The organism is Citrobacter sp. Marseille-Q3906, assembly GCF_916618775.1.
Classification (GTDB): domain Bacteria; phylum Pseudomonadota; class Gammaproteobacteria; order Enterobacterales; family Enterobacteriaceae; genus Citrobacter; species Citrobacter murliniae.
Genome location: NZ_CAKAKA010000002.1, coordinates 2588655 through 2645586, shown reverse-complemented (window position 1 = coordinate 2645586; position 56932 = coordinate 2588655). Strand labels below are relative to the sequence as shown.

The window sequence follows — 56932 nt, the reverse complement described above, 5'->3', positions numbered from 1 at the left end:
TGGGGGCAAATCTATAAGTTGCAGCCGCTCTCGGATGAAGACAAGCTTCAGGCTTTGCAACTACGTGCCAGATTACGCGGGTTCGAACTTCCGGAAGATGTGGGGCGCTTTCTGTTAAAACGACTGGATCGGGAAATGCGCACTTTGTTTATGACACTGGATCAACTCGACCACGCATCGATCACCGCTCAGCGCAAACTAACTATTCCGTTCGTCAAAGAGATTTTAAAACTGTAAGCACCGCAACCGGAAAGGCTGCGGTGTTATTTGATGTTAATCGATGATTTCCAGTACTTGCTCCGGCGGACGACCAATTCTCGCCTGACCGTTTGCCACCACAATCGGGCGCTCCATCAATTTCGGGTTTTTCACCATCGCCTCAATCAACACATCTTCACTCAGACTACTGTCCGCCAGGTTAAGTGATTTGTAGAGATCTTCTTTCTGGCGCATTAATTCGCGAGCGCTGGACATTCCCAGCATCTGCAGCAGTTCACGCAGGGTTGCTGCGTCAGCAGGTGTCTCCAGATAAAGCACCACTTCCGGTTCTACACCGTTGGACTTCAGTAACTCCAGCGTTTCGCGGCTCTTTGAGCAGCGTGGGTTATGGTAGATTTTAATCGCGTCTGACATTGTGGTTTCCTGTTACATCTTCGTATACGGTTTAAAACGCTCTTGCAACTGGCGTAGCTGGTCGATACGGGCGTCATATCTGGCCTGTTGCTGGCTTCCCAGTTTCACCTGCGAGCTTGCGCTGCTAAGCATAGAGATGGCCTGGTCAAGACGCCCCGCCAGGGCATAGCCTTCCGCGCGCGCCGCCAGCTCTTGATCGCGGTTATTCAGGGTGGCTTCCGTTTGTGCTAACAAATCCCAGCCGTTAGCGTCATCTTTATTGTTAAACGTATAACGATTGAGGATGGTTGCGGCCTCTTTGGCTTGTCCGCCCTGTAAATACGCATTCGCCAGATTAAGTTGCAATACCGGATTTACGCGCAGGTCGCGCGCATTTTTCAGGCGATTAATGGCATCGCTGGTTTTCTTCTGACCGAGATCGATATCCGTAGCCAGGTCGAGATACCAGGCATTGTTAGGGTCTGCAGCCAGCAGAGGCTGCAGCGCTTTACGCGCCTCGTCATATTTACTGGCTTCCATCGCCTGTAGCGCCCGACCATATTGTGCAGCCCGTTGTTCACGGACATTGCCTTTCGACCAGTTGTCCAGCAGGTCGCTGGTTAGCTGGTTGCGGCCAGAATTATACATCCCCAGGGTTCGTGCTTTTGCCAGATAAAAGTCTTCAGACGATTGCACCACGGCTGGACGCATCTGGTTAGCCCGGTTACGTGCATCCGCCAGACGACTTTCTGGCAGGGGGTGAGTCAGCAGAATTTCAGGTGGACGTGTGGAGTAACGAGCCTGGTCGAGCAGTTTCTCCAGGAACGTTGGCATTGCTTGCGGATCAAAACCTGAGCGCTGCAGTACCTGAATACCAATACGATCCGCTTCCTGTTCATTCTGTTGGGTGAAGCTGATCATCCCCTGACGCGTTCCCGCCAGGGTGCCGGTAAGGGCTGCCATCCCCGCCTGCGGACTGGCCATTGCTAATAAAATTGAACCCAGTGCGCCTACCCATGTCAGCGGGGCGGTACGTTTTTGATCTTCCATGGCGCGCGCCAGGTGGCGCTGCGTGACGTGGGAGATTTCGTGCGCCATTACCGAGGCCAGTTGGCTTTCGTTATCGGAATAGCGAAAGAGTGCGGAGTGCAGAACAACGTTGCCGCCAAAAAAAGCAAAGGCGTTAATTTCGTCGTTATTAATCAAAAAGAAATGGAACGGGGTTTTTACTGAGTCTGCGTGGGATACCAGGCGCATCCCCAGAGTATTAATATATTGGGTCAGCAGCGGGTCGTTAATTAACGGCGCACTGCCGCGCAGTTGGCGCACGTAATAGTCGCCCATCTGCATTTCCTGACCGATGGAGAGTGTGCTCCCTGCTGAGGTCCCCATATCGGGTAACGTGTCCGCAGTATCAGCAAATGCGGGCGCGACCTGACCGATAGTTAGTGCAGCAATGAGGGTAGCAACCAGGTTTTTTTTCAACTGCCTGAACATAACCTCTGTCCTGTATTCATGGAGATAGCCATTTTGACCCGTGCTGCGAAGTATCGTTCACACTCCGGCAGCATTCGGAGTGTAACTGCGAAATCCTGCGATGAACACCCAGGAAGAATGTCTTTTCACTTTGCGGAATGAGTCATAAAAAGCGAAGTCTTTTTTGTGACATTTCGATACAATTCGGGATCGCAATCCCGCTATTGAGGTTCATGGAAGGGTTTTATGCTCGAAATGCTGATGCAATGGTATCGCCGCCGCTTTAGCGACCCAGAGGCTATTGCCTTGTTGGTTATCCTGGTTGCCGGTTTTGGTATTCTTTTTTTCTTTAGCGGTCTGTTAGCACCGCTGCTGGTCGCGATTGTGCTGGCTTACCTGCTTGAATGGCCGACAGTGCGTCTGGAAAATATCGGCTGTTCCCGACCCTGGGCGACATCCATTGTGCTGGTGGTGTTTGTCGGTATCTTGCTACTGATGGCGTTCGTGGTGATGCCTGTCGCGTGGCAGCAGGGGATTTATCTGATACGTGATATGCCCGGCATGCTGAATAAGCTTTCTGACTTTGCCGCAACCTTACCACGACGTTATCCGGCGCTGATGGACGCTGGCATTATTGATGCGATGGCGGAGAATATGCGCTCGCGGATGCTCACGATGGGCGACTCGGTGGTGAAATATTCTGTGGCCTCCCTGGTCGGATTACTGACACTGGCGGTTTATCTGGTTCTCGTGCCGTTGATGGTGTTCTTCCTGGTGAAAGATAAAGGGCAGATGCTGAATGCTGTGCGTCGGGTGTTGCCGCGTAATCGCGGGCTGGCGGGGCAGGTCTGGAAAGAGATGAATCAGCAAATCACTAACTACATTCGTGGCAAAGTGCTCGAAATGGTGGTGGTGGGGGTTGCGACCTGGCTTGGCTTCCTGCTGTTTGGCCTCAACTATTCTCTGCTATTGGCGGTGCTGGTCGGGTTCTCAGTCCTGATCCCGTATATCGGCGCCTTTGTGGTGACGATTCCGGTGGTTGGTGTGGCACTGTTCCAGTTTGGTCTCGGGACCGAATTCTGGAGCTGTTTTGCCGTGTACCTGATAATCCAGGCGCTGGATGGCAATCTGCTGGTCCCTGTACTTTTCTCCGAGGCTGTAAATCTGCATCCGTTGGTGATTATTCTGTCAGTGGTTATTTTCGGCGGTCTGTGGGGCTTTTGGGGCGTATTCTTTGCTATTCCGCTGGCGACGCTAATTAAAGCGGTAGTTCATGCCTGGCCGGATGGTCAGACGATTGACGAATCCTAATCAGGATGCTGTGGCGGCGCAATGCCGCCGGGTATCCATATTCTCTATTTGAATTATGCAGGTTGCTGCATGACAAGGAAGGTTATGAACTGTTCAATTCTTAATCTGACGCTGTTCCAACGTGGACACGTTTACGCACCTGAAGATCTGGGACTACAGGATATACTGGTTTCTGATGGCAAAATTGTTGCTGTTGCGCCCACAATCGCTGCAGAAGATTTTCCTGGCTGCCAGTGTATCAATCTTGATGGTGCTATTGTTTGTCCGGGGTTTATCGATCAGCACGTCCATCTGATCGGTGGCGGCGGGGAAGCTGGGCCACATACCCGCACGCCGGAGGTGCGTCTGTCGCGCCTGGTTGAAGCAGGTATTACTTCGGTTGTGGGATTACTGGGAACTGACGGCATCACCCGCCACCCGGAGTCGCTGTTGGCTAAAACCCGAGCTCTGGAGTATGAAGGCATCAGTGCCTGGATGCTAACCGGCGCTTACTCTTTACCTTCGCCGACTATTACCGGCAGTATTGAACGCGATGTGGCATTGATCGATAAAGTGATTGGGGTGAAATGTGCAGTTTCCGACCATCGATCATCTGCCCCGAATACAGCAGTGCTGGCGAATATGGCGGCTCAGTCGCGCGTAGGCGGATTGCTGGGACAAAAACCAGGGATCAGCGTATTCCATATGGGTGACAGTCCGCGCATGCTGGAGCCGTTGTATGACATTTTGAACAGCAGTGATGTACCTGTCACCAAGCTGTTGCCAACGCATGTTAACCGTGCGGAGCCGCTGTTTCAGGCCGCGTTAGAGTATGCCCGCAAAGGCGGTTATATCGACATCACCAGCAGTATTGATGAGCCTGTCTCCCCGGCAATGGCTATTGCTACCGCGCTGCGCCATGAAGTTCCACTGTCGCGTATTACCCTGAGTTCGGATGGTAATGGCAGCCAGCCGGAATTTGATGAACACGGTAATCTGACGGGGATTGGTGTAGCCGGATTCGAATCACTTGCTGATACGGTGCGCCAATTGGTGAAGGTTCATGCCATACCGTTGGAGCTGGCGCTACGTCCGCTGACACGCACAGTAGCGGAGTTCCTTGGGTTTGAGCATAAAGGCCGTCTGGCGGTCGGATGTGATGCGGATATTCTGGTACTAAACGACGAGCTGGAAGTTTATCACCTCTGGGCGAAGGGGGTTGCGGTAGTGAGAGAGAAGAAAGCGTGCGTTAAAGGTACATTTGAGTAGATAGCGGTTGTGCCGGATGGCGGTGTAAAAGCCTAATCCGGCACAATGTACATCAGGCGTTTTCTTTCAACCAGTTCATGACCACATCGTGGTGATTGCTGGTTTTGAAATCATCAAACACGTGTTCGATTTTACCCTCGGCATCAATCAGGAAGCTGATGCGATGGATGCCATCGTAGGTTTTTCCCATAAACGATTTCTCACCCCAGACACCGAACTGCTCGCATACCTGATGATCTTCATCGGACAGGAGCGTGAAGTTAAGCACTTCTTTTTCAGCAAATCGGGAAAGCTTTTCAGGTTTATCGGTGCTGATCCCCAGGACTTCAACACCTGCTTTTTTTAACTGATCCATGTTATCGCGTAAGCCGCAGGCTTGCACGGTACAGCCCGGCGTCATGGCTTTCGGGTAGAAATAAACCAGAACACGCTGTCCCTGGAAGTCGGTTAAATTTACTTGTTCTCCGTCTTGGTCCGGCAAGCTAAATTTCGGTGCGATATCACCGGCTTTCAGTGGGTTCATTACTTAACTCCATCCTGTTCATCATGCTGTGAGTAATTGACGACGTTAATACTGCCTTGCGCATTGAGTTCTGTACAGAGTGCTTTAAAGGCATCCTCAATATTTGCCGAATCGTGTGACGCGGGACTATGTGCCGTGATTTGGATAAACAGTTGTGCAGACTTTCCGTTTTCAGCCGGTTGTGTGCGAGAAACCAGTTCCGCGATATTCATTTGGTGACTGTCAAAAAGTGCGGTAAAGCGTTCTATCAGATGGGGAGAGTCGGGGACATCGACCTGCACCCATACCGTGGCGGGCATCGCCGGACGGGGGCGAGCAGTCGTTCGCTTCATCACAATCAATAAATCCAGCTCTGCACCTTTCAACGGCAAGGTTGATTCAATCAGGGTTATGGCATTCCAGGTACCGGATAACAGCATAATAAAAGTAAACTCGTCACCCAGCATGGCCAGTCGGCTGTCTTCAATATTACAGCCACAACTGCTGACATGACGAGTGATGGTGTTCACAATTCCCGGGCGATCAGCACCCAGCGCAGTAATGACCAGATAGTGTTGCGATGACGGTGTCAAACCTGTTCTTCCTTTGAGAGGTGAGGTAATCATAAGGAAAGCATAAAAAAAACATGCATACAACAATCAGAAGGGCTATGGTCGCTTGCTTTTATTGTCGTACCAAACGTACCATTGAGACACTTGTTTGCACAGAGGATGGCCCATGTTCACGGGAAGTATTGTCGCGCTTATTACGCCGATGGATGAGAAAGGTAAAGTCTGCCGGTCGAGCCTGAAAAAACTGATTGATTATCATGTCGCCAGCGGCACCTCGGCGATCGTTTCGGTTGGCACCACCGGTGAGTCCGCCACGTTGAGTCATGATGAGCATGGCGACGTGGTAATGATGACGCTGGAGCTGGCCGACGGGCGTATTCCGGTGATTGCCGGAACCGGCGCCAATGCGACCGCAGAAGCCATTAGTCTGACGCAGCGTTTCAACGACAGTGGTATTGTCGGCTGCCTGACGGTGACGCCTTACTACAACCGCCCAACCCAGGAAGGCCTGTTCCAGCATTTCAAAGCCATCGCTGAACATACTGACCTGCCGCAAATTCTGTATAATGTGCCGTCCCGTACTGGCTGCGATATGCTGCCGGAAACCGTTGGTCGTCTGGCGAAAGTAAAAAATATTGTCGCTATCAAAGAGGCCACAGGGAACTTAAGTCGTGTTCACCAGATCAAAGAGCTGGTTTCAGACGATTTTATTCTGCTCAGCGGTGATGACGCGACCGGGCTGGACTTTATTCAGCTTGGTGGTCATGGCGTGATTTCTGTTACGTCTAACGTAGCGGCACGTGATATGGCTGAAATGTGCAAACTGGCGGCAGAAGGGCACTTTGCCGAGGCGCGGGTGATCAATCAGCGTCTGATGCCGTTACACAACAAACTATTTGTCGAACCCAATCCTATCCCGGTGAAATGGGCATGTAAGGAGTTGGGACTTGTGGCGACCGATACACTGCGTCTGCCGATGACGCCAATCACGGACAATGCTCGTGATATCGTCAAAGCGGCGCTTAAGCATGCCGGTTTGCTGTAAAGTTTAGGGAGATTTGATGGCTTACTCAGTACAAAAGTCGCGCCTGGCCAAGGTTGCGGGTGTTTCGCTTGTTATGTTGCTCGCGGCCTGTAGTTCTGATTCGCGCTATAAGCGCCAGGTGAGCGGTGACGAATCCTATCTGGAGGCTGCACCGCTTGCTGAGCTTCACGCGCCAGCTGGGATGATTCTGCCGATAACCGCAGGTGACTATAATATCCCGGTTACTAACGGCAGTGGTGCCGTAGGTAAAGCGCTGGATATTCGCCCACCGGCTCAGCCGTTAGCATTAGTCAGTGGCGCACGTACCCAGATTGCGGGTGATACGGCAACATTGTTGGTGGAAAATGGCCGTGCCAACACTCTGTGGCCGCAGGTTGTCAGCGTGATTCAGTCTAAAAATTACACTATCACCAAACGCGATGATGCCAGCCAGACGCTGACTACCGATTGGGTTGACTGGAACCGTCTGGATGAAGACGAACAGTACCGTGGACGTTATCAAATCTCGGTTAAACCGCAGGGCTATCAGCAAGCGGTGACGGTGAAACTGGTTAACCTCGAACAGGCCGGTAAGCCAGTAGCTGATGCGGCGTCAATGCAGCGCTATAGTGCTGAGATGATGAACGTCATTTCTGCGGGTCTGGATAAGAACGCCACCGATGCTGCGAATGCCGCGCAGAACCGCTCTGCAGCAACTATGGATGTCCAGAGTGCTGCCGATGATACCGGGTTACCGATGTTGGTCGTTCGTGGACCGTTCAACGTGGTGTGGCAACGTCTGCCGGCGGCCCTTGAGAAAGTGGGCATGAAAGTGACCGACAGCACCCGTTCTCAGGGCAGTTTCGCCGTGACCTACAAACCACTGTCTGACAGCGGTTGGCAGGAACTGGGCGCAACCGATCCGGGTCTGGTATCCGGTGACTACAAACTGCAGGTCGGTGATTTAGACAACCGCAGCAGTATGCAGTTTATCGATCCGAAGGGACACACCCTGACGCAAAGCCAGAACGACGCGCTGGTTGCCGTCTTCCAGGCAGCTTTCAGTAAGTAAAAATAAAGGGCTGGAGTAATCCAGCCTTTTTTTCTGATATGATACGCAAACGTGTGCGTCAGCAGAAAAGCGCAATATTTATCGTTAATTCACACCCAGGAGTAATAAAGATGCAAAAGCAAGCTGAGTTGTATCGTGGTAAAGCGAAGACCGTATACAGCACGGAAAACCCGGACCTGTTGGTGCTCGAATTCCGCAATGATACGTCAGCAGGGGATGGCGCGCGCATTGAACAGTTTGATCGTAAAGGTATGGTGAACAATAAATTCAACCATTTCATTATGACTAAGCTGGAAGAAGCGGGTATTCCTACCCAAATGGAGCGACTGCTTTCTGATACCGAATGTCTGGTGAAAAAACTGGAGATGGTACCGGTTGAGTGCGTGGTGCGTAACCGTGCGGCAGGTTCTCTGGTGAAGCGTTTAGGCGTTGAGGAAGGTATTGAACTGAATCCGCCTCTGTTTGATCTGTTCCTGAAAAATGATGCAATGCACGACCCGATGATTAACGATTCTTACTGCGAAACTTTTGGTTGGGTGAGCAAAGAGAATCTGGCACGTATGAAAGAGCTGACCTACAAGGCCAATGACGTGCTGAAGAAAATGTTTGATGACGCAGGCCTGATTCTGGTCGACTTCAAACTTGAGTTTGGCTTGTATAAAGGCGAAGTCGTTCTGGGTGATGAATTCTCTCCGGATGGTAGCCGCCTGTGGGATAAAGAAACCCTGGATAAAATGGATAAAGATCGCTTCCGCCAGAGTCTGGGCGGCCTGATCGAAGCCTATGAAGCCGTCGCGCATCGCCTGGGCGTGAAGTTAGACTGATCCCTCCTTCGAGCCGGCGATCGCTCACCGGCTCATCAATCATACCTATTTGATTACTGTTTCTTATGGTAATCCTGTTCCGAACCGCCTACGATCATCATCATAATGAATAAAAAGTTGAGGTGATTATGCGCTGGCAAGGGCGTCGTGAAAGTGACAATGTAGAAGACAGACGTAATAGCTCTGGTGGTGGTCCTTCTATGGGCGGGCCAGGTTTTCGTTTGCCAAGTGGTAAAGGCGGCATCATCCTGCTGATTGTGGTGCTCGTGGCAGGGTATTACGGCGTGGATCTCACCGGATTAATGACAGGCCAACCCGTTTCACAAGAACAATCAACGCGCTCCATCAGTCCCAACGATGATGAAGCAGCCAAATTTACCTCGGTGATTCTGGCGACAACGGAAGATACCTGGGGGCAGCAGTTTGAAAAAATGGGCCGTACCTATCAGCAACCCAAGCTGGTGATGTATCGTGGTTCCATGCGTACCGGTTGCGGAGTGGGTCAGTCCATTATGGGACCGTTTTATTGCCCGGCTGACGGTACTGTTTATATCGACCTCTCATTCTATGACGACATGAAAAATAAGCTGGGCGCTGATGGTGATTTTGCTCAGGGCTATGTCATTGCGCATGAAGTGGGTCACCATGTGCAGAAACTGCTGGGTATCGAGCCAAAGATTCGCCAGATGCAACAGAACGCCTCACAGGCTGAAGTGAATCGACTTTCCGTGCGTATGGAACTGCAGGCGGATTGCTTTGCCGGCGTCTGGGGGCACAGTATGCAACAGCAAGGTGTGCTGGAGTCAGGTGATCTGGAAGAAGCGTTGAACGCCGCACAGGCCATTGGCGACGATCGCCTGCAGCAGCAGGGGCAAGGACGGGTGGTGCCGGACAGCTTTACGCACGGGAGCTCTGAACAGCGTCTTACCTGGTTTAAGCGTGGCTTTGATAGCGGCGATCCGGCGCAATGCAATACCTTTGGTAAAGGCATGTAAGATATTGAGGCAGGGATGTCTGACTACATCGCGCTGCGTGCGCTAACTGAACAAATGACCCGGGAAGGGATCCGCCGTTTGCTGATTATCAGTGGCGAGGGACTCTGGTGTCAGGAGCAGGCGTTAGCGCTGCGCGATACATTACCCGGCGACTGGCTGTGGGTTGGTGCAGAGCCTCCCTCAGAGCCGGGCTGTACGCCACAGGCGTTGCAAACGTTACTGGGACGTGAATTTCGTCATGCAGTCTTTGATGCGCGGTCTGGGTTTGACGCCGCAGCGTTTGCCGCATTAAGTGGTACGCTGTATGCCGGGAGCTGGCTGGTGCTGCTGACGCCCCCCTGGAACAGCTGGCAGACATATCCGGATGTAGATTCGCTGCGCTGGAGTGACTGCGCACAACCCATCCCTACGCCACACTTTGTCGAACACTTCAAACGGGTCATCACTCGCGACAGACAAGCTCTGCACTGGCAGCAGAATCAGTTATTTTCATGCCCACATTTCCCTGAACGCGCTGACTGGCAAGCCGCGAATGGGGAGCCTCAACCTGAGCAGGCGGCGATTTTACAACATCTGTTGGCTATGCCCTGTGGTGTGGTAACAGTGACTGCAGCACGTGGTCGGGGTAAATCAGCCTTAGCAGGGCAGTTGATTTCACGCATGAAGGGAACGGCAATTGTTACTGCGCCCGCTAAAGCGGCAACCGATGTGCTGGCACGCTTTGCCGGTGAGCGTTACCGCTTTATGGCCCCGGATGCGCTGTTAGCCGGGACTGAAACCGCAGACTGGCTTGTTGTTGATGAGGCCGCTGCCATTCCTGCACCGTTGCTGCATCAACTGGTTTCGCGTTTTCCCCGCACGTTGTTAACGACTACGGTTCAGGGTTATGAGGGAACCGGCAGAGGGTTCTTGTTAAAATTCTGCGCCCGTTTCCCGGCGCTGCGCCGATATGAGTTACAGCAGCCCGTCCGGTGGGCGCAGGGGTGTCCGCTGGAAAAAGTCGTCAGCGATGCACTGGTATTCGATGACGAAACTTTTATGCATTCGCCTCGGGGAGAGATCCGTTTTTCCACGTTTGAAGCGAATGCCTGGCGCACCAGGCCGAATCTGCCGCTGGCGGTATATCAGTTGCTTTCCGGGGCGCATTATCGCACCTCACCGCTGGATCTTCGCCGGATGATGGATGCGCCAGGTCAGCATTTTCTTCAGGCATCGGCCTCGGACTCGGTGGCTGGTGCCGTCTGGCTGGTGGACGAAGGAGGATTATCCGCAGAATTAAGTCAGGCTGTCTTTGCCGGGCACCGTCGACCAAGAGGGAATCTGGTGGCTCAGTCTCTGGCTGCCCACGGATGTTATCCGCTGGCGGCGACGCTCACTGGACGTCGGGTCAGCCGTATCGCGGTTCACCCCGCGCGCCAGCGGGAAGGTATAGGGCAACAGCTGATTATGCAGGTCCATCGCTATTCCACGCAGTGTGATTACCTCTCCGTCAGTTTTGGTTATACGCAAGAGCTATGGCGTTTCTGGCAGCGTTGTGGCTTTGTGTTGGTTCGTATGGGGAACCACCGGGAAGCCAGCAGCGGGTGCTACACCGCAATGGCTTTACTGCCCATCAGTGAGGCGGGGAGGCGTCTCGCTGAGAGGGAGAACCTGCGCTTGCGTCGTGACGCTGTGATTCTGGCTCAGTGGAATGACGAGGCCATTCCGGTATCCCCACTGAAAGAAACTACGCTTAATGATGATGACTGGGAAGAACTGGCGGGATTTGCCTTTGCACATCGGCCACTACTTACCTCATTGGGTTGTCTGAGTCGCCTGCTTCAGAACAGTACGCTTCCTCTCCCGGCGCTGCGAGGACGTTTACAAGAGCAATGCACTGACGCACAACTGTGCGAGCGACTGAACGTTTCTGGTCGTAAAGCATTGTTACTGCTTCAGCGTGCAGAGGCGGCGCAGGCGTTAGCGCAACTGGATACTGAACGCGAACAACGGCTACATAATCGCATTATGCAATGGTAATTTTTTCACTAACTTCTTCAATTTCCTGGCATGGTCATTGCGATTAAGCGGCGTAGAATGACGCTCATCAGTTAAGGAGATCGCCATGAAACATGACCATTTTGTTGTTCAAAGCCCCGATAAACCCGCGCAACAGTTGCTGCTGTTGTTTCATGGTGTAGGCGATAACCCTGTTGCCATGGGAGAGATAGGATCCTGGTTTGCACCTTTGTTTCCGGATGCGCTGATAGTGAGTATAGGCGGTGCTGAGCCATATGCTGCCACCTCCGGGCGTCAATGGTTTTCCGTTCAGGGCGTAACGGAAGAGAACCGTCAGGAACGTGTTGACGCTATCATGCCGGTATTTATCGAAACCGTTCGCTACTGGCAAAAACAGAGCGGCGTCGCACCTGGGGCAACTGCATTGATAGGCTTTTCGCAGGGGGCTATTATGTCGCTTGAAAGCATCAAAGCCGAGCCTGGACTGGCATCACGGGTGATTGCCTTTAATGGTCGTTACGCCAGTTTGCCGGAAGTGGCAACGACTGCCACGACAGTACATTTGATTCACGGTGGTGAAGACCGGGTGATTGAGTTATCTCACGCCGTTGCGGCTCAGGACGCGTTAATTCGCGCGGGCGGTGATGTGACGCTGGATATCGTTGAAAACCTGGGTCACGCCATTGACGATCGCAGCATGCAGTTTGCTCTCGACCATTTGCGCTTTACTGTGCCGAAGCACTATTTCGATGAAGCGTTAAGTGGGGGGAAACCAAACGATGATGATGTCATTGAGATGATGTAACCCTGTAGGCCAGATAAGCGTAGCGCCATCAGGCGCGGGTGCCGGATGGCAACGCTACGCGTATAATTCGGCCTACGGGTTATTTTTTCGGTTGGTCTTTGTTCGGCCAATCGTCGTCGTCGTCCCATTTATCGTTAAAGTCACGATGCGGGGGAAGCTCCGGTTTATTCGCGAGAAATTTTTTGTGGTCGACGCGCTTGAGATCTTTAATTACATTCAGCAATACGCCTACCAGAAACACCAGCACTAAAATCCACCAATATTTAGCCAGCCAGTCCATGCTCATTTCCTCTTACAGGGCCACTCATCAGGTGACGAGTTGCTCCATGATACGTTGATACATTCGGGCAAGCAGTTGCAGGTCGGCGGCATTAACGCATTCATTTATTTTATGAATGGTGGCATTGACCGGACCAAGTTCAACCACCTGCGCCCCCATGCGGGCAATAAAACGCCCATCGGACGTTCCGCCTGTAGTCAGTAACTGCGGTTTAATTTCATTATAGTGCTCAATGGCGTTCACCACTGCATCCACCAGTTTGCCGCGCTCGGTCAGGAATGGCTGGCCGGAGAGCCACCAGTCAACGGTGTAACGCAACTGGTGCTTATCCAGCAATTCCAGCACCCGGGATTTGATCATCTCGTCATTTAACTCAGTGCTGAAACGGAAGTTGAACTGGATAAACAGTTCACCAGGGATAACATTGTTGCTGCCGGTTCCTGCCTGAATATTGGCAATTTGCATGCTCGTTGCCGGGAAGAATTCATTGCCCTGATCCCACTCGATCGCCACCAGTTCATTCAGCATTGGCGCTGCGCGGTGAACCGGGTTATCGGCCAGATGCGGGTAGGCTACGTGACCCTGCACGCCGTGAATGGTCAGGTTGCAGGTCAGTGAACCCCGACGCCCATTTTTAACCACGTCACCGACGATTTCCGTACTGGACGGCTCGCCGACCAGACAATAGTCCAGCCGCTCGTTGCGCGCCATCAGCGCTTCAACAACCTTAACGGTGCCATTTTTGGCGCTGGCTTCTTCGTCTGAAGTGATTAAAAACGCCAGACGGCCTTTGTGGTTAGGGTGTTGGGCGACGAAGCGCTCAGCTGCGACAACCATCGCCGCCAGCGAGCCTTTCATATCGGCAGCGCCACGCCCGAACAGCAGACCGTCGCGGATCGTCGGTTCAAATGGCGGATTAATCCAGCGATCAACATCGCCAGCGGGCACTACGTCAGTGTGACCGGCAAATGCCAGCGTCTCACCTTGTCCGCGCCATGCCCAAAAATTCTGTGTGTCACCAAAATCCATACGCTCAACGGTAAAACCTACCGCGCGCAGGCGTTCAATCATTAACGCCTGGCACCCGGCATCATCCGGGCTCAGGGAAGGACGGCGAATAAGCTGCTGTGTCAGCTCAATAACCGGGCACGACATAGACTACACCTCATTAAAAAACTGCATATAACTGGATTCACTGAAACCCAGCAGCATAGGCTTACCCGGCGCGCAGAGCAATGGGCGTTTGATAATTGCTGGCATTTCAATCATCAACGAGGCGGCGGCATCCGCATCGGTAATTTGATTACGCGTTGCTTCATCGAGTCTACGCCATGTGGTCCCACGCGTATTGAGCAGTGACTCCCAACCTAACTCGCTGATAAAGGATTGTAATAGCGCGTTGTCGAGGCCATCGACGCGATAATCATGGAAACGATAGTCGATCCCGTGAGCTTCCAGCCAGCGCCTGGCTTTTTTAATGGTATCGCAATTCTTAATGCCGTAGAGGGTGATCATTTGAATCCTTATTAACGTAATTTGAATATTTATTCTTGTGCTTTGTGATCCCTGATAATACATATTGTCATTCAATCGTTATAGAAAAATATAACATTGTTGAACAACAGTGAATAATGATTCCTGAAAGTTCCGAAACTCTCACTGAACTGGAATTCAGATTTTACCTCTTTGCATCAGACTGTTTTTCCATCAGAATTGCCAGAGTAGTAGATGATGTATGAATATTTCAAAATATTGCAGTAAGTCACATAAAATTTATGGGTATGGCGCATAGTGATGACATGACCCCCAGCACTGGAGAATGTAATCACAACTATCGATTAAATTATCTTCTTTGAAAGAGAATGATTTTGTAGAATATCCATAATAATAAGAGAGGTTGTTATGATTGAACGTGAACTGGGGAACTGGAAAGACTTTATCGAAGTGATGCTTCGTAAATAAATTTCTGGCAGACAATCCTGAAAAGGATAAAAAAAGGCGACTTATTGTAAGTCGCCTTTTTTGTGTGTTATTCCGGTTTTGGCTTCAGAGGGAAGCGCCTGCGCACCAGTACAAAGAACAGTGGGACGAAGTAAATAGCCAGAATTGTGGCTGAAATCATTCCGCCCATCACGCCGGTACCAACCGCATGTTGACCGCCGGAGCCTGCACCGCTGCTGATGGTCATCGGTAACACCCCGAATATAAACGCCAGAGAGGTCATCAAAATCGGACGCAGGCGCTGGCGACACGCATGCAGCGTGGCGTCGAGCAAATCGTGCCCTTTTTCATTCATCTCATTGGCGAATTCAACAATCAAGATCGCGTTTTTGGCCGAAAGCCCGATAACTGTTAATAACCCGACCTGGAAATACACATCGTTTTCCAGACCCCGCGCCCAGGTTGCCAGCAGGGCGCCAATCACCCCCAACGGTACGACCAGCATGACGGAGAATGGAACAGACCAGCTTTCATACAGCGCGGCGAGGCACAGGAATACCACCAGCAGTGAAATGGCATACAGAGCAGGGGCCTGGGAACCAGAAAGTCGTTCCTGATATGACATTGCCGTCCATTCGAGGCCGAATCCAGTCGGCAACTGATGGACCAGGGATTCCATTACGTCCATTGCTGTACCGGTACTGACGCCGGGCGCGGCTTCCCCTACGATCTCGACGGCAGAGTAACCGTTATAGCGTTCCAGGCGCGGCGAACCTGTCTCCCAGCGCGAAGTGGCAAATGCTGAGAAGGGCACCATGCCGCCGCTATTATTGCGCACGTACCAGAGATTGATGTCATCAGGAAGCATGCGATATTTTGCTGCCGCCTGTACATAAACCTTCTTCACGCGCCCCCTGTCCATAAAGTCATTGACGTAACTGGAGCCCCAGGCCGTCTGCAATGTATCGTTGATATCATCAATCGAAACCCCCAGCGCCTGGGCTTTACGCTGGTCGATATCAATTTGCAACTGCGGGCTGTCGTCCAGACCATTATGGCGTACGCGGGTCAGGGAGGTGTCTTTAGCTGCAAGCTCAATCAGCTTGTCACGTGCCGCCATTAACGCATCATGACCCGCACCGGCATGATCCTGTAATTCCATATCGAAACCGGCAGAGCTACCGAGGCCGCTAATAGCCGGAGGGCTACTGGCGAAGACACGGGCCTCTTTAATCTGGTTAAAGGCTTTGGTGGCGCGCTCGATAATGGCAAATGAGGTTCCGGTAGTGGTACCACGCTCATCCCAGTCTTTTAAGCGGACGAACATTCGCGCTACGTTTTGTCCATTTCCGCCAGGGCCGGAACCGACCGTGGAGAAGACTGACATAATGTTGTCTTTTTCATGGGTGAAGTAATACTTCTCCACTTCTTCCACCACTTTTAACGTCTGCTGCTGGGTGGAGCCGCTGGGCAACTGTACTGAAGTGGTGAACATACCCCTGTCTTCCAGCGGCAGGAAAGAGGTTGGCAGCCGCAGGAACAGGAACACCATTCCGCCGAGCAGCAACACGTAGATCAGTATCCAGCGCAGGCTGCGATGTAAGATTCTGGCGACACCTTTCTCGTAGCGTTCGGCGTTGTGGTTAAACATGCGGTTAAACCAGCCGAAGAATCCGGTTTGTCCGTGGTGTTCGCCCTTATGCAGCGGCTTGAGTAGCGTGGCGCACAGAGCAGGAGTCAGGATCATCGCCACCAGTACCGAGAGCACCATCGCTGAGACAATCGTAATCGAGAACTGACGGTAAATTGCCCCGGTCGTGCCGCCGAAGAAGGCCATCGGGATAAACACTGCCGACAACACCATGGCGATACCAACCAACGCCCCCTGAATCTGCCCCATCGATTTTCGTGTTGCTTCACGCGGCGAGAGACCTTCCTCGCTCATGATTCGCTCGACGTTTTCCACTACCACAATGGCGTCATCAACCAGCAGGCCAATTGCCAGCACCATTGCAAACATCGTTAATGTGTTAACACTGTAGCCAAAGGCATAGAGCACAGAGAAGGTGCCCATTAAGACGACGGGGACAGCAATCGTGGGAATAAGCGTCGCACGGAAGTTTTGCAAAAACAGGTACATCACCAGGAATACCAGCGCAATGGCTTCCAGCAGCGTTTTCACCACGTCAATAATCGAAGCTTTTACAAAAGAGGTGGTTTCATATGCCACCTTGTATTCCAGACCATGAGGGAAGTACTGAGACAGCTCATTGAGGCGATTGATAACCAGATCGGCCGTTGCCATTTCATTGGCGCCAGAGGCGAGTTTAACGCCAAGACCAGATGCGGGATTTCCGTTAAACCGGCTGAGGTAGTCATACTTCTCGGCCCCCATTTCGACCGTTGCCACATCACTCAGTTTAACCTCTGAACCGTTCTGATTGACGCGCAGCGTAATATCGCGGAATTGTTGTGGCGTTTGTAGCAATGACTGAGCATTAATCGTCGCATTCAGCGCCTGCTTGTCCACTGAAGGTGTACCACCAAGTTGGCCAACGGCAATTTGAGCATTCTGTGACTCAATAGCATCGGTCACATCTTTGGCGGTCATCTGGAAGCTGTTAAGTTTGGCCGGGTCGAGCCAGATACGCATGGAGTATTGTGACCCGTAGGCGTCAATATCTCCCACGCCGTTAATTCGGCTGAGCGGATCCTGAATATTACTGGCGACGTAGTCTGCAATGTCCTGCTTGTCCATTGAGCCGTCAGTAGAGACAAAAGCGATGGTCAGAATATTGGTATCCCCGGTTTTACGCACGGTTACCCCCTGATCCTGTACCGCCTGCGGCAACTTACGCATTGCCGATTGCAGCTGGTTTTGTACCTGCTGCACGGCTTCATCAGGATCGGTTCCTGCTACAAAGCTAAGCATTACCGTCGCCTGACCCGTCCCGCTGCTTTGTGATGACATGTACATCAGATTATCGAGGCCGGTCATGTTCTGCTCGATAACCTGGGTCACGGTGTTTTCCAGAGTTTGTGCTGATGCACCAGGATAATTCGCAGTCACGCGCACGTTTGGCGGAGCGAGATCGGGATATTGCTCAACGGGCAGCGAAAAAATAGCCAGGGTTCCTGTCAGGCACAACAGGATAGCTAACACCCAGGCAAAAATGGGGCGATCGATAAAAAAATTCGCCATTAAAAGGGGACCTCGTGTTTCTGCATATAATAATGGGTATGACTTGCTTCACTGTAGCGGCAAGGTACGGGCCAAACGTGGAGAAAAAAAGAAGATAATGTAAATTATCATGCGCGTTTACAGCGTACCTTTTGTGCCAACGCCGTCTGGCCTGCACCTGGACTATCCGGCGTTTTATCGTTGTTTACATGAGTTGTCTTTCCCTTTATGCCGATCGAAAGCTGATGCTCACCAGCGTTCCGCCTCCGGAGGGCTGGGAGAAGGTCAACGTGCCGCCAAGTCTTTCTGCCCGCTCACGCATAATATTCAAACCGTAGTGTCCTGTAGGCTCATGAGGCTCACCAATTCCGATGCCGTTATCCCGGATATAAACAGTGTGGTTATCATCCGGTGCAGTCACGCAACTGACGGCAATTTCGGTCGCACTGGCATGTTTAATGGCGTTAAGCACAGCTTCACGCACGATCTGCAACAGATGCACCTGCATTTGCGCATCCAGCGCCAGCGTTGGTAATCGACAATCGAGTGTCAGTTTAGCCGAAGTCTGGTTTTGCAGGGTTTCCAGCATTTCATGCAGGGCGGAGGGCAGATCCGCCTGCTGCAAGGTCAGACGGAAGGTCGTGAGCAGCTCGCGCAGTTGGCGGTAAGCATCGTTCAACGCCTGAGAAAAGTCCGCCATGATACTCTGCGCCGGGGCGTTATCTTCCGGGATCGAGCGTTTCAGCAGCGTGAGCTGAATGCGTAAATAGGAGAGTACCTGCGCCAGCGAGTCGTGGAGTTCGCGCGCGATGGTCGCTCGCTCTTCCATTAACAATAACTGCTGAAAATGTTTCTGCGCCTGATTAAAGTACAGCCCGCGCCCCAGCATGGTCGAAACGCTGTTCAACAGCGGTGTGGAGGCATGCACATTGGGGCTTTGCCAGTGAAGTTCACCGTAAACGGTATCCTGCATCATGACCGGCAGGATCTGCATTGGCAGGTCGTGGCTTTCCGTCCCCTCGCTGATACGCCAGTTATCACCGACGGTGAGTTCCAGGAAATACGCAGCGTCGTGTTCGCGGACAATTTGTAAAATATGCCGGAAGCAGTGTACATCGATTTGGCTGGTATTCAGCGCCTGAGAACACTGGTACAACACTTCCAGGCGGCGGTTTGCTTCGTGGAGATCGTGCGTTTTCTCAGCCACAGAGGCTTCCAGCGAACGATACAGCTTATGCAACTCACTCGACATCTGGCTAAAGGTCTTAGCCAGCAATCCCAGTTCGTTAGGCAAATCAGTGTCCAGCGACGGGATATCAAACTGACCGTGTTCAATGTGCTGGCTGGCCATCACCAGCTTATTGAGTGGACGAACTACCTGCTGGCGAATACGCCGTAGGGTAAAGAACACCAGAGTAAATATTCCGATCCCGCCTGCCAGTGAAATCCCAAAAACCAGTTTCACTTTACGCTCGGCATAATGCTGTAACGCCAACACGAAGAGGTCAATTTGATCAACATAGTTGTTGATATTGGTTTGATACCATTTCAAATCGCCACTTATCAGTCGGGAGTTCATTTCCAGCCAGTTTGCATGCAGATGTCCATAGCGGCTTTTTACCGTTTGCGGCACATACCAGGCGTTCAGATTTTGTAATGCTGGAGAGTTTAGCGCCTGCTGGAACAACTCACGGTGTGAACTGAGTTGCGGGCTGTTGCTTTGTAGATCGTAACCCAGCCGATAGCTTTGCATGCGTAATGAACCGGCAATATTGATGGCTTCCGCATCTCGCAAGCTGCTGGTCAGTGTGAGCAGTGCAATGCCCGTTGAGAGAATTGACAGCAGCACAATGTAGAAAAAAGCCTTGGCCAGGCTGGCCGATACCGGACGTTTTACCGTCACTTGCGCATCCTCACACAATACATGTAGCGCTTTGATACAGCTAAAACGATTCAATGTATTTGATAAATGTTAATAAAATCGCCTGAAACAGGATGGTAACTGAAACGCAATTTCATATGCGATGAAATAAATTGATCTGCCACAGGTTCTGGATAAATAGTTGTGCTTCCTGGGCAAATGAACATTGCCGCCCTCTTCAGGGTCGGTTAATAACAACAGTCATATAAAGAATAAGGTTTTTGCAACCAAAAAAGAAGGAAGCCATGAATCGTTTTATTATGGTCAATAGCCAACAGTGCCTGGGATGCTATGCCTGCGAAGTCGCCTGTGTCATGGCCCATAATGGTGAGCAGCATGTCCTGAGCCAACGGCATTTTCAGCCCCGAATTACGGTCATTAAACATCAGCATCAACGCAGCGCGGTGACCTGCCACCACTGTGAGGATGCACCTTGCGCCAGAAGCTGTCCAAACGGTGCAATCAGCCATGACAATGACAGCATTCAGGTAAATTCGCAAAAGTGTATCGGCTGTAAATCCTGCGTCGTTGCCTGTCCCTTTGGCACGATGCAGATCGTACTTACTCCCGTTGCGAAAGGAAAGGTGAAAGCGACAGCGCATAAATGCGATCTGTGTCAGGGACGTGAAGAGGGACCGGCCTGCGTGGAAAACTGTCCGGCGCAGGCGCTACAGTTGGTGACGCAAACTTCGCTCACCGGTCTGTCAAAAGCACGTCGACTGCGCACGGCCAGTCTGGAGAGCCAGCCCTGGCATGCTAGGGCGACCGATTTAACCTCCCACATGATCACCAAACGCGAGCAGATGCAGGCTACTCCGCCGCGCGGCGAGCCAGATAAGCTGGCGATTGAGGCACGTAAAACCAGTTTTGATGAAATTTATTTGCCATTTCGTACGGCACAGGCCGAGCGGGAAGCCTCCCGCTGCCTGAAGTGTGGTGAACACAGCATCTGCGAATGGACGTGTCCACTGCACAATCATATTCCCCAGTGGATTGAGCTGGTGAAAGCAGGAAATATTGATGCAGCAGTGGAGCTTTCTCACCAGACCAACTGTCTGCCGGAAATTACCGGGCGGGTATGTCCTCAGGATCGGCTCTGTGAAGGGGCATGTACGGTGCGTAACGAGCATGGTGCGGTCACTATCGGGAATATTGAACGTTACATCTCTGACCGGGCGCTGAGTAAAGGATGGCGGCCTGATTTAGGCGATGTGCAAAAAGTGGATAAGCGTGTCGCTATTATTGGCGCAGGGCCTGCCGGTCTGGCTTGTGCGGATGTGTTAGTGCGCAACGGCGTCAGCGTCACCGTGTACGATCGCCATCCTGAAATTGGTGGCTTACTGACGTTTGGTATTCCGGCCTTCAAACTGGATAAATCGTTACTGGTGCGTCGTCGTGAAATTTTCAGCGCTATGGGGATTAATTTCCAGCTTAACTGTGAAGTGGGTAAGGACGTAACGCTGGCATCACTACTGGACGATTATGACGCCGTGTTTGTGGGCGTAGGGACCTATCGTTCTATGAAAGCGGATCTGCCGAACGAAGACGCGCCGGGCGTTTATGATGCGTTGCCGTTTCTGATTGCTAATACCAAGCAGGTGATGGGGCTGGATGAACTACCGGAGGAGCCGTTTATTGATACCGCCGGGCTGAACGTTGTGGTGCTGGGAGGCGGTGATACGGCGATGGATTGCGTACGTACCGCGCTACGCCACGGTGCAAGCCAGGTGACTTGTGCTTATCGTCGTGATGAAGCCAACATGCCTGGCTCGAAAAAAGAGGTAAAAAACGCACGCGAAGAGGGGGCTAACTTTGAATTTAACGTCCAGCCCGTTGAGCTGATGCTGAATGCCGATGGGGGCGTCAGTGGCGTACGTTTCTTACGCACACAGCTCGGCGAGCCTGATGCGCAGGGACGTCGTCGCCCGGTACCGATCGCGGGAAGTGAATTTGTGATGCCCGCTGATGCAGTCATTATGGCGTTTGGTTTCCATCCGCATGGTATGCCGTGGCTGGAGGCTCATGGTGTAAAGGTTGATGACTGGGGCCGGATTGCTGCTGATGCCGAGAGCGCTTATCGTTATCAAACGACTCATCCGAAGATCTTTGCTGGTGGTGATGCGGTACGTGGTGCGGACCTGGTGGTCACTGCAATGGCAGAAGGGCGACATGCAGCGCAGGGGATCGTCGACTGGCTGGGCATATACCCTAAATAATACGAGTTGCAGGAAGGCGGCAAAAGAAGAAATCCCCAGATGCATAGAGAGCTATGTGACCGGGGTTTCTGAGTACAGCCAACAAACCCGCCGCTTGAAGTATGACGGATATAAAATCAGTCAAATCTCACTAGCCTGGGGTCAAGACAAACCCGGTTTCACGGCGTAGTATTATTTCTCACTTCTCGCCGTGGAGCCGGTATGTCGCAACAAATTACCCTCATCAAAGATAAAGTCCTTTCTGATAACTACTTCATCCTGCGCAATATTACTTACGATCTGACCCGCAGCAATGGCGAGGTGATTCGTCACAAACGCGAGGTTTATGATCGCGGCAATGGCGCCACTATTCTGCTGTATAACCCGGAGAAAAAAAACGTCGTGCTGATTCGTCAGTTTCGCGTCGCCACCTGGGTGAACGGTAACGAAAGCGGACAACTGATCGAAACCTGCGCCGGGCTGCTGGATAACGATGAACCTGAAGCCTGTATTCGCAAAGAAGCGATCGAAGAGACCGGATATGAAGTTGGTGAGGTGCGTAAACTCTTTGAGCTCTACATGTCGCCAGGCGGCTTGACGGAATTGATCCACTTTTTTATCGCGCAGTACAGTGACAACCAGCGTGCCAATGCGGGCGGGGGCGTTGAAGACGAGGATATCGAAGTCCTGGAACTACCATTCACCCGAGCGCTGGAGATGATCACAACCGGGGAGATCCGTGACGGCAAAACGGTGCTATTGCTTAACTATCTGCAATCGTCGCATCTGATGGATTAGGTTACGGGGTTTATATTTCTTTACAAAATAACAGTCCAATCCGACGATTCTTATTGAGCCTCATCAGTAGCGCAAGGAAGATACCGATTAGGCTGTCTGTTTTGATTTCGGGGTTGTACCGTCCATGCGCTATCGCGTTATTTTCATCTTTCTGCTTGGTCTGCTACCGGCCCACTTTCTGTGGGCGGCACCTGCACAGCAGGTATTTTCCGACTGGCAGGTAACCTGCAATAACCAGAATTTTTGCGTGGCGCGAAACACCGGTGAACATCATGGCCTGGTGATGACCCTCAGTCGGAGTGCCGGAGCGCATACCGATGCGGTTTTGCGTATTGAGCTGGGCGGTCTGGATACCCCTGATGCCAAAGAAGCTGATATTGCGCCGCGCCTGCTGATGGACGGCCAACCGCTACCGCTGACTGGCGAACACTGGCGCATTTCCCCCTGGCAACTCATGACCGATGATCCTGCCACCATTAGCGCCTTTTTACAGACAGTTCAGAACGCCCAGGCGATTACTCTGCAAAAAGGCGTGCAAACCATTTCGCTGGCAGGGCTGAAAGCCGCGCTGTTGTTTATTGACGCCCAGCAAAAACGCGTTGGAAGTGAAACTGCCTGGATCGAAAAGGGTAACGAGCCGCCGCTTAGCGTACCTCCGGCTCCGGCCCTGAAAGGGGTAGCCGTCGTCAACCCAACACCAACACCGCTTTCTCAACAAGAGCGCAGTGAACTGCTGGATTACGGGAACTGGCGGATAAACGGCATCCGCTGTTCGCTCGACCCTATGCGCCGTGAAGTGCGGGTTTCGGCATTAACCGATGACAAAGCTCTGCTGATGATCGGCTGTGAAGCGGGTGCATATAACACTATCGATCTGGCATGGATTGTTTCGCGTACAAAGCCGCTGAGTTCGCGCGCGGTACGTCTGAATTTGCCTTTCAGGACGGACGCTGAAAGTAACGATATGGAGCTGACGAACGCTGTTTTTGATGAAAAATCGCGCGAACTGGTCACTCTCGCTAAGGGACGTGGAATGTCGGACTGTGGGATCCAGACGCGCTGGCGTTTTGACGGCCAGCGTTTTCGTCTGGTGCGCTATGCGCAGGAGCCCAGCTGTGATAACTGGCATGGACCTGATGCCTGGCCCACGCTGTGGATCACACGTTAAGTACGCGGTGCGCCTTTTCGACAATGTTATCGACCGTAAAGCCGAAGAAGGGGAATAACTTGTCCGCCGGCGCGGATTCTCCGTAGCTGCTCATGCCGACAATCGCACCTTTCAGACCGACATACTTGTACCAGTAATCCGCAATTCCTGCTTCCACCGCCACGCGCGCGCTCACGCTTGCAGGCAGGACTGATTCCCGGTACGCCTCATCCTGGGCGTCGAAAATATCTGTTGAGGGAAGGGAGACGACACGAACGTTACGGCCTTCTCCCGTCAGTTTTTCTGCTGCCAGTAGCGTAATTTCCATTTCTGAACCGGTAGCAATCAGGATCACATCCGGTTTACCGCCGCTGTCTTTCAGTATGTAGCCACCGCGGGCAATTTCTTTTACCTGTTCCGGGGTACGTTCAACCTGTGCCAGATTCTGCCTGGAGAGGATTAGCGCCGTTGGGCCATCATGGCGCTCTACCGCCAGTTTCCAGCCGACTGCCGCCTCAACCTGATCGCATGGACGCCAGGTGCTGAAATTAGGCGTCAGGCGCAGGCTGGCAAGCTGCTCGACGGCCTGATGGGTGGGACCATCTTCCCCCAGCCCAATAGAGTCATGGGTATAGACCATGATTTGCCGCGCTTTCATCAGCGCAGCCATTCGTGCCGCATTACGGGCATATTCAACGAACATCAGGAAGGTCGCGGTATATGGGACAAAACCACCGTGGTGGGCAATACCGTTGGCAATGGCGGTCATACCAAATTCGCGCACGCCGTAGTGAATGTAGTTCCCGGCTGGATCGTCTTTCAGGGATGTCGAACCTTTCCAGATGGTCAAATTGCTGGGGGCCAGATCTGCTGAACCGCCAAGCAGTTCAGGCAACATCGGGCCGTAAGTATTCAGGGTATTTTGCGACGCCTTCCGGGTTGCGATTTTGGCCGGGTTAGCCTGCAATTCCGCGATGTATTTCTGAGTGGTTTTTTCCCACTCTTTTGGCAGCCCGCCACTCATCCGGCGGGTAAACTCTGTGGCCAGTTCCGGGTGGGCTTGTTGATAGGCGGCGAATTTCTCGTTCCAGCTCTGCTGTGCTTTTTCACCTTTTTCGCGCGCGTCCCAGGCCCGGTAAATCTCTTTAGGGATCTCAAAAGCAGGATGATGCCAGCCCAGCTTCTGACGGGTCAGCGCAACTTCTTCTTCCCCCAGTGCTGCGCCGTGTGCTTCTTCTTTTCCGGCCTTATTCGGTGAGCCAAAGCCAATGATAGTCCGACAGATTATTAGTGACGGCTTATCGGTTACGCTTTGTGCTTCCTGAATGGCTTTCTTCACCGCCTCAGGATCGTGACCGTCTATCTCGTGTATGACATGCCAGTGATATGCTTCGAAGCGCTTCGCAGTATCATCGGTAAACCAACCTTTGGTTTCACCATCAATAGAAATACCGTTGTGATCGTAAAAGCCAATCAGCTTGCCAAGTCCCAGCGTTCCCGCCAGTGAACACACCTCATGAGAAATCCCCTCCATCAGGCAACCGTCACCCATAAAAACCCAGGTGAAGTGGCTGACAATCTCATGATCCGGCTGATTAAACTGTGCCGCCAGCGTACGCTCGGCTATCGCCATCCCGACCGCGTTTGCTAATCCCTGACCCAACGGTCCGGTGGTCGTTTCCACGCCCGGCGTATAGCCAATTTCCGGGTGCCCTGGTGTCTTTGAGTGCAGTTGTCGGAAGTTTTTTAACTCCTCTAACGGCAGGTCATAGCCGGAAAGATGCAGCAGGCTGTAAAGCAGCATTGAGGCGTGGCCATTCGACAGGATAAATCGGTCACGATCGTACCAGGTGGGATCGGTTGGGTTATGTCGGAGAAAATCGTTCCACAGTACTTCGGCAATATCGGCCATACCCATCGGCGCGCCGGGATGGCCAGAGTTAGCTTTTTGGACGGCATCCATACTCAGCGCACGAATGGCATTGGCAAGCTCTTTACGGGTCATAGGAAATACTCCTTGAAAAGTAAAGCGTTAGATGCGTGTGTTAATTCACACTTTTGGGAAAATTGCGGGCGAATACGCAAAAAGCATAGCAGACAAGCATGGTATTGCTGGTTTAAGCAGGTAACATGGTTGTTATAAATTGATAACAAATTCTTTCTTTGAGTAGTGAGAGTTTGGCGACCTTCAAAGTTTATGCCGCTGACTGAGGCGATAATGTGCGGCTCAATATACCCGTCATACTTCAAGTTGCATGTGCGTTGGCTACGCTCGCTTACCCCAGTCACATAGTTCGCTATGCTCCTGGGGATTCACTCCCTTGCCGCCTTCATGCAACTCGAATTATTTAGGGTATAGAAGGGTTACCTGCGCCACTTTTTTGATCGATACGTGAAAGGAACAACAAGATGGATGACCAGTTAAAACAAAGCGCCCTCGATTTCCACCAATTTCCAGTACCAGGTAAAATTCAGGTTTCTCCGACCAAACCTCTTGCCACCCAACGTGATCTTGCGCTGGCCTACTCGCCAGGTGTTGCAGCTCCGTGTCTGGAGATTGAAAAGGATCCGCTAGCGGCCTACAAATATACCGCGCGCGGCAACCTGGTCGCGGTTATCTCCAACGGTACTGCGGTACTGGGGCTGGGCAATATTGGTGCGCTGGCTGGCAAACCAGTGATGGAAGGTAAAGGCGTTCTCTTTAAGAAATTTGCCGGAATTGACGTGTTCGACATTGAAGTCGATGAACTCGACCCGGACAAATTTATCAACGTGGTGGCAGCCCTTGAACCGACGTTTGGCGGCATCAACCTCGAAGACATCAAAGCACCAGAGTGTTTTTACATTGAGCAAAAGTTGCGTGAACGCATGAATATTCCGGTGTTCCATGACGATCAGCACGGAACGGCGATCATCAGCACTGCAGCCATCCTGAACGGCCTGCGGGTGGTGGAAAAGAATATCTCTGATGTGCGCATGGTGGTGTCTGGCGCAGGTGCCGCGGCGATTGCCTGTATGAACCTGTTGGTTGCGCTGGGTATGCAGAAGCACAACATCGTGGTCTGCGACTCCAAAGGTGTGATTTATAAAGATCGCGAACCGAATATGGCGGAAACCAAAGCAGCTTACGCGGTGGTGGATGACGGTAAGCGTACTCTTGATGATGTGATCGACGGCGCAGACATTTTCCTCGGATGCTCCGGCCCGAAAGTGCTGACGCAGGAGATGGTCAAGAAGATGGCGCGTGCGCCAATGATCCTTGCGCTGGCAAACCCGGAACCGGAAATTCTGCCACCACTGGCAAAAGAGGTGCGTTCCGACGCCATCATTTGCACCGGTCGCTCCGACTACCCGAACCAGGTCAACAACGTACTGTGCTTCCCGTTCATCTTCCGCGGTGCGCTGGACGTCGGGGCTACCGCCATCAACGAAGAGATGAAGCTGGCCGCTGTACATGCCATTGCTGAACTGGCGCATGCCGAGCAGAGCGAAGTGGTGGCTTCCGCCTATGGCGATCAGGATTTGAGCTTTGGCCCGGAATACATTATTCCTAAACCGTTCGACCCGCGTTTGATCGTCAAGATCGCACCGGCGGTGGCGAAGGCGGCGATGGATTCTGGTGTCGCAACGCGCCCGATTGCCGACTTTGACGCTTATATCGACAAGCTGACCGAGTTTGTCTACAAAACCAACCTGTTTATGAAGCCGATTTTCTCTCTGGCACGCAAAGCGCCGAAGCGTGTTGTGCTGACCGAAGGGGAAGAGGCTCGTGTTCTGCATGCAACGCAAGAACTGATCACTTTAGGTCTGGCGAAGCCGATCCTGATCGGTCGTCCGAGCGTGATCGAAATGCGTATCCAGAAGTTAGGACTGCAGATCAAAGCGGGTGTCGATTTTGAGATCGTCAATAATGAATCCGATCCGCGCTTTAAAGAGTACTGGAGTGAGTATTACCAGATCATGAAGCGTCGTGGAATTACTCAGGAGCAGGCGCAACGTGCGGTGATCGCCAACACCACGGTGATCGGCGCGATCATGGTGCAACGCGGTGAAGCGGATGCGATGATTTGCGGAACAATCGGCGACTATCACGAGCATTTCAGCGTGGTGAAAGCGGTGTTTGGTCACCGTGATGGTGTTCATACGGCAGGTGCAATGAACGCGCTGCTGTTGCCAAGCGGTAACACCTTTATCGCTGATACGTACGTCAACGATGACCCGACGCCGGAGCAACTGGCGGAAATTGCAGTTATGGCGGCAGAAACAGTGCGTCGGTTTGGCATTGAACCGAAAGTGGCGCTGCTGTCGCACTCCAACTTTGGTTCGTCAAACTGTCCGTCGGCCAACAAAATGCGTGAAGCGCTCGAGCTTATTAAATCGCGCGCACCCGATCTGATGATTGACGGTGAAATGCACGGCGATGCTGCACTGGTGGAAAGTATTCGTAATGACCGGATGCCGGACAGCCCGCTGAAAGGCTCCGCTAATATTCTGGTGATGCCGAATATGGAAGCCGCGCGTATTAGTTACAACTTACTGCGTGTTTCCAGCTCTGAAGGCGTGACGGTAGGACCGGTGCTGATGGGTGTAGCCAAACCGGTACATGTTTTAACTCCAATCGCCTCTGTTCGTCGTATTGTAAATATGGTGGCGCTGGCAGTAGTCGAAGCTCAAACACAACCGTTGTAATTTCACTTTAATTATTTTCGGCGCGGGTTTCTCCCGCGCCTTCATACTCTAAATAATTCGAATTCCAGAAAGGCGACGATGCAGCGAATACCATGAACTTACTAAAGTAAGTGGCTGGTATGAGTAAGAAAGCCAACGAACCTGTAATTTGAAGTGTGACGGGTATTTTTATTTCTCTTCTCTTAGTGATCTACTTCACCTTTTAAACCACCTTGCCGAATTTTGTTATTTACTCTGACGAAAAATTGCCACGATGAGGACAGTTTCAGCAGAGGCGGTGAGCAATGGAAAAAGAACGCATCATTCAGGAATTTGTGCCGGGGAAACAGGTCACGCTGGCGCATCTGATTGCGCACCCAGGCGAAGAACTGGCGAAAAAGATCGGCGTTCCCGAAGCGGGCGCTATCGGCATTATGACCTTAACGCCAGGCGAAACGGCAATGATTGCCGGTGATTTAGCCATGAAGGCCGCAGATGTACACATCGGTTTTCTCGATAGATTTAGCGGCGCACTGGTGATCTACGGCTCGGTAGGCGCGGTGGAAGAGGCATTATTGCAGACAGTGAGTGGTCTGGGCCGGTTATTAAATTTCACTTTGTGCAACCTGACAAAAAGTTAATCAGAGGCGGCAATGAAACGTATTGCTTTTGTCGGTACGGTTGGGGCGGGGAAAACAACGCTCTTCAATGCGCTACAGGGAAATTATTCTCTCGCCAGGAAAACGCAGGCCGTTGAGTTTAATGAAAACGGCGATATCGATACGCCGGGAGAATATTTTAGCCATCCGCGCTGGTATCACGCCTTAATTACCACGCTGCAGGATGTTGATACGTTGATTTATATACACGCGGCAAATGATCAAGAAAGTCGCTTACCTGCCGGGCTGTTGGATATCGGCGCCAGTAAACGACAAATCGCCGTTATCAGTAAAACGGACATGCCGGATGCCGACGTCGCCGCAACGCGACAGCTACTTCGCGGGATAGGGTTCCAGGAGCCGATTTTCGAACTCAATAGCCATGACCCGCGCAGCGTGCAGCACCTGGTGGATTATCTGACTGAGCTCAGCCAAAAGGAGGAAAGGGCAGGTGAAAAAACTCATCACAGCTAATGATATTCGTGCGGCCCACGCACGCGGCGAACAGGAAATGTCGGTTGTTCTGCGCGCCAGCATCATCACCCCAGAGGCTCGCGAAGTCGCGGAGCTGCTGGGCGTCACAATCACTGAATGCGACGAATCCGCTCCGGCAGCCTCGCCTGCACCCGCTTCGGTGGATGATGGCAAAACGGAAAGCCAGCGCATTCGCGAGACCATCATTGCGCAACTGCCGGAAGGGCAGTTTACCGAAAGCCTGGTCGCGCAGTTGATGGACAAAGTCATGAAGGAAAAACAGTCGCTGGAGCAGGGCGGAATGCAGCCAAGTTTTACCTCGGTTACTGGCAAAGGCGGCGTAAAAGTCATTGATGGCAGCAGCGTGAAGTTTGGTCGTTTTGATGGCGCACAGCCGCATTGCGTCGGCTTAACCGACTTAGTGACCGACAAGGACGGAAGCAGCATGGCCGCTGGCTTCATGCAGTGGGATAACGCTTTTTTCCCATGGACGCTGAACTACGACGAAATCGACATGATTCTGGAAGGCGAACTGCACGTTCGCCATGAAGGCGAAACCATGATTGCCAGGGCCGGGGATGTGATGTTTATCCCGAAAGGCTCCAGCATTGAGTTCGGTACGCCATCAACGGTGAAATTCCTGTATGTGGCATGGCCTGCGAACTGGCAGTCCTGCTAAGGCGGATGTATGAAGGATTTCATTACCGAAGCATGGCTCAGAGCGAATCATACGCTCAGCGAAGGGGCAGAAATTCATCTCCCCGCTGACGCTCGCCTGACGCCATCTGCCCGGGAATTGCTGGAAGGCCGACATCTGCGGATTAAGTTTATCGACGAGCAGGGAAGCCTGTTTATTGATGGCGAAGAACAGCAACTGCAACCGGTGCATGGTTTAACCAGCAGTGATACGCACTCACTGGCGAGTTGTGAACTGTGTCATCAACCGGTGGCGAAGAAACCTGACACGCTGACGCATCTGACGGCGGACAAGATGGTCGCCAAAAGTGACCCGCGCCTGGGATTTCGCGCGGCGCTGGACAGCACCATCGGCCTGGCGGTGTGGTTACAGATTGAACTGCCTGAACAGTGGCAGCCGTGGCTGGCGGATATTCGCTCGCGTCTGGGCAACATTATGCGCGCAGACGCCATGGATGAGCCGCTGGCAGCACAAGCCATTGTTGGTTTAAGCGATGAAGATTTGCACCGGCTTTCGCATCAGCCGCTGCGCTATCTCGACCACGACCATCTGGTGCCTGAAGCCAGCCACGGTCGTGATGCTGTGCTGCTCAATTTGCTGCGAACCAAAGTCCGTGAAACAGAAACAGTGGCGGCCCAGGTATTTATCACCCGCAGTTTTGAAGTACAGCGACCGGACATTCTGCAAGCGTTGAACCGCCTGTCGAGCACGGTCTACGTGATGATGATCCTGAGCGTGGCGAAGCATCCGCTGAGTATCAGCCAAATCCAACAGCGACTGGGGGAGAAGCAATGATCATTGAACGTGCTCGCCAGCTCGCCTTGCGCTCACCTGCGCGGGTGGTGTTCCCGGATGCGCTGGATGTTCGGGTGCTGAAAGCTGCGAATTACCTGCATCAGCACGGTTTGGCACATCCCATTCTCGTCGCCAGTCCGTTTGCGTTGCGCCAGTTTGCTCTCAGCCACCGCGTGGCAATGGATGGCATTCAGGTAATCGACCCGCAAAGCAACCTGCAAATGCGTGAAGAATTTGCGCTGCGCTGGCTGGCGCGTGCTGGTGAAAAAACGCCGCCGGATGCGCTTGAGAAACTCAACGATCCGCTGATGTTCGCTGCCGCAATGGTTAGCGCGGGTAAAGCCGACGTCTGTATTGCGGGCAACCTCTCGTCAACAGCGAACGTGCTGCGTGCGGGGTTACGCATTATCGGATTACAGCCGGGTTGTAAAACGCTGTCGTCAATTTTCCTGATGCTGCCGCAGTATCTCGGACCGTCATTAGGATTTGCTGATTGCAGTGTCGTGCCGCAACCCACTGCAGCCCAGTTGGCAGATATTGCCATCGCCAGCGCGCAGACCTGGCAAGCGATTACCGGCGAAGAGCCGCGCGTCGCAATGCTCTCGTTTTCAAGTAATGGCAGTGCCCGTCACCCCAACGTTGCTAACGTGCAGCAGGCTACGGACATTGTTCGTGAACGTGCACCAGAGCTTACCGTTGATGGTGAATTGCAGTTTGATGCCGCTTTTGTACCGGATGTTGCGGCGCAAAAAGCACCGGCCAGCCCGTTGCAGGGCAATGCCAATGTGATGGTTTTTCCATCGCTTGAGGCAGGCAATATTGGTTACAAAATCGCCCAGCGTCTGGGAGGGTATCGAGCAGTAGGGCCTCTGATTCAGGGGCTTGCCGCACCGCTCCATGATCTCTCCCGCGGCTGCAGCGTACAGGAAATTATCGAACTGGCGTTGGTGGCAGCAGTGCCGCGCCAGACTGACGTGAGTCGTGAACGCGCCTCACAAACACTGGTTGTTTAGGTCCCGTTCTGGACCCCTTCTACTAAGAGGAAAGCACAATGGAAGCATTAGGAATGATTGAAACCCGGGGCCTGGTTGCACTGATTGAGGCTTCTGACGCAATGGTTAAAGCGGCACGCGTGAAACTGGTTGGCGTGAAGCAGATTGGCGGTGGCCTGGTTACCGCAATGGTACGTGGCGATGTGGCGGCCTGTAAAGCCGCAACGGATGCCGGTGCTGCCGCTGCCCAGCGCATTGGTGAACTGGTTTCTGTACATGTTATCCCGCGTCCGCATGGCGATCTGGAAGAAGTGTTCCCGATCAGCTTTAAAGGCGACAGCAACGACATGTAAGTAGCCCATGTGACGCCACTGCATGATTGATAAAAGCTGGCGTCACCCTCTCTCCTTTTCACATTACCTTCTGCGGAGGGTAGGGGGAGGTTTTACCTGAAATATGCCACGGAGGCGGGTATGAAACTGGCAATCGTCACAGGACAAATTGTTTGTACCGTACGCCATCAGGGGCTAGCGCACGACAAATTGCTGATGGTGGAAATGATTGACGCCTGCGGAAATCCCGACGGGCAGTGTGCTGTTGCTATCGACAGCATCGGGGCGGGAACCGGAGAGTGGGTGCTGTTGGTCAGCGGAAGCTCAGCCCGTCAGGCGCACCGCAACGAATCATCGCCTGTCGATCTGTGTGTTATTGGCATTGTCGATGAAGTGGTGGCCGGTGGTCAGGTGATCTTCCATAAATAAGGCAGAAAATCATGAATCAACAGGATATTGAACAGGTCGTGAAAGCGGTACTGCTGAAAATGAAAGACAGCAGTCAGCCCGTCAGCGCGGTTCAAGAAATGGGCGTCTTTGCCTCCCTGGATGACGCAGTGGCGGCAGCAAAACTGGCCCAGCAGGGGTTAAAAAGCGTCGCTATGCGCCAGTTAGCTATTCACGCCATTCGTGAAGCAGGCGAAAAACACGCCAGAGAATTAGCGGAACTTGCCGTCACTGAAACCGGCATGGGACGCGTTGAAGATAAATTTGCCAAAAACGTAGCGCAGGCACGCGGCACGCCGGGCGTGGAATGCCTCTCTCCACAGGTATTGACCGGCGATAACGGTTTAACGCTGATTGAAAACGCGCCGTGGGGCGTGGTGGCTTCGGTAACACCGTCCACCAACCCGGCAGCAACCGTAATTAATAATGCCATCAGCCTGATTGCCGCAGGCAACAGCGTGGTATTTGCGCCACATCCGGCGGCAAAAGGCGTTTCTCAGCGCGCGATAACTCTGCTTAACCAGGCGGTTGTTGCCGCTGGTGGCCCGGCAAACCTGCTGGTTACCGTTGCCAATCCGGATATCGAAACCGCTCAGCGTCTGTTCAAGTACCCAGGCATTGGCCTGCTGGTCGTTACCGGTGGCGAAGCGGTGGTTGACGCTGCGCGTAAACACACCAATAAACGCCTGATTGCGGCTGGTGCGGGTACCCCGCGGGTGGTGGTTGATGAAACCGCCGATCTGGTACGCGCCGCGCAGTCCATCGTCAAAGGTGCATCGTTTGATAACAACATTATCTGCGCCGACGAAAAAGTGCTGATCGTGGTGGATAGCGTTGCCGACGAACTGATGCGTCTGATGGAAAGCCAGCATGCGGTAAAACTCACTGCGGCCCAGGCCGAGCAACTTCAACCAGTGCTGCTGAAAAATGTCGACGAGCGCGGCAAAGGCACGGTTAGCCGTGACTGGGTTGGACGTGATGCGGGAAAAATCGCAGCGTCAATTGGTCTGAATGTACCAGACCAGACCCGCTTGTTATTCGTCGAAACCTCCGCCACCCATCCGTTTGCCGTAACTGAACTGATGATGCCGGTGCTGCCGGTGGTGCGGGTTGCCAACGTCGATGAGGCCATTGAACTGGCGGTAACGCTTGAAGGTGGTTGTCACCATACGGCGGCGATGCACTCACGCAATATCGACAATATGAACCGTATGGCTAACGCCATTGATACCAGCATCTTCGTCAAAAATGGACCGTGCATTGCGGGTCTCGGACTTGGCGGTGAGGGCTGGACCACCATGACCATTACTACGCCGACCGGGGAAGGGGTGACCAGTGCGCGCACGTTTGTGCGTCTGCGTCGCTGTGTGTTGGTGGATGCGTTCCGCATCGTTTAAGAGCGCTCTAAGGAGATAAAGAGATGGCGCACGACGAACAACTTTGGCTCACACCCAGACTGCAAAAAGCGGCAACGCTATGTAACCAGACGCCCACAGCCAGCGACTCACCGCTGTGGCTGGGTGTTGATTTGGGGACGTGTGATGTGGTGTCGATGGTTGTCGACAGTGACGGACAGCCGGTTGCGGTCTGCCTGGACTGGGCCGATGTCGTGCGTGACGGCATCGTCTGGGATTTCTTCGGTGCGGTGACCATTGTCCGTCGCCATCTCGATACGCTTGAGCAACAGCTGGGTTGCCGCTTTACCCATGCGGCAACCTCGTTCCCGCCGGGAACGGACCCGCGTATTTCCATCAATGTGCTGGAATCAGCAGGACTTGAAGTGAGCCATGTGCTGGACGAACCAACCGCTGTGGCAGATCTGCTGAAACTGGATAACGCAGGCGTAGTGGATATCGGCGGGGGCACGACCGGTATTGCTATTGTGAAGCGGGGTTTAGTGACCTATTCCGCCGATGAAGCTACCGGCGGGCACCACATTTCTCTGACCCTTGCGGGGAATCGTCGTATTCAGCTTGAAGAAGCCGAGCAGTACAAGCGCAGCAATGGAAAAGAAATCTGGCCGGTGGTCAAGCCGGTCTACGAAAAGATGGCGGAAATCGTCGCTCATCATATTGCAGGGCATGGAGTAACAGATTTATGGCTGGCCGGTGGTTCCTGTATGCAACCGGGTGTCGATGAGCTGTTCCGTAAGCGTTTCCCGGAACTGCAGGTGCATTTACCACAGCACAGTCTGTTTATGACCCCGCTGGCAATCGCGAACAGTGGGAGAGAAAAAGCGGAGGGAATCTATGCAAGCTGAATTGCAAACGGCGCTCTTTCAGGCATTCGATACCCTGAATCTGCAACGCGTAAAAACATTTAGCGTTCCACCAGTCACGTTATGTGGACTTGGGGCGCTCAGCACCTGTGGACAGGAAGCGCAAATGCGCGGACTGACGCATATGTTCGTGATGGTCGATAGCTTCCTGCATCAGGCCGGAATGACCGCCGGACTTGAACGTAGCCTGGCGATGAAAGGCGTGGCGATGACGTTGTGGCCGTGCCCGGTTGGTGAGCCGTGTATCACGGACGTTTGCGCGGCGGTAGCGCAACTGCGTGAATCAAAGTGTGATGGCGTTGTGGCCTTTGGTGGCGGTTCTGTACTGGATGCCGCCAAAGCGGTGGCATTGCTGGTGACTAATCCGACGCAGACGCTGGCCGATATGACGGAACACAGCACGTTACGCCCGCGTCTGCCGCTGATTGCCGTACCAACCACCGCCGGAACAGGTTCGGAAACTACCAACGTCACGGTGATTATTGACGCCGCGACTGGACTGAAAAAAGTGCTGGCTCACGCCACGCTGATGCCGGATGTGGCCATTCTTGATGCCGCATTGACGGAAGGGGTGCCTGCGCATGTTACGGCGATGACCGGAATCGATGCGTTGACCCACGCCGTTGAGGCTTATAGTGCCCTGAACGCAACGCCATTTACCGACAGCCTGGCGATTGGCGCGATTGCGATGATTGGCAAATCGTTACCGAAAGCGGTGGGCTACGGTCACGACCTGGCTGCGCGGGAAAGCATGCTGCTGGCTTCCTGTATGGCGGGGATGGCTTTCTCCAGCGCGGGGCTGGGCTTGTGTCATGCGATGGCTCACCAGCCGGGCGCGGCGCTGCACATTCCGCACGGACAGGCTAACGCCATGCTGCTACCGACAGTAATGGGGTTTAACCGCATGGTTTGCCGTGAACGCTTTAGCCATATCGGCAGGGCGTTAACCAACAAGAAATCAGACGATCGTGACGCAATCAACGCTGTCATCGAGCTGATTACCGAAGTGGGCCAGACAAAACGACTCGCTGACGTGGGGGCGAAGCCTGAGCAATACAGCACATGGGCGCAAGCTGCGATGGACGATATTTGTATTCGCAGCAATCCACGAACCGCCACGCAGGCAGAAATTATCGCGTTGTATGCGGCGGCACAATAAATACACAAATGACAGGGAGTGAAGGGTATGGGAATTAACGAAATCATCATGTACATCATGATGTTCTTTATGCTGATTGCCGCCGTGGACAGGATCCTGTCGCAGTTCGGTGGTTCAGCGCGCTACCTCGGTAAGTTTGGTAAAAGCATCGAGGGATCGGGTGGTCAGTTTGAAGAAGGTTTTATGGCGATGGGCGCGCTCGGTCTGGCAATGGTCGGTATGACTGCGCTGGCGCCGGTATTAGCAAAAGTGCTCGGGCCGGTGATTATTCCGCTGTATGAAATGTTGGGCGCGAACCCGTCGATGTTTGCCGGAACGCTGCTGGCGTGTGATATGGGCGGCTTCTTCCTGGCGAAAGAACTGGCGGGCGGTGATGTTGCGGCATGGTTGTACTCTGGCTTGATTCTGGGTGCGATGATGGGGCCGACGCTGGTCTTCTCCATCCCGGTAGCACTGGGGATTATTGAACCCTCTGACCGTCGTTATCTGGCACTGGGCGTGCTGGCTGGTATTGTCACGATCCCAATTGGCTGTATCGCGGGTGGTTTGGTAGCGATGTATTCCGGCGTTGAAATCAACGGACAGCCGGTGGAATTTACCTTCGCGCTGATCCTGATGAACATGATTCCGGTGCTGATCGTTGCCGTGCTGGTGGCGCTGGGGCTGAAATTCATCCCGGAAAAAATGATCAACGGCTTCCAGATCTTCGCTAAGTTCCTGGTGGCATTGATCACAATCGGGCTGGCCGCTGCGGTTATCAAATTCCTGCTCGGCTGGGATCTGATCCCGGGTCTCGATCCTATCTTCATGGCGCCTGGCGATAACCCTGGTGAAGTGATGCGCGCCATCGAAGTTATCGGTTCTATCTCCTGCGTACTGCTCGGCGCTTATCCAATGGTTCTGTTACTGACCCGTTGGTTTGAAAAACCGCTGATGCGAGTTGGTAATCTCCTGAAAATCAACAATATGGCAGCTGGTGGCATGGTCGCAACGTTGGCGAACAATATTCCGATGTTCGGCATGATGAAGCACATGGATACCCGCGGCAAAGTGATTAACTGTGCGTTCGCCGTCTCTGCTGCCTTCGCTCTGGGTGACCACTTAGGTTTCGCTGCCGCAAACATGAACGCCATGATCTTCCCAATGATTGTCGGCAAGCTGATCGGCGGTGTAACGGCGATTGGTGTGGCTATGCTGCTGGTACCAAAAGACGAAAACGTTCCGGCAGAAGTGGAAGCCGAAACAGAAACGAAAGCGGAGGCGCAATCGTGAATACTCGCCAGCTATTGAGCGTCGGTATCGATATCGGCACCACCACCACTCAGGTGATCTTCTCCCGCCTTGAGCTGGTTAACCGTGCGGCAGTGTCGCAGGTGCCGCGTTACGAATTCATCAAACGTGAAATTAGCTGGCAAAGCCCGGTCTTCTTTACCCCCGTTGATAAGCAAGGCGGGTTAAAAGAGGCCGAACTTAAGGCGCTGATTCTGGCTCAGTATCAGGCAGCAGGTATTGAGCCACAGAGCGTTGATTCTGGCGCAATCATTATTACCGGGGAAAGTGCGAAAACCCGCAATGCCCGTCCGGCGGTGATGGCGCTCTCCCAGTCGCTGGGTGACTTCGTGGTTGCCAGCGCAGGTCCACATCTTGAATCGGTCATTGCCGGTCACGGCGCGGGTGCGCAAACCCTGTCTGAGCAGCGACTGTGCAGCGTACTGAATATCGATATCGGCGGTGGTACGTCTAACTATGTTCTGTTCGACGCCGGAAAGGTTAGCGGTTCAGCCTGCCTGAATGTTGGTGGGCGACTGCTGGAGACCGATAGCCAGGGGCGTGTAGTTCATGCGCACCAGCCGGGGCAAATGATTGTCGATGATGTTTTTGGCGCAGGTACAGATGCCCGTTCGCTTAATGCGGCGCAACTGATTCAGGTGGCGCGACGGATGGCTACGCTTATCGTCGAGGTTATTGACGGCAAACTTTCGCCGCTGGCTCAGGCGTTGATGCAAACCGGTTTATTGCCTGTGGGCATTAAGCCAGAGGTGATTACGCTTTCGGGTGGGGTGGGTGAGTGCTACCGCAACCAGCCTGCCGATCCATTCTGTTTTTCTGACATAGGACCGCTGTTGGCAACGGCGCTACATGAACATCCGCGTCTGCGTGAGATGAACGTGCAGTTCCCGGCGCAAACAGTACGTGCCACGGTCATTGGCGCAGGAGCACATACGCTATCGCTTTCAGGCAGCACCATCTGGCTGGAAGGCGTTGCGCTTCCGCTGCGCAATCTGCCGGTGGCTATCCCGGTTGATGAGGCTGATCTGGTCGCGGCCTGGCAGCAGGCGCTGATGCAGCTCGATCTCGACCCGAAAACTGACGCCTATGTCCTTGCGCTGCCCGGGTCGCTGCCAGTGCGCTACGCCGCGCTGTTAACGGTCATCGACGCGCTACTGGCCTTTGTCGCACGTTATCCGAATCCGCATCCCCTGCTGGTGGTAGCCGAGCAGGATTTTGGTAAAGCACTGGGCATGCTGTTACGCCCACAGTTACAGCAACACCCGCTGGCGGTCATCGATGAGGTGATTGTTCGGGCGGGTGACTATATCGACATTGGTACGCCTCTTTTTGGCGGATCGGTTGTGCCGGTGACGGTGAAATCACTCGCATTTCCTTCCTGAGGGAACGACTTATGAAACTAAAGACCACATTGTTCGGCAATGTTTATCAGTTTAAGGATGTAAAAGAGGTGCTGGCAAAAGCCAACGAACTGCGTTCGGGGGATGTGCTGGCTGGTGTGGCCGCGACAAGCTCGCAGGAGCGCGTGGCTGCTAAACAGGTGTTGTCGGAAATGACGGTAGCGGATATCCGCAACAACCCGGTGATTTCCTATGAAGAGGACTGCGTCACGCGTCTGATTCAGGATGACGTCAACGAAACGGCCTATAACCGCATCAAAAACTGGAGCATCAGTGAGCTGCGCGAGTACGTGTTGAGTGATGAAACCTCTGTCGATGACATTGCGTTTATGCGCAAAGGGTTAACGTCCGAAGTGGTCGCAGGCGTTGCAAAAATTTGTTCCAACGCGGACCTGATCTACGGCGGCAAAAAAATGCCGGTGATCAAAAAGGCTAACACGACTATCGGTCTGCCGGGCACCTTCAGTTGCCGTCTGCAGCCGAACGATACCCGCGACGACGTGCAGAGTATTGCCGCACAAATCTACGAAGGGCTTTCCTTCGGTGCGGGCGATGCCGTTATCGGTGTTAACCCGGTGACAGATGACGTGGAGAACTTAAGCCGCGTGCTCGATACCGTGTATGGCGTGATCGACAAATTCAATATTCCTACACAGGGCTGCGTGCTCGCGCACGTCACTACCCAGATCGAAGCGATTCGTCGCGGCGCGCCGGGCGGACTGATTTTCCAGAGCATCTGCGGTAGCGAAAAAGGGCTGAAAGAGTTTGGTGTCGAGTTGGCGATGCTGGATGAGGCACGCGCAGTGGGTGCTGAGTTCAACCGTATTGCCGGTGAAAACTGCCTGTACTTTGAAACCGGGCAAGGTTCTGCGCTTTCCGCAGGCGCTAACTTCGGTGCCGATCAGGTGACGATGGAAGCGCGTAACTACGGTCTGGCGCGTCACTACGATCCGTTCCTGGTGAACACCGTGGTGGGCTTTATCGGGCCGGAGTATCTCTACAACGACCGTCAGATTATTCGCGCCGGTCTGGAAGACCACTTCATGGGCAAACTGAGCGGCATCTCAATGGGTTGTGACTGCTGTTACACCAACCATGCTGACGCTGACCAGAACCTCAATGAAAACCTGATGATTTTGCTCGCCACCGCTGGCTGCAACTACATCATGGGCATGCCGCTCGGTGACGACATCATGCTCAACTATCAGACCACCGCGTTCCACGACACCGCGACCGTGCGCCAGTTGCTGAACTTGCGTCCGTCGCCGGAGTTTGAACGTTGGCTGGAAAACATGGGCATTATGGCAAACGGTCGCCTGACCAAACGGGCGGGCGATCCGTCACTGTTCTTCTGATGACGCGGGGATGACACACGATGGATCAAAAACAGATTGAAGAAATTGTACGCAGCGTAATGGCGTCAATGGGTGAGTCACAGCCGCAGGCTCAAGCGCCGTCACCGGAAGCGAAATGCAGCACCACACAGTGTGCCGCACCGACGGGGGAAAGCTGTGCGATGGACCTGGGTTCACCGGAAGCCAAAGCGTGGATTGGCGTTGAAAATCCGCACCGTGCTGAAGTGTTGACAGAGCTGCGTCGTAGTACTGCAGCGCGCGTATGCACCGGTCGTGCCGGTCCACGTCCACGCACTCAGGCGCTGCTGCGCTTCCTGGCTGACCACTCTCGTTCGAAAGACACCGTGCTGAAAGAGGTACCGGAAGAGTGGGTGAAAGCACAAGGGCTGCTGGAAGTCCGTTCAGAAATCAGTGACAAAAATCTGTACCTGACTCGCCCGGACCTGGGTCGTCGTCTGAGTGCGGAAGCGATAGAAGCACTGAAATCGCAGTGCGTGGCCAACCCGGATGTGCAGGTGATCGTTTCTGATGGCCTGTCTACAGATGCTATTACTGCGAACTATGAAGAGATCCTGCCGCCGTTGTTGTCTGGTTTAAAACAGGCCGGACTGAAGGTGGGTACGCCGTTCTTTGTACGCTATGGCCGCGTGAAAATTGAAGATCAGATTGGCGAACTTCTGGGGGCGAAGGCGGTGATTCTGCTGGTGGGTGAACGTCCGGGCTTAGGCCAGTCGGAGAGTCTTTCCTGCTACGCCGTCTATTCGCCACGTGTGGCGACCACCGTTGAGGCCGACAGAACCTGTATTTCGAACATTCACCAGGGCGGCACGCCACCGGTTGAAGCGGCTGCGGTAATTGTGGATTTGGCCAAGCGCATGCTGGAGCAAAAAGCGTCCGGCATCAATATGACCCGTTAAGGAGGCAGCATGCCAGCATTAGATTTGATTAGACCTTCAGTCACCGCGATGCGCGTGATTGCCTCCGTTAACGCGGAGTTTGCACGTGAACTTAAATTACCGCCACATATACGTAGCCTCGGACTCATCACGGCAGACTCTGATGACGTGGCGTATATTGCCGCTGACGAAGCGACAAAACAGGCGATGGTAGAAGTGGTATATGGCCGATCGCTGTATGCAGGAGCCGCGCATGGACCGTCACCGACTGCCGGTGAAGTGATGATCATGCTGGGTGGCCCTAACCCGGCGGAAGTTCGCGCGGGTCTGGATGCGATGGTCGCTAACATTGAAAGTGGCGCAGCGTTCCAGTGGGCGAATGATGCAGAAAACACCGCGTTCCTGGCGCATGTGGTCTCGCGTACCGGTTCGTATCTTTCAGCCACGGCAGGATGCGCGCTTGGCGATCCGATGGCCTATCTGGTGGCGCCGCCGCTGGAAGCGACATTTGGTATTGATGCTGCGCTGAAATCTGCCGATGTACAACTGGTGACCTACGTTCCGCCGCCGTCAGAAACCAACTACTCGGCGGCGTTTTTGACCGGTAGCCAGGCTGCCTGTAAAGCTGCCTGTAACGCCTTTGCCGATGCCGTTCTGGATATTGCCCGTAATCCGGTACAGCGCGCGTAAGAGAGGTTGTGATGATCAATGCACTGGGATTACTGGAAGTGGATGGCATGGTCGCTGCCGTGGACGCGGCAGATGCCATGCTAAAAGCCGCGAACGTGCGTCTGCTAAGCCACGAAGTGCTCGATCCTGGCAGGCTGACGCTGGTGGTGGAAGGCGATCTGGCGGCGTGTCGTGCGGCGCTGGATGCTGGCAGTGCCGCAGCACAGCGTACAGGCCGTGTTATTAGCCGCAAGGAGATAGGGCGGCCGGACGATGACACCCAGTGGCTGATTGGCGGTTTTAAGCGCGCACCGAAGAAATCAGAACAGAAGCCTGAAGTGAAATCTGAGGTGAAATCAGAGCAGATACAGGAAACTCCTGTGGCGACTGAATCCTCTGATGAATTACTGGCACTGTTAACATCGGTCCGTCAGGGAATGACGGCAGGGGAAGTGGCTGCGCACTTTGGCTGGTCACTTGAAAAAGCCAGAAATGCGCTGGAACAGCTCTTTTCTGACGGAGCGTTGCGTAAACGCAGTAGTCGCTATCGCTTAAAAAATTAACCTGTCGGAGGGCCGGGGGCTTCAATGAAGCTTCCGGCTTAAAAGATCATGAAAAAGAAACGTACTGCAAACCTGCACCATCTTTATCATGAAGCATTACCCGAAGACGTTAAACTTACGCCGATAGTAGAGGTGGATAACGTTCACCAGCGGCGAACAACAGATGTCTATGAGCACGCCCTGACTATTACCGCCTGGCAGCAGATATACGATCAGCTCCATCCGGGTAAATTTCATGGCGAGTTCACGGAAATCCTGCTCGATGACATTCAGGTGTTCCGTGAATACACCGGTCTGGCGCTGCGCCAGTCATGCCTGGTCTGGCCGAATTCATTCTGGTTTGGCATTCCGGCTACGCGTGGTGAGCAGGGATTTATTGGCACCCAATGCCTTGGCAGTGCTGAGATTGCAACTCGCCCGGGAGGGACTGAGTTTGAACTGAGTACACCAGACGATTACACCATTCTTGGTGTGGTTATATCTGAAGAGGCCATTGCTCGTCAGGCTAACTTCCTGCATAACCCGGAACGGGTGCTGCATATGCTGCGTAACCAGTCAGCGCTGGAAGTAAAAGAGCAGCATAAAGCGGCATTGTGGGGATTTGTGCAGCAGGCGCTGGCAACGTTCAGCGAGAATCCAGAGGATCTTCGCCAGACTGCGGTGCGCAAAGTGTTAGGCGATAACCTGCTGTTGGCGATGGGCACGATGCTGGAGGAAGCTCAGCCGATAATAACCGCCGAGAGTATCAGCCATCAGAGTTATCGTCGTCTGCTGTCGCGCGCGCGCGAATATGTGCTGGAAAACATGTCGGAGCCGCTGACTGTGCTCGATTTGTGTAATCAGTTGCATGTGAGCCGCCGTACGTTGCAAAACGCGTTTCACGCGATTCTTGGTATCGGGCCGAATGCATGGTTGAAGCGCATTCGTCTGAATGCCGTGCGTCGGGAGCTTATCAGCCCGTGGTCGCAGAGCTCGACGGTAAAAGATGCCGCAATGCAGTGGGGATTCTGGCACTTAGGGCAGTTCGCTACTGATTACCAGCAGTTGTTTGCGGAGAAGCCGTCACTGACGCTGCATCAGCGTATGCGCCAGTGGGCGTGATGGTATGAGCCTGTGACGTGCCGGATGCGACGCTAACGCGCCTTATCCGGCCTACGGGTTTTGCCGTTTTGTAGGTCTGACAAGCGTAACGCCATCAGGCAACTACACCCAGTCGCGGACCTGGATAAACTCGCTAAGGGCAGCTTCCGGGCTGTTCGCTTCCGGCTGCCAGTCGTACTCCCAACGCACCAGCGGTGGCATTGACATCAAGATGGATTCGGTGCGCCCACCGGTCTGCAAACCAAACAGCGTGCCGCGATCCCACACCAGATTGAACTCCACGTAGCGACCGCGACGATAAAGCTGGAAGTTACGTTCACGCTCGCCCCAACTCATCGCCTTACGACGCGCCACAATAGGCAGATACGCGTCGGTATAGCCTTTGCCAACCGCCTGCATAAAGTCGAAACAGTGGTCGAAGTTGGGCGTATTGAGATCGTCGAAGAACAGCCCGCCAATACCACGCTGCTCGTTACGATGCTTCAGGAAGAAGTAGTCGTCACACCACTTTTTATACCGCGGATAGACGTCATCACCGAACGGCTGACACAGATCAAAGGCCGTGCGATGCCAGTGAACGGCATCTTCTTCGTAGCCGTAGTAGGGCGTTAAATCAAAACCACCGCCAAACCACCAGACCGGGTCTGCCCCTGGTTTTTCAGCAATAAAAAACCGCACATTGGCATGGCTGGTAGGAATGTAAGGATTAAGCGGATGCACAACCAGCGACACCCCCATCGCCTCAAAGCTGCGTCCGGCAAGCTCTGGTCGATGTGCGGTAGCTGAAGCAGGCATCGCATCACCGTGAACGTGGGAAAAATTCACTCCCGCTTGTTCAAAAATACCGCCGTTGCGCAATACCCGACTGCGTCCGCCTCCGCCCGCTTCACGCTGCCAGCTATCTTCAACAAAATCAGCACCGTCCACGGCGGATAACTGCTGGCAAATATCATCCTGCAGGCTGAGCAGGAACTGTTTTACGCGCTGCGTATCGGGCTTCATGATTAACGCTTCTTCGAATGTGCTTTCTGGTTATCAAACCAGTGGAAATAGCTGATGACGCCATTGGCGATAGCGGTGGCGATTTTCTGACGAAATGCCGTCGTCCCCAGCAGCCGTTCTTCTTCCGGGTTGGTAATGAACGAAGTCTCGACCAGCACCGAAGGAATAGAAGGGGATTTTAGCACCACGAAGGCGGCCTGTTCCGTACTGCGACTGTGCAGACGGTGTACTGGCTTGATTTTCTTAAGAATATGCGAACCGAGGGTCAGACTGTTTTTTATCGTGTCGGTCTGTACCAGATCGAACAGTACCTGCTGCAGCAAATGGTCTTTATCAGTGGCTTTTTTCCCGGCAACTTCATCGGCGCGGTTTTCACGATCGGAAAGGTACTTTGCCATGGCACTACTGGCGCCGCGGTTTGACAGGGCAAAGACCGATGCACCAGCGGCACTGGGATTGGTAAAGCCGTCGGCGTGAATGGACATAAACAGATCGGCACCGTGTTTGTGCGCAATCTCGACGCGATCGTACAGCGGTATAAATGTATCGCCGGAACGGGTCAGCCGCGCATCAATCCCCTGACTGCGCAGGATGGATCGTACGTTTTTGGCAATCGCCAGCACGACGTGTTTTTCCTTCGAACCGTTGCGTCCAATCGCTCCGGTATCAATACCGCCGTGTCCCGGATCGAGTACTACAACACGCTTAGCACCTGCTTTTTTAGCTTTCGGTTTGCTGTGACCATTGCTGGTTTTTAGCGCTTCTTCTTTAGCGATGGCTTGCGACATGCCTGACAGCGTCAGGGCGGCCAGCCCGGCTTTCAGCACCTGGCGGCGCGATGTGAGAGTTTTTAGTGGTTTAAAAGTGCTCATACGGCCTGAGTTGTAAAAAAAGGTTCCAGACGTTATATCGTATCGCGTAGTCCGTTGCGACGGATCGGGATAAGAATTGTTTTACTTTTCATTTCAATACGTGACAGTTCAGTATTATGCCATTTTTTCCGCTGCTTCGCGTCAGATATTGGCTAAATCAGCTGTTCGCGCCATAATCGCTTTTTAACGTCCTGAAAAGGTAACCAATACCATGGAAATACGCGTATTTCGCCAGGAAGATTTCGAAGAGGTGATCACCCTCTGGGAGCGCTGTGACTTGTTGCGTCCATGGAACGATCCGGAAATGGACATCGAGCGTAAAGTAAATCACGACGTCAGCTTGTTTCTGGTCGCGGAAGTGAACGGCGAAGTGGTTGGCACGGTGATGGGAGGTTACGACGGTCATCGTGGTTCTGCCTATTACCTTGGCGTGCATCCTGAGTTTCGGGGGCGCGGCATTGCCAATGCACTGCTCAACCGTCTGGAGAAAAAACTCATAGCCCGCGGTTGCCCGAAGATTCAAATCATGGTGCGTGATGATAATGACGTTGTGCTGGGTATGTATGAACGTCTGGGATATGAACATGCTGATGTACTCAATCTGGGCAAACGTCTGATCGAAGATGAAGAGTACTGAGTTCCATCCTGCCGATTATGATGGTCATGGTCGCTTACGCCTGCCTTTTTTGTTCTGGTGTGTGCTGCTGCTTCAGGCGCGCACCTGGGTGCTGTTTGTGATTGCGGGATCTTCCCGCGAGCAGGGCAACACATTACTGAATCTGTTTTATCCCGATCATGACTCTTTCTGGCTGGGATTGCTTCCCGGCGTTCCGGCAGTGCTGGCGTTTTTGCTCAGCGGGCGACGTTTTGCGTTTCCTTCGTTATGGCGCTGGCTGCGCGCATTGCTGATTTTGGCCCAACTGGTGCTGCTATGCTGGCAGCCTGTTCTGTGGCTGGAAGGAGATCCTGTCAACGGTGCCGGGCTGGCGCTGCTGGTGGCTGATATCGTCGCGCTGGTATGGCTATTAACTAATCAACGTCTGCGTGCCTGTTTTTATGTTGAAAAAGAATAACGGCACTTTTTTTCGAAAGTGAACTCCAAGCAACGTTGATAAATAAGGGAGGAGGTGAAATGAAATCACTGCGTTTGATTTTATGCGCGATGCCGCTGGTACTGACTGGTTGTTCAACGCTGTCGTCGGTGAACTGGTCTGCTGCAAATCCGTGGAACTGGTTTGGTTCTTCGACGGAGGTCACTGAGCAGGGTGTGGGAAAACTCACCGCCGCCACACCGCTGAATGAAAAATCAATTGCCGATGCGCTGGATGGGGACTATCGCCTGCGTAGCGGGATGAAAACCAATAATGGCAATGTTGTACGTTTTTATGAGGTGATGAAAGATAGCAGCGTTGCGATGATTATCAACGGTGATCAGGGAACGATCAGCCGCATTGATGTGCTGGACAGCGATATTTCATCAGCATCCGGTGCAGAAATCGGTACACCGTTTAGCGACCTTTACACTAAAGCTTTCGGTAATTGCCAGAAAGCTACCGGAGATGATAGTGCGGGTGTTGAGTGTAAAGCTGAAGGAAGTCAACATATTAGCTATATTTTTTCCGGCGAGTGGAGCGGGCCTGAAGGCATAATGCCGTCTGACGATACGCTGAAAGACTGGAAAGTGAGCAAAATTATCTGGCGGCGTTAATTTGCGTCTGAACAAATCGACGGACTAAAAAAACAGGTAGAATAACGCCTATCAATGCCACGATGTCGTGGCATCTTTTTTTCAGGAGGAACAATGTCTCAGGTTCAGAGTGGCATTTTGCCAGAACATTGCCGTGCGGCGATTTGGATTGAAGCCAATGTTAAGGGCGACGTTGAGGCTTTGCGTGCGGCCAGTAAAACCTTTGCGGATAAACTGGCGACCTTTGAAGCGAAATTCCCGGATGCGCACCTTGGCGCGGTCGTTGCTTTCGGCAACAACACCTGGCGCACACTGAGCGGCGGCGTGGGCGCTGAAGAGCTGAAAGACTTTATCCCTTACGGTAAAGGTCTGGCACCGGCGACCCAGTATGACGTGCTGATCCATATCCTCTCGTTGCGTCATGACGTGAATTTCTCCGTTGCGCAGGCAGCGATGGAAGCCTTTGGCGACTGCATCGAAGTGAAAGAAGAGATCCACGGTTTCCGTTGGGTTGAAGAGCGCGATCTTAGCGGCTTTGTGGATGGTACGGAAAACCCGGCCGGAGAAGAAACGCGCCGTGAAGTCGCGGTCATCAAAGATGGCGTTGATGCCGGTGGCAGCTATGTATTTGTACAGCGTTGGGAACATAACCTGAAGCAGCTTAACCGCATGAGCATTCATGATCAGGAAATGATGATTGGTCGCACCAAAGAAGCCAATGAAGAGATTGACGGTGATGATCGCCCGGTGACTTCTCACCTGAGCCGTGTGGATTTGAAAGAAGATGGCAAGGGGCTGAAAATTGTTCGCCAGAGCCTGCCGTACGGTACCGCCAGCGGCACACACGGTCTCTATTTCTGCGCTTACTGTGCGCGTCTGCATAATATTGAGCAGCAACTGCTGAGTATGTTTGGCGATACTGATGGTAAACGTGACGCCATGCTGCGCTTTACCAAACCGGTGACCGGCGGCTATTACTTTGCTCCGTCGCTGGATCGTCTGCTCGCCCTGTGATTATTGCCGGGTGCCTGGACTACAGATAGCAATCGTGCAGGCTTGTTGAGACGAAGCCGCTTTCCGACAAAATCCAGAGAAATAAGCTAATCCCCGCGTCGTCGGGGATTTTTTTTACCTGACATTAACCTGATTTAGTGAGCTATTCCTCAGCACTAATTTGTTATTGCTGTATCTTCTGCGTGAATGGAGTGTAAGGCTCCATATTCAAAAGGAGAATATTGAAATGGGAAAACTCACGGGCAAAACAGCATTGATTACGGGCGCATCTCAGGGCATTGGCGAAGGTATTGCCAGAACGTTTGCCCGCCATGGCGCGAACCTAATCTTGCTGGATATCTCCGATGAGATTGAAAAACTGGCAGATGAGCTGAGTGGACGCGGTCACCGGTGCACGGCAGTTCATGCAGACGTCAGAGATTTTGCTTCTGTCACGGCGGCGGTAGCACGTGCGAAGAAGATTGAGGGAAAAATCGATATTCTGGTCAACAATGCGGGCGTATGTCGCCTCGGCAGCTTCCTTGATATGAGCGATGAAGATCGCGACTTCCATATTGATATCAATATTAAAGGCGTCTGGAACGTGACGAAAGCCGTTCTGCCGGAGATGATTGCTCGTAAAGACGGACGCATTGTGATGATGTCATCCGTAACCGGCGATATGGTTGCCGATCCGGGCGAAACGGCGTACGCGCTGTCGAAAGCAGCAATTATCGGCTTAACCAAATCCCTGGCGGTGGAATACGCGCAGTCTGGTATTCGCGTGAATGCTATTTGTCCGGGCTATGTACGTACGCCGATGGCAGAAAATATTGCACGTCAGTCTAACCCGGAGGATCCAGAGTCTGTATTAACTGAAATGGCGAAAGCGATCCCGATGCGTCGTCTGGCGTGTCCGCTTGAGGTTGGCGAACTGGCGGCGTTCCTGGCGTCCGATGAGTCCAGTTACCTGACCGGCACGCAAAACGTGATTGATGGCGGTAGCACTTTGCCTGAAAGCGTCAGCGTAGGCGTCTGACCGATGCCATCCTCCTCTCCGCGATATGGAGGGGAGGTACCCCTTATTCTCTTTTCAACTTTCAAATCATCAAACGGTATATAAAACCGTTACTCCTTTAGCGCTGGTTATAAATATGATGGCCATAAGAAAGTCATTAAATTTATAAGGGTGCGCAATGGCCGTTAATTTCCTGAAAAAAAGCTCTCTGACGCTGGTCGCGTCTCTGCTACTGATAGGTCAGGCGCAGGCAACGGAACTACTGAACAGTTCTTACGATGTTTCCCGCGAGCTGTTTGCCGCCCTTAATCCACCGTTTGAGCAGCAATGGGCGAAGGATAACGGCGGGGATAAGCTGACCATTAAACAATCCCATGCCGGGTCATCAAAACAAGCGTTGGCGATTTTACAGGGGTTGAAAGCTGACGTGGTGACCTATAACCAGGTCACCGATGTGCAGATCCTGCACGATAAAGGCAAGCTGATCCCGGCCGACTGGCAAAGCCGTCTGCCGAATAACAGCTCGCCATTCTATTCTACCATGGGCTTCCTGGTACGTAAGGGAAATCCGAAGAATATCCACGACTGGAATGACCTGGTTCGTTCCGACGTAAAACTGATTTTCCCGAATCCGAAAACGTCCGGTAACGCCCGTTACACCTACCTTGCAGCGTGGGGTGCGGCAGATAAAGCTGACGGTGGCGACAAAGCCAAAACCGAGCAGTTTATGACGCAATTCCTGAAAAACGTTGAGGTATTTGATACCGGCGGTCGTGGCGCCACCACCACTTTTGCTGAACGTGGCCTGGGCGATGTGCTGATAAGCTTTGAATCAGAAGTGAATAACATCCGCAAGCAGTATGAAGCGCAGGGATTTGAAGTTGTTATTCCGAAAACCAATATTCTCGCTGAATTCCCGGTGGCGTGGGTAGACAAAAACGTGCAAGCCAATGGCACAGAAAAAGCGGCTAAGGCCTATTTGAACTGGCTCTACAGCCCTGAAGCACAGACTATCATCACCGACTATTACTATCGTGTGAACAATCCTGAGGTCATGGACAAGCTGAAGGATAAATTCCCGCAGACCGAACTGTTCCGCGTGGAAGACCACTTTGGCTCCTGGCCTGAGGTGATGAAAACGCACTTTGTCAGCGGTGGTGAGCTGGACAAACTGTTGGCGGCGGGGCGTAAGTAAATGTTTGCTGTTTCTTCCCGACGCGTGCTGCCTGGCTTTACCTTAAGCCTGGGCACCAGCTTGCTGTTTGTGTGCCTGATATTGCTGCTGCCGCTCAGTGCGCTGGTGATGCAACTGGCGCAAATGAGCTGGGCACAATACTGGGATGTGATTACTAATCCGCAGGTTGTGGCGGCCTATAAAGTGACGCTGATTTCAGCGTTTGTGGCCTCGATTTTTAACGGTGTATTTGGTCTGTTGATGGCGTGGATCTTAACCCGCTATCGCTTTCCAGGCCGCACGTTGCTGGATGCGTTAATGGATTTGCCTTTTGCCCTGCCAACGGCAGTGGCGGGCCTGACGCTGGCGTCGTTGTTTTCGGTCAACGGTTTCTACGGCGAGTGGCTGGCGAAGTTCGATATTAAAGTGACTTACACCTGGCTGGGAATTGCAGTCGCTATGGCGTTTACCAGCATTCCGTTCGTGGTGCGTACCGTTCAACCGGTGCTGGAAGAGTTAGGGCCAGAGTATGAAGAAGCCGCTGAAACACTCGGTGCTACACGGTTACAGAGCTTTCGTAAAGTGGTGCTGCCGGAGTTATCTCCCGCGCTGATAGCGGGCGTGGCACTCTCTTTCACCCGCAGCCTGGGTGAGTTTGGCGCAGTTATCTTTATTGCCGGGAACATCGCGTGGAAAACAGAAGTGACCTCACTGATGATTTTTGTCCGCTTGCAGGAGTTTGACTATCCCGCTGCCAGCGCGATTGCGTCGGTTATTCTCGGGGCTTCATTGTTGCTGCTGTTTTCGATTAACACCCTGCAAAGTCGTTTTGGTCGACGCGTGGTAGGTCACTGATGGCAGAAATTACTCAATTGAAACGCTATGGCGCATCCCGCATCAACTGGGGTAAATGGTTTCTAATCGGCACGGGTATGCTGGTATCAGCATTTATTTTGCTGGTACCGATGATTTATATCTTCGTTCAGGCGTTCAGCAAGGGATTAATGCCGGTATTACAGAATCTGGCCGATCCGGACATGCTGCACGCCATCTGGCTGACGGTGCTGATTGCCCTGATTGCCGTGCCGGTGAATCTGGTCTTTGGCGTGCTACTGGCCTGGCTGGTGACCCGTTTTAACTTTCCTGGACGCCAGTTGCTGCTGACGTTACTGGATATCCCGTTTGCCGTGTCGCCTGTTGTGGCTGGTCTGGTGTATCTGCTGTTTTACGGTTCTAACGGCCCATTGGGTGGCTGGCTGGATGAACATAATCTGCAAATTATGTTTGCCTGGCCGGGAATGGTGCTGGTCACGGTTTTCGTTACCTGTCCATTTGTAGTTCGCGAGTTGGTTCCGGTCATGCTGAGCCAGGGCAGTCATGAAGATGAGGCGGCGATTCTGCTGGGCGCATCGGGCTGGCAGATGTTCCGTCGCGTTACTCTGCCGAATATTCGCTGGGCGCTGTTGTACGGCGTGGTGTTGACCAACGCCCGTGCAATTGGGGAATTCGGAGCAGTATCGGTAGTTTCCGGTTCGATTCGTGGTGAAACCCTGTCGCTGCCGTTACAGATTGAATTACTGGAGCAGGACTACAACACCGTCGGCTCCTTTACCGCCGCCGCGTTATTGACGCTGATGGCGATTGTTACCCTGTTTTTGAAGAGCATGTTGCAATGGCGTCTGGAGAACCAGGAAAAACGCGCGCAGCAGGAGGAAAATCATGAGCATTGAGATTGCCAATATTAAGAAGTCTTTTGGTCGCACCCAGGTGCTGAATGATATCTCACTGGATATTCCTTCAGGTCAGATGGTCGCGCTGCTGGGGCCTTCTGGCTCGGGTAAAACCACATTGCTACGCATTATTGCCGGGCTGGAGCATCAGTCCAGCGGACATATTCGTTTTCACGGTACGGATGTGAGTCGTCTGCACGCCCGCGACCGTAAAGTCGGTTTCGTATTTCAGCATTATGCCCTGTTCCGCCATATGACCGTATTCGACAATATCGCCTTTGGTCTGACGGTATTGCCACGCCGTGAGCGTCCGAATGCGGCGACTATCAAAGCGAAAGTGACTAAGCTGCTGGAGATGGTGCAACTTGCCCATCTGGCGGACCGTTTCCCGGCGCAGCTTTCCGGCGGGCAGAAGCAGCGTGTAGCGCTGGCACGTGCGTTGGCGGTAGAACCGCAGATCCTGCTGCTTGATGAACCGTTTGGTGCGCTCGATGCTCAGGTACGTAAAGAGCTGCGTCGCTGGTTGCGCCAGCTTCACGAAGAGTTGAAATTCACCAGCGTATTTGTCACCCACGATCAGGAAGAAGCGACGGAAGTTGCTGATCGCGTGGTAGTGATGAGCCAGGGACATATTGAGCAGGCAGATGCGCCGGACCAGGTATGGCGCGAACCAGCAACCCGCTTTGTACTGGAGTTCATGGGTGAGGTTAACCGTCTGCAGGGTACTATTCGCGGCGGGCAGTTCCACGTTGGAGCTCACCGCTGGCCGCTGGGATATACGCCTGCGTATCAGGGAGCGGTTGATCTGTTCTTGCGTCCGTGGGAAGTGGATGTCAGTCGCCGTACCAGCCTGGATTCTCCTCTACCGGTGCAGGTGCTGGAGGCCAGTCCGAAAGGCCACTACACCCAATTAGTTGTGCAGCCGCTGGGGTGGTATAACGAGCCGCTGACGGTTGTGATGCAAGGTGATGATTCCCCTGTCCGTGGTGAACGCCTGTTTGTTGGGTTGCAAAATGCGCGTCTGTATAACGGCGAGCAACGCATTGAAACACGCGAAGCGGAGCTTGCTCTGGCAGAATCAGCCTGATAGCTTAATTTATATGTTTATCACCCGGTGGCGTACTGCTTGCCGGGTCTACAGTCTCTAGTCGTCACTTGTAGGCCGGGTAAGCGTAGCGCCACCCGGCTTTTTTATGAGCAGAAAACGTGAATACATTAGAACAAACGATTGGCAATACGCCTCTGGTCAAACTGCAACGCCTTGCGCCGGATAACGGCAGTGAAATTTGGGTTAAGCTGGAAGGGAATAACCCGGCAGGTTCGGTGAAAGACCGCGCTGCGCTATCAATGATTGTCGAAGCGGAAAAACGTGGGGAAATCAAACCCGGTGATGTGCTGATTGAGGCAACCAGTGGTAATACCGGAATTGCGTTGGCGATGATTGCCGCACTGAAAGGTTATCGCATGAAGCTTCTGATGCCTGACAACATGAGCCAGGAGCGGCGTGCGGCGATGCGTGCCTACGGTGCTGAGCTTATTCTGGTCAGCAAAGAACAGGGGATGGAAGGGGCGCGTGACTTGGCGCTGGAAATGGCCGAACGCGGTGAAGGAAAACTGCTCGATCAGTTTAATAATCCCGATAACCCGTATGCGCATTACACCACGACCGGCCCGGAAATTTGGCAGCAGACGTCAGGTCACATTACGCATTTTGTCTCCAGCATGGGGACCACCGGCACCATTACCGGCGTGTCACGTTTTCTGCGTGAGCAGGAAAAGACGGTGACAATTGTTGGTCTGCAGCCGGAGGAAGGGAGCAGCATTCCCGGTATTCGACGCTGGCCTGCGGAATATATGCCAGGAATTTTTAACGCTTCGTTGGTTGATGAGGTCTTAGATATTCATCAGGACGACGCCGAAAACACGATGCGAGAACTGGCGATTCGCGAAGGTATTTTCTGCGGAGTAAGCTCTGGCGGGGCTGTGGCAGGGGCGTTACGCGTGGCGCATGCCACACCGGGTGCGGTGGTGGTAGCAATCATCTGCGATCGTGGCGACCGCTATCTTTCAACCGGAGTCTTTGGCGAAGAACACTTTAATCAGGGGGCAGGGATTTAAGGGTGTTGATGTAGGGATGCCAATGAGCTTGTAGGCCGGATAAGCGTAGCGCTATCCGGCCTCTCTGTATATTATCCGCGGTGTTTCTCTACCAGCAGATCGAGGAACTGCCAGAGTTTCTCATTCATCTGTTGGTAATCCCACTCGCGCATTTCGGCAACTGAACGGATAAAGCGTTTTCCTTTTGCCTCAGCAAGTTCTTGCTCTGAGTGTTGAATCAGTCCCTCAATCGCTTCGGCGGTAAATTCCATATGGCACTGGAAACCGTAGACAAAGTTACCGTATTGCACGATTTGTCGCGGGCAGCCAACGCTTGTGGCAAGGACTGTTGCCTGGTCGGTTAACCCTGGCATATCGTTGTGCCAGTGGCCGACAATCAGCGGCGATCCAAAGTGGGCAATGAACGGATGCTGTTTGCCAGCCTCAGTCAGCGTAATGGGGTAATGCCCAATCTCTTTTTCCGGGCTCTGACACACTTTTGCGCCCAACGCCTCGCCAATCAGTTGTGATCCCAGACAGATCCCTACCACGATCTTACGTGCAGAAATCGCCTGGTTAATCAGATGCTGTTCGGCCAGAGAGTCAAAGTACGGGCATTCTGCGAGCGTGGTTCGTGGAGACTGCGGGCCACCAAACACGACCAGCATATCGAAGCTATCAGCACTGGCTGGTATTGACTCTCCAGCGTAAACGCACGACCAGGTGATGGTATAACCACGCTCTTCGGCCCATGGCAGGTAAGCGCCAGCAGATTCAAATGACTCATGAATAACAAAATGAACTCGCACGTTTTCTCTCCTGTTAGCGCTTCAGCGTCTGATGAATATCAGCCGCCAGCTTGTTGATGTCGCTGTCTTTCAGCATTGACAACGTAATTCGCAGACCATGTGAAGGCGCATTGACACCAAAAACTTCACCTTCACGTACCAGCCAGCCAAACTTAGCTAGCGCAAAGGCGAGTGGCTGGCTGTGAGTTTCCAGCGGTAGCCAGAAGTTCAGGCCATCACCAGCATGAAGCTCAATACCATGTTGTTTGAGGGCCAGGACGAGCTTTTGTTGCTGAGAGGCGTAAAACTGCTGAGTCAGTGTCAGCGTGCGCTGGTACTCATTGTCACTCAGGCAGGCGCAGGCTAAATCCTGTAGCAGATGGCTGACCCACTGGCTACCGGAGTTGAGCCGTAGACGGAGTTTCGCGGAGGTAGCCGGATCGCTGGCCACGATGGCAAGTCGCAGGTCAGGACCTAATGTTTTAGACATGGATCTGACGACCGCCCAGTGATGTGTCTGTTCCGCAATGACTGGATGCCAGCGGGAAGCGGAAAGCAGGGCAAAGTGATCGTCAATAATCACCAGTGTTTGCGGGTAACGAGCCAGAATATTCTGCAATTCGGTAGCGCGAACTGCGCTCAAACTACACCCCGTCGGATTGTGCGCGCGTGGGGTAAGGATAACCGCCCGGGCCCCTTTTTGTAGCGCCAGTTCCAGCATCTCAGGTTGCATGCCTTCGCTATCCACATTGACTGGACTGGCGGAAAAACCAGCATAACGCAACATATTGATGCTACTCAAAAAACAAGGATCTTCTACTGCGACGCTATCGCCCGGCAGTAAATGGGCGCACAGTAGTCGTTCGATAGCATCAATTGCGCCACTGGTGATATCAATTTCGCCCGTACAGGGTATGGCATCCTGCATCCATTGTGTCGCCCACGTCTTCAAACCCGGCGATACTGCAGCATCACCATACAATCGCGGAGTCTTATTTATCTTCGCGAAATAACGGCTCAGGTCGGGCAGGAGATGCGCTGCAGGATTGCCGCCGGAAAGGTCTTTCAGAGGGGTATCCGGATTACTGCCCTCCAGCGCGACGGGCGATGATAATCCCTTGATGACGGTACCATTTCGCCCCTGGCTGATTGCCAGCCCGGAGGTGACCAGCCGTTTATATGCCGCTGCGACAGTATTGCGATTGACGTTTAATGCCGCGGCCAGCTCCCTTACCGGCGGCAGCGTTTCGCCAGGCATAAATGTGCCTGTAGCGACATGTTGACGAATACTGTCAAAAATTTCGTTAGCGGTTTTTCCGTCGATCATTATTGACCTATGACAAAATGAATTTTAGCATATGACGATAATAGTGAGGTGAAAGCCCGCTGTCCAGTGAGAGGAGAGGTTTATGGAGCAGGAGAGTGAAATACAGTCAGTGCTCTTCGACGACACGCATCGGGCGTTACAGACCGATATCGTCGCCGTCCAGTCACAGGTGGTGTATGGCAGTGTCGGTAACAGTATCGCCGTGCCAGCCATCAAAGCACAGGGGTTACGGGTGACGGCGGTCCCCACGGTGTTGTTCAGTAATACTCCACATTATGAGACCTTTTACGGTGGGATAATCCCTGCAGACTGGTTTAGTGGTTATCTCAGGGCCTTAAATGAGCGTGATGCTTTGCGTGAGCTAAAGGCGGTGACCACGGGATATATGGGGAGCGCGGAACAAATCGCCTTGCTGGCACAGTGGCTGGAAATTGTTCGCGTCACGCACCCGGACCTGTGTATTTTAGTCGATCCGGTGATCGGTGATACGGATAGCGGAATGTATGTGAAGGCCGAAATCCCGGATGCTTACCGCAAACACTTGATGCCGCTGGCGCAAGGACTGAC

At 53.1% G+C, this 56932-nt stretch carries 56 protein-coding genes (2 of these 56 only partly in view); 42 read left to right on the top strand and 14 right to left on the bottom strand.

The features are described 5' to 3' along the window. On the top strand, positions 1-237 hold the 3' portion of the coding sequence (locus LG384_RS16890; protein WP_223307030.1) for a DnaA inactivator Hda. 465 nt of this gene lie to the left of the window's left edge; only the last 237 of its 702 coding nucleotides appear in the window; its start codon lies off the left edge, out of view; it ends in the stop codon at positions 235-237. A 36-nt stretch (positions 238-273) separates the two neighbouring features. On the opposite strand, the gene arsC is transcribed toward LG384_RS16890, so the two are convergent. Both arsC and bepA read right to left on the bottom strand, forming a co-directional pair. Beyond that, positions 274-633 (bottom strand): arsenate reductase (glutaredoxin), encoded by a 360-nt coding sequence (arsC, locus tag LG384_RS16885; RefSeq protein WP_045446071.1) that lies wholly within the window; start codon positions 631-633, stop codon positions 274-276. A gap of 12 nt (positions 634-645) precedes the next feature. After that, a complete protein-coding gene (bepA, locus tag LG384_RS16880; protein WP_225761257.1) occupies positions 646-2109 on the bottom strand; it encodes a beta-barrel assembly-enhancing protease in 1464 nt (487 codons plus the stop codon). Positions 2110-2334: 225 nt separating this feature from the next. Between bepA and LG384_RS16875 the strand changes: the two genes are divergently transcribed. Both LG384_RS16875 and iadA read left to right on the top strand, forming a co-directional pair. After that, the gene (locus LG384_RS16875) at positions 2335-3399 is read left to right on the top strand and encodes an AI-2E family transporter (RefSeq protein ID WP_045446065.1); all 1065 of its coding nucleotides are present in this window, start codon (positions 2335-2337) and stop codon (positions 3397-3399) included. A gap of 84 nt (positions 3400-3483) precedes the next feature. After that, positions 3484-4647, top strand: coding sequence for a beta-aspartyl-peptidase (gene iadA, locus LG384_RS16870; protein WP_048220839.1), 1164 nt, complete (start codon positions 3484-3486; stop codon positions 4645-4647). Positions 4648-4699: 52 nt separating this feature from the next. Here iadA and bcp read toward each other — a convergent pair whose 3' ends face one another. Then, positions 4700-5170 carry a thioredoxin-dependent thiol peroxidase gene (gene bcp / locus LG384_RS16865; protein ID WP_006683508.1) on the bottom strand — a complete coding sequence of 157 codons (471 nt, stop codon included), beginning with the start codon at positions 5168-5170 and terminating at the stop codon, positions 4700-4702. Continuing rightward, positions 5170-5742, bottom strand: coding sequence for a glycine cleavage system transcriptional repressor (locus tag LG384_RS16860; RefSeq protein ID WP_197086121.1), 573 nt, complete (start codon positions 5740-5742; stop codon positions 5170-5172). The genes bcp and LG384_RS16860 overlap by 1 nt, the downstream gene beginning before the upstream one ends. Positions 5743-5887: 145 nt before the next feature. Here LG384_RS16860 and dapA point away from each other — a divergent pair, with 145 nt between their 5' ends. The 6 genes from dapA to ypfH all read left to right on the top strand — a co-directional run bounded on the left by dapA (position 5888) and on the right by ypfH (position 12439). Next, on the top strand, positions 5888-6766 hold the full coding sequence (gene dapA / locus LG384_RS16855) for a 4-hydroxy-tetrahydrodipicolinate synthase (protein ID WP_045446056.1): 879 nt from the start codon (positions 5888-5890) through the stop codon (positions 6764-6766). A gap of 16 nt (positions 6767-6782) precedes the next feature. Next, entirely contained in the window at positions 6783-7817 is a 1035-nt protein-coding gene (gene bamC / locus LG384_RS16850) for an outer membrane protein assembly factor BamC (protein ID WP_045446053.1), read from the top strand. Between the two features lie 110 nt (positions 7818-7927). Beyond that, positions 7928-8641, top strand: a complete 714-nt coding sequence (purC, locus tag LG384_RS16845) for a phosphoribosylaminoimidazolesuccinocarboxamide synthase (RefSeq protein WP_045446050.1) — start codon at positions 7928-7930, stop codon at positions 8639-8641. A 128-nt stretch (positions 8642-8769) separates the two neighbouring features. Continuing rightward, the gene (locus tag LG384_RS16840) at positions 8770-9636 is read left to right on the top strand and encodes a neutral zinc metallopeptidase (RefSeq protein ID WP_225761256.1); all 867 of its coding nucleotides are present in this window, start codon (positions 8770-8772) and stop codon (positions 9634-9636) included. Between the two features lie 15 nt (positions 9637-9651). Beyond that, positions 9652-11655, top strand: coding sequence for a tRNA(Met) cytidine acetyltransferase TmcA (locus LG384_RS16835; protein ID WP_225761255.1), 2004 nt, complete (start codon positions 9652-9654; stop codon positions 11653-11655). Positions 11656-11740: 85 nt separating this feature from the next. Further along, positions 11741-12439, top strand: a complete 699-nt coding sequence (ypfH, locus tag LG384_RS16830) for an esterase (RefSeq protein ID WP_048220842.1) — start codon at positions 11741-11743, stop codon at positions 12437-12439. Between the two features lie 79 nt (positions 12440-12518). Here ypfH and LG384_RS16825 read toward each other — a convergent pair whose 3' ends face one another. Genes LG384_RS16825 through LG384_RS16815 form a run of 3 tightly spaced genes read right to left on the bottom strand, consistent with a single transcriptional unit; the run spans position 12519 to position 14234 of the window. Continuing rightward, positions 12519-12719: a YpfN family protein gene (locus LG384_RS16825; protein ID WP_003835080.1), complete on the bottom strand. Its 201-nt coding sequence runs from the start codon at positions 12717-12719 to the stop codon at positions 12519-12521. Positions 12720-12746: 27 nt separating this feature from the next. Continuing rightward, positions 12747-13874 (bottom strand): succinyl-diaminopimelate desuccinylase, encoded by a 1128-nt coding sequence (gene dapE / locus LG384_RS16820; protein WP_225761254.1) that lies wholly within the window; start codon positions 13872-13874, stop codon positions 12747-12749. A gap of 3 nt (positions 13875-13877) precedes the next feature. Continuing rightward, positions 13878-14234 (bottom strand): ArsC family reductase, encoded by a 357-nt coding sequence (locus tag LG384_RS16815; protein WP_200010295.1) that lies wholly within the window; start codon positions 14232-14234, stop codon positions 13878-13880. Positions 14235-14621: 387 nt separating this feature from the next. On the opposite strand from LG384_RS16815, the gene ypfM reads away from it, so the two are divergent. Beyond that, positions 14622-14681, top strand: a complete 60-nt coding sequence (gene ypfM / locus LG384_RS16810; RefSeq protein ID WP_001386977.1) for a protein YpfM — start codon at positions 14622-14624, stop codon at positions 14679-14681. Positions 14682-14748: 67 nt separating this feature from the next. On the opposite strand, the gene acrD is transcribed toward ypfM, so the two are convergent. Both acrD and narQ read right to left on the bottom strand, forming a co-directional pair. After that, entirely contained in the window at positions 14749-17862 is a 3114-nt protein-coding gene (gene acrD, locus LG384_RS16805; protein ID WP_045446027.1) for a multidrug efflux RND transporter permease AcrD, read from the bottom strand. Positions 17863-18067: 205 nt separating this feature from the next. Then, entirely contained in the window at positions 18068-19744 is a 1677-nt protein-coding gene (gene narQ / locus LG384_RS16800; protein ID WP_045446024.1) for a nitrate/nitrite two-component system sensor histidine kinase NarQ, read from the bottom strand. A gap of 263 nt (positions 19745-20007) precedes the next feature. On the opposite strand from narQ, the gene aegA reads away from it, so the two are divergent. The 3 genes from aegA to LG384_RS16785 all read left to right on the top strand — a co-directional run bounded on the left by aegA (position 20008) and on the right by LG384_RS16785 (position 23923). Next, positions 20008-21978 (top strand): formate-dependent uric acid utilization protein AegA, encoded by a 1971-nt coding sequence (gene aegA / locus LG384_RS16795; protein ID WP_225761253.1) that lies wholly within the window; start codon positions 20008-20010, stop codon positions 21976-21978. Positions 21979-22179: 201 nt separating this feature from the next. Next, positions 22180-22755: a GDP-mannose pyrophosphatase NudK gene (gene nudK, locus LG384_RS16790; RefSeq protein WP_225761252.1), complete on the top strand. Its 576-nt coding sequence runs from the start codon at positions 22180-22182 to the stop codon at positions 22753-22755. A gap of 124 nt (positions 22756-22879) precedes the next feature. Continuing rightward, the gene (locus LG384_RS16785; RefSeq protein ID WP_045446013.1) at positions 22880-23923 is read left to right on the top strand and encodes a DUF1176 domain-containing protein; all 1044 of its coding nucleotides are present in this window, start codon (positions 22880-22882) and stop codon (positions 23921-23923) included. On the opposite strand, the gene tkt is transcribed toward LG384_RS16785, so the two are convergent. Continuing rightward, a complete protein-coding gene (gene tkt, locus LG384_RS16780; RefSeq protein WP_225761251.1) occupies positions 23913-25907 on the bottom strand; it encodes a transketolase in 1995 nt (664 codons plus the stop codon). The two genes, LG384_RS16785 and tkt, sit on opposite strands and share 11 nt — an antisense overlap. A gap of 404 nt (positions 25908-26311) precedes the next feature. Between tkt and maeB the strand changes: the two genes are divergently transcribed. From maeB to eutR, 18 genes are all read left to right on the top strand, one after another. Then, positions 26312-28591, top strand: coding sequence for an NADP-dependent oxaloacetate-decarboxylating malate dehydrogenase (gene maeB / locus LG384_RS16775; protein ID WP_048220847.1), 2280 nt, complete (start codon positions 26312-26314; stop codon positions 28589-28591). Positions 28592-28875: 284 nt separating this feature from the next. Then, positions 28876-29211: an ethanolamine utilization microcompartment protein EutS gene (gene eutS, locus LG384_RS16770; RefSeq protein ID WP_003037995.1), complete on the top strand. Its 336-nt coding sequence runs from the start codon at positions 28876-28878 to the stop codon at positions 29209-29211. Positions 29212-29223: 12 nt separating this feature from the next. Next, positions 29224-29703, top strand: a complete 480-nt coding sequence (gene eutP / locus LG384_RS16765) for an ethanolamine utilization acetate kinase EutP (protein WP_045446006.1) — start codon at positions 29224-29226, stop codon at positions 29701-29703. Further along, on the top strand, positions 29681-30382 hold the full coding sequence (gene eutQ, locus LG384_RS16760; RefSeq protein ID WP_045446004.1) for an ethanolamine utilization acetate kinase EutQ: 702 nt from the start codon (positions 29681-29683) through the stop codon (positions 30380-30382). The genes eutP and eutQ overlap by 23 nt, the downstream gene beginning before the upstream one ends. A gap of 9 nt (positions 30383-30391) precedes the next feature. Further along, positions 30392-31195 (top strand): ethanolamine utilization cob(I)yrinic acid a,c-diamide adenosyltransferase EutT, encoded by an 804-nt coding sequence (eutT, locus tag LG384_RS16755; protein WP_225761250.1) that lies wholly within the window; start codon positions 30392-30394, stop codon positions 31193-31195. Beyond that, positions 31192-32208: a phosphate acetyltransferase gene (pta, locus tag LG384_RS16750; protein ID WP_045445998.1), complete on the top strand. Its 1017-nt coding sequence runs from the start codon at positions 31192-31194 to the stop codon at positions 32206-32208. The genes eutT and pta overlap by 4 nt, the downstream gene beginning before the upstream one ends. Before the next feature lie 38 nt (positions 32209-32246). Continuing rightward, the gene (gene eutM / locus LG384_RS16745; protein WP_003835054.1) at positions 32247-32540 is read left to right on the top strand and encodes an ethanolamine utilization microcompartment protein EutM; all 294 of its coding nucleotides are present in this window, start codon (positions 32247-32249) and stop codon (positions 32538-32540) included. A 120-nt stretch (positions 32541-32660) separates the two neighbouring features. Continuing rightward, the gene (gene eutN / locus LG384_RS16740; protein WP_016153954.1) at positions 32661-32948 is read left to right on the top strand and encodes an ethanolamine utilization microcompartment protein EutN; all 288 of its coding nucleotides are present in this window, start codon (positions 32661-32663) and stop codon (positions 32946-32948) included. A gap of 11 nt (positions 32949-32959) precedes the next feature. Next, positions 32960-34363, top strand: a complete 1404-nt coding sequence (locus LG384_RS16735) for an aldehyde dehydrogenase family protein (RefSeq protein ID WP_225761249.1) — start codon at positions 32960-32962, stop codon at positions 34361-34363. 23 nt (positions 34364-34386) lie between these two features. After that, on the top strand, positions 34387-35226 hold the full coding sequence (gene eutJ, locus LG384_RS16730) for an ethanolamine utilization protein EutJ (protein WP_045445987.1): 840 nt from the start codon (positions 34387-34389) through the stop codon (positions 35224-35226). Next, entirely contained in the window at positions 35216-36403 is a 1188-nt protein-coding gene (eutG, locus tag LG384_RS16725; RefSeq protein WP_200010287.1) for an ethanolamine utilization ethanol dehydrogenase EutG, read from the top strand. Before eutJ ends, eutG begins: the two co-directional genes overlap by 11 nt. Positions 36404-36430: 27 nt before the next feature. After that, positions 36431-37675 carry an ethanolamine utilization protein EutH gene (eutH, locus tag LG384_RS16720; protein ID WP_045445981.1) on the top strand — a complete coding sequence of 415 codons (1245 nt, stop codon included), beginning with the start codon at positions 36431-36433 and terminating at the stop codon, positions 37673-37675. Next, positions 37672-39075: an ethanolamine ammonia-lyase reactivating factor EutA gene (eutA, locus tag LG384_RS16715; protein ID WP_045445978.1), complete on the top strand. Its 1404-nt coding sequence runs from the start codon at positions 37672-37674 to the stop codon at positions 39073-39075. The genes eutH and eutA overlap by 4 nt, the downstream gene beginning before the upstream one ends. Before the next feature lie 11 nt (positions 39076-39086). Then, complete coding sequence (gene eutB, locus LG384_RS16710) at positions 39087-40448, top strand: ethanolamine ammonia-lyase subunit alpha (RefSeq protein ID WP_045445975.1); 1362 nt, start codon at positions 39087-39089, stop codon at positions 40446-40448. Positions 40449-40468: 20 nt separating this feature from the next. Next, positions 40469-41365: an ethanolamine ammonia-lyase subunit EutC gene (gene eutC, locus LG384_RS16705; RefSeq protein ID WP_045445972.1), complete on the top strand. Its 897-nt coding sequence runs from the start codon at positions 40469-40471 to the stop codon at positions 41363-41365. A 9-nt stretch (positions 41366-41374) separates the two neighbouring features. Continuing rightward, a complete protein-coding gene (eutL, locus tag LG384_RS16700; protein WP_045445968.1) occupies positions 41375-42034 on the top strand; it encodes an ethanolamine utilization microcompartment protein EutL in 660 nt (219 codons plus the stop codon). Positions 42035-42045: 11 nt separating this feature from the next. Then, entirely contained in the window at positions 42046-42576 is a 531-nt protein-coding gene (eutK, locus tag LG384_RS16695; RefSeq protein ID WP_225761248.1) for an ethanolamine utilization microcompartment protein EutK, read from the top strand. A gap of 48 nt (positions 42577-42624) precedes the next feature. After that, the gene (gene eutR / locus LG384_RS16690; RefSeq protein WP_045445960.1) at positions 42625-43677 is read left to right on the top strand and encodes an HTH-type transcriptional regulator EutR; all 1053 of its coding nucleotides are present in this window, start codon (positions 42625-42627) and stop codon (positions 43675-43677) included. Between the two features lie 102 nt (positions 43678-43779). Here eutR and hemF read toward each other — a convergent pair whose 3' ends face one another. Further along, positions 43780-44679, bottom strand: coding sequence for an oxygen-dependent coproporphyrinogen oxidase (hemF, locus tag LG384_RS16685; RefSeq protein WP_045445957.1), 900 nt, complete (start codon positions 44677-44679; stop codon positions 43780-43782). Positions 44680-44681: 2 nt separating this feature from the next. Beyond that, the gene (gene amiA / locus LG384_RS16680) at positions 44682-45551 is read right to left on the bottom strand and encodes an N-acetylmuramoyl-L-alanine amidase AmiA (RefSeq protein WP_045445954.1); all 870 of its coding nucleotides are present in this window, start codon (positions 45549-45551) and stop codon (positions 44682-44684) included. A 211-nt stretch (positions 45552-45762) separates the two neighbouring features. On the opposite strand from amiA, the gene LG384_RS16675 reads away from it, so the two are divergent. The 10 genes from LG384_RS16675 to cysM all read left to right on the top strand — a co-directional run bounded on the left by LG384_RS16675 (position 45763) and on the right by cysM (position 54271). Further along, positions 45763-46188, top strand: coding sequence for a GNAT family acetyltransferase (locus tag LG384_RS16675; RefSeq protein ID WP_045445951.1), 426 nt, complete (start codon positions 45763-45765; stop codon positions 46186-46188). Further along, positions 46175-46624: a DUF2919 domain-containing protein gene (locus tag LG384_RS16670; protein WP_045445948.1), complete on the top strand. Its 450-nt coding sequence runs from the start codon at positions 46175-46177 to the stop codon at positions 46622-46624. Before LG384_RS16675 ends, LG384_RS16670 begins: the two co-directional genes overlap by 14 nt. 59 nt (positions 46625-46683) lie before the next feature. After that, a complete protein-coding gene (locus LG384_RS16665; RefSeq protein WP_045445945.1) occupies positions 46684-47259 on the top strand; it encodes an RpoE-regulated lipoprotein in 576 nt (191 codons plus the stop codon). Positions 47260-47352: 93 nt separating this feature from the next. Further along, positions 47353-48252: a porphyrinogen peroxidase gene (gene yfeX, locus LG384_RS16660; RefSeq protein ID WP_045445941.1), complete on the top strand. Its 900-nt coding sequence runs from the start codon at positions 47353-47355 to the stop codon at positions 48250-48252. A 226-nt stretch (positions 48253-48478) separates the two neighbouring features. After that, positions 48479-49270 carry an SDR family oxidoreductase UcpA gene (ucpA, locus tag LG384_RS16655; RefSeq protein ID WP_200010285.1) on the top strand — a complete coding sequence of 264 codons (792 nt, stop codon included), beginning with the start codon at positions 48479-48481 and terminating at the stop codon, positions 49268-49270. Positions 49271-49427: 157 nt separating this feature from the next. After that, positions 49428-50444, top strand: coding sequence for a thiosulfate/sulfate ABC transporter substrate-binding protein CysP (cysP, locus tag LG384_RS16650; protein ID WP_045445937.1), 1017 nt, complete (start codon positions 49428-49430; stop codon positions 50442-50444). Beyond that, entirely contained in the window at positions 50445-51278 is an 834-nt protein-coding gene (cysT, locus tag LG384_RS16645; protein ID WP_045445935.1) for a sulfate/thiosulfate ABC transporter permease CysT, read from the top strand. Next, positions 51278-52153, top strand: a complete 876-nt coding sequence (gene cysW / locus LG384_RS16640; protein WP_045445933.1) for a sulfate/thiosulfate ABC transporter permease CysW — start codon at positions 51278-51280, stop codon at positions 52151-52153. The genes cysT and cysW overlap by 1 nt, the downstream gene beginning before the upstream one ends. Continuing rightward, a complete protein-coding gene (gene cysA / locus LG384_RS16635) occupies positions 52143-53240 on the top strand; it encodes a sulfate/thiosulfate ABC transporter ATP-binding protein CysA (protein WP_045445930.1) in 1098 nt (365 codons plus the stop codon). Before cysW ends, cysA begins: the two co-directional genes overlap by 11 nt. Positions 53241-53359: 119 nt before the next feature. After that, positions 53360-54271 (top strand): cysteine synthase CysM, encoded by a 912-nt coding sequence (cysM, locus tag LG384_RS16630; RefSeq protein WP_225761247.1) that lies wholly within the window; start codon positions 53360-53362, stop codon positions 54269-54271. A gap of 71 nt (positions 54272-54342) precedes the next feature. Here cysM and LG384_RS16625 read toward each other — a convergent pair whose 3' ends face one another. After that, complete coding sequence (locus LG384_RS16625; RefSeq protein WP_225761246.1) at positions 54343-55059, bottom strand: type 1 glutamine amidotransferase; 717 nt, start codon at positions 55057-55059, stop codon at positions 54343-54345. A gap of 13 nt (positions 55060-55072) precedes the next feature. Further along, the gene (gene ptsJ / locus LG384_RS16620; RefSeq protein WP_225761245.1) at positions 55073-56365 is read right to left on the bottom strand and encodes a transcriptional regulator PtsJ; all 1293 of its coding nucleotides are present in this window, start codon (positions 56363-56365) and stop codon (positions 55073-55075) included. An 82-nt stretch (positions 56366-56447) separates the two neighbouring features. Between ptsJ and pdxK the strand changes: the two genes are divergently transcribed. Further along, positions 56448-56932, top strand: the 5' portion of a protein-coding gene (gene pdxK / locus LG384_RS16615) for a pyridoxine/pyridoxal/pyridoxamine kinase (RefSeq protein WP_048220855.1). 382 nt of this gene lie beyond the right edge of the window; 485 of the gene's 867 nt are visible here — the first part of the coding sequence; it begins with the start codon at positions 56448-56450; the stop codon falls past the right edge of the window.

Excerpts from the sequence above, each read along its gene's own strand:
- arsC (WP_045446071.1), bottom strand. The coding sequence starts at position 633 with ATGTCAGACGCGATTAAAATCTACCATAACCCACGCTGCTCAAAGAGC.
- bepA (WP_225761257.1), bottom strand. The coding sequence starts at position 2,109 with ATGTTCAGGCAGTTGAAAAAAAACCTGGTTGCTACCCTCATTGCTGCA.
- LG384_RS16875 (WP_045446065.1), top strand. The coding sequence starts at position 2,335 with ATGCTCGAAATGCTGATGCAATGGTATCGCCGCCGCTTTAGCGACCCA.
- iadA (WP_048220839.1), top strand. The coding sequence starts at position 3,484 with ATGAACTGTTCAATTCTTAATCTGACGCTGTTCCAACGTGGACACGTT.
- bcp (WP_006683508.1), bottom strand. The coding sequence starts at position 5,170 with ATGAACCCACTGAAAGCCGGTGATATCGCACCGAAATTTAGCTTGCCG.
- dapA (WP_045446056.1), top strand. The coding sequence starts at position 5,888 with ATGTTCACGGGAAGTATTGTCGCGCTTATTACGCCGATGGATGAGAAA.
- bamC (WP_045446053.1), top strand. The coding sequence starts at position 6,783 with ATGGCTTACTCAGTACAAAAGTCGCGCCTGGCCAAGGTTGCGGGTGTT.
- purC (WP_045446050.1), top strand. The coding sequence starts at position 7,928 with ATGCAAAAGCAAGCTGAGTTGTATCGTGGTAAAGCGAAGACCGTATAC.
- LG384_RS16840 (WP_225761256.1), top strand. The coding sequence starts at position 8,770 with ATGCGCTGGCAAGGGCGTCGTGAAAGTGACAATGTAGAAGACAGACGT.
- LG384_RS16835 (WP_225761255.1), top strand. The coding sequence starts at position 9,652 with ATGTCTGACTACATCGCGCTGCGTGCGCTAACTGAACAAATGACCCGG.
- ypfH (WP_048220842.1), top strand. The coding sequence starts at position 11,741 with ATGAAACATGACCATTTTGTTGTTCAAAGCCCCGATAAACCCGCGCAA.
- LG384_RS16825 (WP_003835080.1), bottom strand. The coding sequence starts at position 12,719 with ATGGACTGGCTGGCTAAATATTGGTGGATTTTAGTGCTGGTGTTTCTG.
- dapE (WP_225761254.1), bottom strand. The coding sequence starts at position 13,874 with ATGTCGTGCCCGGTTATTGAGCTGACACAGCAGCTTATTCGCCGTCCT.
- LG384_RS16815 (WP_200010295.1), bottom strand. The coding sequence starts at position 14,234 with ATGATCACCCTCTACGGCATTAAGAATTGCGATACCATTAAAAAAGCC.
- acrD (WP_045446027.1), bottom strand. The coding sequence starts at position 17,862 with ATGGCGAATTTTTTTATCGATCGCCCCATTTTTGCCTGGGTGTTAGCT.
- aegA (WP_225761253.1), top strand. The coding sequence starts at position 20,008 with ATGAATCGTTTTATTATGGTCAATAGCCAACAGTGCCTGGGATGCTAT.
- nudK (WP_225761252.1), top strand. The coding sequence starts at position 22,180 with ATGTCGCAACAAATTACCCTCATCAAAGATAAAGTCCTTTCTGATAAC.
- LG384_RS16785 (WP_045446013.1), top strand. The coding sequence starts at position 22,880 with ATGCGCTATCGCGTTATTTTCATCTTTCTGCTTGGTCTGCTACCGGCC.
- tkt (WP_225761251.1), bottom strand. The coding sequence starts at position 25,907 with ATGACCCGTAAAGAGCTTGCCAATGCCATTCGTGCGCTGAGTATGGAT.
- maeB (WP_048220847.1), top strand. The coding sequence starts at position 26,312 with ATGGATGACCAGTTAAAACAAAGCGCCCTCGATTTCCACCAATTTCCA.
- eutS (WP_003037995.1), top strand. The coding sequence starts at position 28,876 with ATGGAAAAAGAACGCATCATTCAGGAATTTGTGCCGGGGAAACAGGTC.
- eutP (WP_045446006.1), top strand. The coding sequence starts at position 29,224 with ATGAAACGTATTGCTTTTGTCGGTACGGTTGGGGCGGGGAAAACAACG.
- eutT (WP_225761250.1), top strand. The coding sequence starts at position 30,392 with ATGAAGGATTTCATTACCGAAGCATGGCTCAGAGCGAATCATACGCTC.
- pta (WP_045445998.1), top strand. The coding sequence starts at position 31,192 with ATGATCATTGAACGTGCTCGCCAGCTCGCCTTGCGCTCACCTGCGCGG.
- eutM (WP_003835054.1), top strand. The coding sequence starts at position 32,247 with ATGGAAGCATTAGGAATGATTGAAACCCGGGGCCTGGTTGCACTGATT.
- eutN (WP_016153954.1), top strand. The coding sequence starts at position 32,661 with ATGAAACTGGCAATCGTCACAGGACAAATTGTTTGTACCGTACGCCAT.
- LG384_RS16735 (WP_225761249.1), top strand. The coding sequence starts at position 32,960 with ATGAATCAACAGGATATTGAACAGGTCGTGAAAGCGGTACTGCTGAAA.
- eutJ (WP_045445987.1), top strand. The coding sequence starts at position 34,387 with ATGGCGCACGACGAACAACTTTGGCTCACACCCAGACTGCAAAAAGCG.
- eutG (WP_200010287.1), top strand. The coding sequence starts at position 35,216 with ATGCAAGCTGAATTGCAAACGGCGCTCTTTCAGGCATTCGATACCCTG.
- eutH (WP_045445981.1), top strand. The coding sequence starts at position 36,431 with ATGGGAATTAACGAAATCATCATGTACATCATGATGTTCTTTATGCTG.
- eutB (WP_045445975.1), top strand. The coding sequence starts at position 39,087 with ATGAAACTAAAGACCACATTGTTCGGCAATGTTTATCAGTTTAAGGAT.
- eutC (WP_045445972.1), top strand. The coding sequence starts at position 40,469 with ATGGATCAAAAACAGATTGAAGAAATTGTACGCAGCGTAATGGCGTCA.
- eutL (WP_045445968.1), top strand. The coding sequence starts at position 41,375 with ATGCCAGCATTAGATTTGATTAGACCTTCAGTCACCGCGATGCGCGTG.
- eutK (WP_225761248.1), top strand. The coding sequence starts at position 42,046 with ATGATCAATGCACTGGGATTACTGGAAGTGGATGGCATGGTCGCTGCC.
- eutR (WP_045445960.1), top strand. The coding sequence starts at position 42,625 with ATGAAAAAGAAACGTACTGCAAACCTGCACCATCTTTATCATGAAGCA.
- hemF (WP_045445957.1), bottom strand. The coding sequence starts at position 44,679 with ATGAAGCCCGATACGCAGCGCGTAAAACAGTTCCTGCTCAGCCTGCAG.
- amiA (WP_045445954.1), bottom strand. The coding sequence starts at position 45,551 with ATGAGCACTTTTAAACCACTAAAAACTCTCACATCGCGCCGCCAGGTG.
- LG384_RS16675 (WP_045445951.1), top strand. The coding sequence starts at position 45,763 with ATGGAAATACGCGTATTTCGCCAGGAAGATTTCGAAGAGGTGATCACC.
- LG384_RS16670 (WP_045445948.1), top strand. The coding sequence starts at position 46,175 with ATGAAGAGTACTGAGTTCCATCCTGCCGATTATGATGGTCATGGTCGC.
- LG384_RS16665 (WP_045445945.1), top strand. The coding sequence starts at position 46,684 with ATGAAATCACTGCGTTTGATTTTATGCGCGATGCCGCTGGTACTGACT.
- yfeX (WP_045445941.1), top strand. The coding sequence starts at position 47,353 with ATGTCTCAGGTTCAGAGTGGCATTTTGCCAGAACATTGCCGTGCGGCG.
- ucpA (WP_200010285.1), top strand. The coding sequence starts at position 48,479 with ATGGGAAAACTCACGGGCAAAACAGCATTGATTACGGGCGCATCTCAG.
- cysP (WP_045445937.1), top strand. The coding sequence starts at position 49,428 with ATGGCCGTTAATTTCCTGAAAAAAAGCTCTCTGACGCTGGTCGCGTCT.
- cysT (WP_045445935.1), top strand. The coding sequence starts at position 50,445 with ATGTTTGCTGTTTCTTCCCGACGCGTGCTGCCTGGCTTTACCTTAAGC.
- cysW (WP_045445933.1), top strand. The coding sequence starts at position 51,278 with ATGGCAGAAATTACTCAATTGAAACGCTATGGCGCATCCCGCATCAAC.
- cysA (WP_045445930.1), top strand. The coding sequence starts at position 52,143 with ATGAGCATTGAGATTGCCAATATTAAGAAGTCTTTTGGTCGCACCCAG.
- ptsJ (WP_225761245.1), bottom strand. The coding sequence starts at position 56,365 with ATGATCGACGGAAAAACCGCTAACGAAATTTTTGACAGTATTCGTCAA.